Origin of the sequence: Solibacillus silvestris, from assembly GCF_051967575.1 — a bacterium.
Taxonomy (GTDB): domain Bacteria; phylum Bacillota; class Bacilli; order Bacillales_A; family Planococcaceae; genus Solibacillus; species Solibacillus silvestris_B.
On record NZ_JBQCJW010000002.1, the window covers coordinates 158,773 to 216,443 of the forward strand.

The following is a 57,671-nucleotide window of genomic DNA, read 5'->3' on the forward strand; positions in this document are numbered from 1 at the left end:
CGCATGCCGATTGCAGAAGTAAAAGCTTATATCGAAAAGCATTTAGTATTTTAATTTAAAACAGGGCTATCTAGGGAACGATTTCCAAATAGCCCTGTTTATTATTCTATGCCCCTAACTATATGTAAACCGCTCCCGAATATAAGTTAATAAAGGAATCAGCTTTTCCTCCTCCCTTAAATGTTTCATATAAATTTCAATCGCATAAATTTTAGAAACCGCTCCTAAACTAATGCTTTTTAATTTCCCCTCCAATAATTCATTTTCAATTTGGAATTTTGGAAACAGCCCTATGCCTAGTCCCTCCTTAATTAATGCAATTGCAAATATACTGTCATTAATTATATTTTTCCTATAGATTTTGTATTCGTTTTCCAGTTCGGCAAGATTTGGCTCAATTTCATCAAAATATCCTGTAAACAATGGATAATTCGAAAATAGCTCCATCAATAATTTATCTATGCTTTTTTCCTGGGGATTTGCTGTAGCTGGATAGATTAAATCTAGCGGAGCGGACAAAAGCCTTTCTGCATGGATTCCCTTATATTTGCCGGGTAGCATGCCAATAGCAATATCTATATTTTTTAATCGGATCGCTTCGTTCGTCTCCATCGACTCCTCAATTAAAATCTCAATTTCATAATTCGGATATTCCTGCATAAAATCGTGAATTATCTTAGGAAGTATTGTTGAAATTAACATTGGCGATAAAGCAATAACTAATTTAATTTTTTGATGCTGCGTAAATAAATGCAGTCCTTTTTTGCTATCCTCTACTTTCGAGATGATTTCTTTTGCCAACGGATAATAAAATTCCCCTGCATCCGTCAACGCCAGCTTCGTATGTTTACGGCTGAATAATGGTATTTGCAGTTCCTCTTCCAACGCTTTTATATGCACTGTAATGCTAGGCTGCGAAATATACAGTTTCTCAGCAGCTGCCCGGAAATTTCCTTCTTCATAAACCGCGATAAATGTTTTTAGCCACTTCAAATCCATTTCCACACAACCTTTGATTAATAATTTTAATTACATTTATTTAATTTAATTAATTTATATAATGCCAGATTCATTATACACTTTTTGTAATAAAGTATTAGGAGGAAATGCAGATGCTAAATAACAATCTTCTAGCCGAAACTTTTCATCGCTTTTCGGAAAATGAAGCAAAAGGCAAAAGTCCACTTTACGAACAGTGGTGCAGACGAATTGGCATGGATGCAGAGCTTTTGACATTCCTGTGAATCAGCCGAAGCCTAATTTATTTTTCGCTGCTGTGCAATATTTAGCACAAAAAACAAACGATCCCCTCACACAAGTTTTTCAATGTTCGGGGCTGATTGATTTTAATGTGAGCTTCGACTTATTGAAAGGCTTTTGGCGTGCATATGAAGCAGTACTCATTAATATACTTCAAACTAAATTCGTTCAAACAAATGAAGTACAGCGCTCGGCATATTTATATCCTGTTTTCCATGAAATTTACGAGCGTGCACAAAAGCCTTTAACTCTGATTGAAATAGGCACAAGCGCCGGGTTATTATTGAATTTGGATTTATTTCAATATGAAATTTCACAAGATGAAAATCGTACTTTCGGTGACTTTTCGAGCTCTATGAAAATAAGCGCTGCCAACTATGGAGCGGCGCTGCCGAAAATGGAGCCGTTTCGTGTTTTCAGGCGCTGTGGCATTGATTTGAATATTATTGATTTGTCCAATGAAGAAGACTATTTATGGCTTCAGAGTCTCATATGGCCTGAACAAAAGGATAGGAAGAAAAATCTCGAAATTGTTCGTTCCATCCATAATGAATGCGAAAAAGAACTGTATGAGGGGAATTTTTTACATATTATTCCCGGAATTTTGGATTCCGTTTGTATGGACAGCCAAATCGTTATTTTTCACACACATGTTGCGAATCAATTCCCGGCACAGCTTAAAGAGGATCTAATCGGACTTTTAACAAAAGAAAGCGCAAAACAACCTATTTATCATGTGTATAACAATATGTACGACAGTAATCTGCATGTGGACTTTATTGCAAACAGGGATTGCATTTCACATAAAGTATTAAAAAACACCGACGGACATGGCAATTTCTTTTATTGGGAATAATAAAAAGGATTTGGAAAGCTTCATTTTTCCAAATCCTTTTTGCCGTTGGATGAACAATTGTTCCGTCTAAATACAATAACCAAGCTCCGGTATTTATAACGCCGCCCCGCTTGCATATTAAACGATGCCTCCAAATAACTGAAATTCGCTCTTTTGCTGAACAATATGAACAAAAATGAGTTATAATTTTCAGACAGTAATGTAATTGGGGGGATTGAAATGTTTTTCCAGCTGAAAGAAACACCCGTAAAAATATTGGATACGTACGATAAAATTTATGAACTCGTTAAAGCAATACTCCATTTCGAATGTCCGGACCATCGTGCACAGCATCACATTCTCTATACAGCCAATATGCAACTTGAGGCATACCGGGAAGCGAAGGATTTTTACAGGCGCTATGACGACCCGAGCTATGCACTTGGCTGTTTGAGTCGGGAGGCGTACGAACAGGCGAATAAACAATTCCATCAGCTTTCCACGATTATTCGAGGCTATATGCATTTAAGCGAAGATAGTAAACGTGATCATTTCAATCATCACTTCCGCTTTTCAAAAGAAAAAATTGATAAAATGCACCAGCTCTTTGAACAAAAACACCATCATAAACTACTAAAGCTTGAAGCATTATTTTATGAACGGTTAAAAGAAGATGTAGCCCCATTATTAACCCAGTTTGAATAAACGCGATGAAACCTTTTTTGCTATTATACGTAAAGTGAGTAATAGATCCATTAGGAGGGGCGATTCGTGGAAACTAAACAACAACTCGAACACTATTTACAAACGATTCAGCAATGGGAAAAAGATCAAAGCGGTTTATGGTTTTGGGAAAAAATCGGCCGAATTCCATTTAAAATACTTGATAAATTAACGCCAAAATTCATTCAGGAAAAAATTTCTGTATTAATCGATGAACTCGTCAGCTATGTGCAAACAGGAGGGAAATATTTAGTGAGCGAAAAGGCAATGATTCGCCACATCCAGAAACATACATTACACTCGGTTGCATCATTACAGGACATCGGGCAAATGCCGATAGAAGATATGGTCGAACTAAGTGAAAAGCTTCAAAAAAACCGTGCCAATATCGCAACAGTGCAAGGCGCATCAACAGGCTTTGGCGGCGTATTTACATTGGCAATCGATATTCCGGTCATTTTAGGAATCGCATTGAAAACCCTGCAGGAAATCGCACTTATCCATGGCTATGATCCAAATGAAAAAGCCGAACGTATTTTTATCGTGAAATGCTTGCAGTTCGCTTCCTCGGATATCGTCGGAAAAGAGGCAATTTTGAAAGAGCTGGCACAAAACTATGAACAGCCGCGCTCCGCAGAAAATATGGTTTCTCAATTGCAAGGATGGCAAGAGGTCTTTTTTACATACCGGGACAATTTCGGCATGAAAAAGCTCTTTCAAATGATTCCCGTGGCAGGTATGATTTTCGGAGCCTTTATTAATAAGTCAATGATTGAAGATATCGCAGAGGCCGGGATGATGCTTTACCGCAAACGGCGTGTACTGGAACGCATGAATCAACTGGCAGACATATAAAGTCAAGCCAAGCAGAAAAGACTGAACTGCTTGGCTTTTACCTATTTACCGATTAGCTTTTTATTTGCTTCATGCAGTTCCTTCATCCCTTCATAAAAAGGGTAATCCTTTCGCAATTTCGCTTCTTGGTCCAGTCCCTTTTTTAAATCGCCCAAATATTGCACCGATTGCTCTATACGATGCTGAATTTCAGCTGAATCATTTGTCTTTTGGCCATGGCCTGGCACAGCTGTTTGAATATTCTTGTCAGAAATAATTTCAGAGGCTTTTTGTAATGTGGATGAATATGACGCATAATCTTCTATAAACGGGAATTCGACATTTGACAAATAATCCCCCGCCAGCAATATTCCGTATGGCTCGACCACTGTGAATAGACAGTCTTCCGTATGGCCAGGCGCTAAATAAAACGTGCATGCGGCATCTCCTAAGTCGATTGTGTGCCCATCCTCCTTAATAACAATGTCAATGTCGGGATAAATAATCGGATAATCCCTTTCAATGTAGTATTGTGCATCAAATTGATGTATCTGTTTCAGCACTTCTTTTTTATCCGTTCGATTGGCAAAAGCTTCACTCGCAATTGTCGTCGCATTCAAAAAAGCGCCGGCTGCAATAATATGGTCATAGTCGCTATGTGTATAAACAATGTATAATTTGCGCTCCCCGATAATTGACTGTATATAGGCTTTTATTTCGGCAATTTCATTGGGCAGCCAGGTTGGATCAGTTAAAATTAACGCCCGCTTCGTCTTTACAACTGCAGATGTTGTTTCATATAACACGCTTTGAAACACTGCTAATTGATCATTTTCAAATTGTAGCATCATGTTCACTTCCTTCACAAAAGAAAGCTAGTCATATAGATGAATATTTCATCCGACCAGCTTATTTCCTAGGCAATATTTTTTATTCGTCTTCCTTTTTCTCGCGCTGCAATAATGGGGTACGCTCCAATTGCTCGATAAAGCTTCTCGACTTTAAACGAATTCCCGTTTGTTCCTCATAAATCGTTGTGACAATTTTTTTGATAAACTGCTTCGTCTGAGGCTTTAATTCAAGCTTCCCCACTTGCTCAATCGGCACAGTATAAAACATCCGAATAAGCTTCAGCTGTGTCGGGGACAATCGGATAATGTAGGGGTCCAAATGGAAGCAGCGATGGCAAATAAAGCCGCCTTGCGCAAATGAAAACGCAAATTCCCCGTCTACCGCTCCACATCCTGCACATGCATGTAAAATCGGCTGTATGCCGGCATACGGCAGCATCTTCCAATCTACAAATAATGTGATTGCTTCAGGGTCATAGCCTTCCTCAATCGCATTTAATGCCTGAATCAATATTTCGAAAGCATACGGCTCCGGCCTGCCTTCTTCTACTAACCGGTCTACAATTTCAACAATATAGCTTGCATAGGCGGTAGCTACAATATCTGTTTGAATATGGCGCATTGAATTGAAATGCTCCCCTTGCTGCAATGTCCCCATACCTGACGTTCGCTGCACTAAAAACGAACCGTGCATAAACGGCTGAGTAACCCCTGCCAAACGGCTCGTCGGTTTTTTCGCTCCTCTTGCCATGCATGCCACTTTTCCTGCTTCCCGTGTCATGAGCGTGACAATTTTGTTTGATTCACCGTAAGCACGCGCCTTTAAAACGATGCCTTCCCATTTATGTAGCATCTATTGCACATCCTTTGTTTCTTTCGTACTGTCATTATACCGTACTAATGCTTGAAATGTTTAATAAACGGCTACATCTTCACCCATTATTTTCTTCACCCACTTCAAGTTTTGGACAGAGCGCTGTTCGACGTCTTTTAATGGATACACCCGATAAATCCCGTCTGCATCTTTTAATACGGATGTTGCGCGAAGCTCAGGGTGTTGGATTGAAATATGCTCATCGTCCTTCGTGATTTCCAAACTCGCAATTCCGCCTATCATCGTATTAGGTACCGTTAAAATCGTCGAAAAGAAATTGCCGAGGGAATAAAAGACATGTGTTTCATGACCTTGTCCGCTTACAAGCTTTTTGTACGGCTGCAGCACATGCGGATGTGTCCCAAAGACGATATGTGCGCCTGCTTCATTCAAAACGCTTGCATAATGTTTTTGATAGTCGTTTTCGCTATAAACATATTCCGGCCCCCAATGTATTGATACGGCAACGACATCTGCTTCTTGTTTTAATGCGTCGATATCCGCTTTAATTTTCGCCTCATCAATATAGTTAATAATAAATGGTGACCCTTTTGGCAAATAAAGACCATTAGTGCCGTATGTATATGCCAGCATCCCGATTTTTATCGAACCTATTTCAATGATGCGATGTGTCGACAAATCTTCCTGATTTTTATATGCGCCAACATAAGGCATTTTATATTCATCAAGATTTTCGAAAAATGTGCGTACACCGCCTTCCCCTTTATCGACAATATGATTATTCGCAATCGTAACCATATCTACGCCGGCATTTTGGATATCCCGGATAATATGGGGCGGGCTTGAAAATTGAGGAAAGCCGCTTAACGCATATTTATTGCCGACAGGAGGGGATTCCTGGTTGGCGATCAGATAATCATAGCTTTGCATAATCGGGGTCACTGCTGCAAATGACGATGCAAAATCTTTATATTGGGCGAGCCTCAAATGGAGCAGCACATCTCCTGCCATCGCAAATCGAACGGTTTCCTTTATGTTTTCCGGCTCCGGCTTTGGCTCAGGTTCGATTACTTCCTTAGCCGGAATTTCCCGCTCTTGCTGCTCTTCCATTGGCTCTTCTGAGGTTATGTTCATTTGCCCTTCTGCAACAAGTATTGAATGATCTTGGCCGACTGTTAGAACGACCACTACCAATATCGTCAATGACACTCCCCAAAGCGCCAATAAAAATTTATTTAACGTATTCAATCCTACACCTACCATCTTTTTGTAAAATATTACCTAATAAAATAGTATCAAATATAGCGTTTTAATCAAGCAAAAAAGATGCAACGCAATTGTTGCATCTTTTAGCCGTCTAATATTCGTCTTCTCTAAAGCCGAAATCACGTAAATGTGTTTGCTTGTTGCGCCAATCTTTTTGCACTTTCACCCAAAGCTCCAAATATACTTTTGAGCCTAGTAGCATTTCAATATCCTGGCGAGCCCGGGATCCCACTTCTTTTAAAAGTGCGCCGCGTTTCCCTATGACGATCCCTTTTTGCGAATCGCGTTCCACCATGATTGTCGCCTGTACATGAATCATATTTTCCTTTTCTTCATGGGGCTTAATACGGTCTATAACAACAGCGATTGAGTGCGGGATTTCCTCGCGTGTTAGATGCAGAACTTTTTCACGAATCAATTCAGAGATGATGAAGCGCTCTGGGTGGTCTGTTACTTGGTCTGCAGGGTAATATTGAGGACCCTCCGGCAAATATTTCTCAATCGTCGCCAATAAGTTTTCCACATTATTCCCTTGAAGCGCCGAAATCGGAATAATTTCCGCAAAGTCAAACCTGTCTTTGTATGAATCAATAATATTCACCAATTCATCCGGATGCACTAAGTCAATTTTATTAATAATTAAAAATACGGGCGTTTTATTCCCCTGCAATAAATCAATGATGAATTCATCGCCTTTGCCGATTGCCTGCTCTGCATTGACCATAAACATAATAGCATCCACTTCCCTTAATGCGTTGCGGGAAGTTTTTAGCATAAATTCGCCCAGCTTATGCTTTGGCTTATGGATGCCTGGTGTATCGATGAAAATCGTTTGGGAATTTTCCTGTGTCAATACACCCTGTACTTTGTTGCGTGTCGTTTGTGGTTTATCGGACATAATCGCGATTTTTTGACCGATTACACGGTTTAAAAAAGTTGACTTGCCGACATTTGGACGACCTACAATCGAGACGAACCCCGATTTGTATCCTTTATTTTCCTGCATTTTTCATATCCTCCGTTGTAAAAGCTCCCGGAATAAGCTCTGCCACAGTCGTTTGCTGTACATCACCATTCATATTCGTTAAGTACACAGGCATATCCGGTGCACAAAATTCACTCATTACTTGTCGACAAGCCCCACATGGTGAACAAGGCCCTGGTGTGTCCGCCACGACTGCAATCGCTTTGAATTCACGTACACCTTCAGATACTGCCTTAAAAAAGGCGGTACGTTCGGCACAGTTTGTCATGCTATACCCTGCATTTTCGATATTGCAGCCTTTATATACTGTGCCATCGTCCGCTAATAGCGCTGCACCTACTTTAAATTTCGAATAAGGCACATACGCATTTTCGCGCGCTATTTTCGATTGCTCTATTAATTGTTCCATTGTCATAATGAGAAGCTCCTTCCGTCAAGCCAAATTGTTGTTTCATCTTTAAAAAATATTCCTAAAGACAAACAATCAGTGGAGACGATTGTGCCCACTGATAATTTGCCTTACAGCCATTTTGGTAAAAATATGAGTAGTCCGATTATAACACTTGCGAGCGCAAATACAAGTACAGCACCTGCTGCAATATCCTTCGCCTGCTTTGCGAGCGGATGAATTTCCGGTGAGGCGAGGTCCACTACTCTTTCGATTGCTGTATTAATAAGCTCTGCGCCTATAACAATGGCAATCATTAAAATAATGATACACCATTCGATAATCGTTAAATCTGTTACTATACCAGCAATTAGCACAACTGCCGCACTCGCTAAATGGAATTTGAGGTTTTGCTCATACATGGCTGTCCGTACCCCTTCTACTGCAAATCGAAAGGATCCGAAAAATTTACGGACGTTCATTTGCATCCCGACCTAAGCCGTATGATTGTAAAATAGCATCCTGCTTCCCGAACATAATTTTTTCATCTTCCGGTGTCATATGGTCATAGCCAAGTAAATGCAAAAAACCATGCACCGCCAAAAAGCCTAATTCGCGTTCAAAAGAATGACCATATTCTTCCGCCTGTTCCCGTGTACGGTCTGTCGAAATAATAATATCCCCCAAAATGCGTGGAATGCCCTCACCGATTATTTGCACTTCCCCTTCACCCATTTCCTCCAATGCAAAGGAAATCACATCTGTCGGCTGATCTTTATCACGATATTCCCGATTAATTGCATGGATTGCCTCGTTCGTTGCAAATGTAATCGAAACTTCCGAGCCATCTTCAATGCCTTCATATTGTGCGGCATGCTGCAATAGCTTCTCCACTAATTTAATATGCGAGTCTTGTACCTCATTTGTTTCATCTAAAAAATCGATTAATAACATTGTTGTTCCCTCCTGTTTTATTCCTTTGGATATTCAATACGCGAGTGGAACGTCCCATTTAAAGTTTCACATAAAACATCTTCAATTGTTTTCAGTTCTTTCAAAGATATATCACATTCATCAAATTGCTTATCTTGTACACGGTCTTGAATAATTGACTGTACGAGTTTGTGAATTTTTTCGGCACTTGGCTGATTCATTGAACGAACAGCGGCTTCCACACTATCCGCGATGCTAATAATGGCCGCTTCCTTTGTTTGAGGCTTTGGGCCGGGATAGCGGAATATACTTTCATCCAATTGTTTCCCTTCTTCTTTCGCCTTAAACAAAAAGAACTTGAGTGTGCTTGTTCCATGATGCTGCATGCAAATATCAACAATTTCCTGCGGCATTTTATGCTTGCGGAGCAGTTCCGCGCCATCTGTCGTATGTGCAATGATAATTTCCGCACTGCTTTCGGGCGGCATCGAATCGTGCGGGTTTGAGCCCATTTGATTTTCGATGAAAAATAGGGGTCTCCGCGTTTTCCCTACATCATGGTAATAGCAGGCAACCCGCGCAAGCAAGCCATCCGCACCAATAGCTTCACAAGCAGCTTCCGCTAAATTCGCGACCATTATACTATGATGATACGTACCAGGCGTTTCAGTTAAAATTTTCTTCAAAAGCGGATGATTCGGGTTCGACAGTTCGATTAGGCGCATCGTTGACAAAAGGCCGAATGCGGATTCGAAATAAGGTAGCAGCCCCATCGTTAAAGCCCCTGATAATAAGCCCGAAATAATCGCAGCAGCTACATAAAACGAAATCTCCTTAAAACTGTAGCCGGATTGTGCCATTAATAAATAAAACGCGATAAATAATAAGTTTACAAGTGTAACAACACCTACAGCATGTAAAATATCTGTTCGTTTTTCCAGGCCACGCATAAAAATAATCGACGCAAATCCACCAAATAAAATGTAAAGCGCCGCATCCATTTGCAATATCGCGGAATAGCCTTCATGGAAAATAACGCCTGCAGAAGCGGCCGTTATTACCGTTACAACACTTGCAGCCCGGTCATTCGCCAATACCCGCACAAGCATTGTCGCCATTGCCGAAGGATAAATAAACGCCAGCATCAAATCAAAATTTGCCGCGATTAAACCGATCAATTTCATCATAATTAAAGCGATCGCGTATACAATGACGGTTACGAGCAATTCATTGCGCTTTGTCGCCAGCTCTTTTTTTGAGCGGTCGAATAAGACATACAGAAATGAAATTTGCAAAATAATTAAAATCATTAATCCGATGATCGGCTTAATTGATACTTCGCTATCAAGCATTCCCAATAGCTCAAGTTGACGATAAATTTCTCGTGTAACTACTTCGCCTTCTTGAACGATAATTTGCCCTTGTAAAATACGTGTAGGCTCCACTGCCTCTCTCGCTTGCACGATAGCCGTCTCTGTTTTTTCTTCATCAAGAACTTCCGTTTCTACTACTGCCGCGCGTCCAACTATGACCGCAACACTCATTAAATTGTCAGGTATGGAAGGTTTTTGCCTAATTTTGCTTTCCAGTTCGTCGCGATAAAGCATTAAGCTTTCCTTTCGCAGCGGCTTGTCCAGATTCGCTTCGATCAGTGTCGCCAGGGCATCTCGGGCAGACTCAATATTTTTTTGAGTCGCACTTAATAAATTTACTAGCTGTGTATCCGATAATGTTAAATTTTGCTGATTGTCCAATATGTCTTTTAAACTTGAACGCAATAACTCTACTTGCTTTGTTTGCGACAATTCATCATCAGCTTCTGCGATATCTTTTTTCGCCTCTAAAACAATATCAAAAATCGTTGTGACAAAAGTGGCCCGGTGGCTCGGTACGTCATCTTTGAAAATATAAACAGGTTCTACATTTTTTTCGGCACTTTCCTTTTCTATTTCCGTCTTTACTGTATCTTCAATCGTTTTAATCGAACGAATGGTTTCCGGTGATAATTCGGTTAGTTGAATATCATATGTAACGCCGCGAACATTATCAAGCATTAATGAAAATTGCAGCAATGCCGTTGCAACAAGGACAATGATTAATAATGCGCGAAAGCTAATTAGCTGGATGAGCTTTTTTACTCTCTGTATGATCATGCACCTCCACTTTTACTTCTGCTTTCATTTTAACAAATTTATATCCCCCTTGTTACGAAAAGCTAGCATGTTTTTCAAATTAATGTCTTTCAACCTACAATTTGTTACAGAATAGTTTATAAATCTTCTCCTTCCGTCCATAAAAAAACTTTCAACCTTTAAATCAATAAAAGTTGAAAGTCGGCATTATTGTTTATAGTTCCTGTTCCGCATATGCTTGGATTACCCTCGCCACTAACGGATGCCTCACTACATCACCCTGTTCCAGTATTTGGAAGTGGATATCTTTTACGTAACGCAATGTCCGTTCTGCGATAATAAGGCCTGATTCCGTATTTTTCGGTAGATCAATTTGTGTTTTGTCCCCTGTAATAACCATTTTCGAGCCAAAACCAAGACGTGTCAAAAACATTTTCATTTGCTGATGTGTCGTGTTTTGAGCCTCATCCAAAATGACGAAAGCATCATCAAGCGTACGTCCCCTCATATAAGCTAAAGGGGCGATTTCAATTGTGCCACGCTCGATTAAGCGCTGTGTTTGCTCTTGGCCGTATATATCATGCAATGCATCATATAAAGGGCGTAAATAAGGGTCCACCTTCTCCTTTAAATCCCCTGGCAGGAAACCTAAAGATTCACCTGCTTCAACCGCGGGACGCGTCAGAATAATACGTTTTACATGACCATTTTTTAGCGCTTGTGTCGCCATTACGACCGCTAAATACGTTTTGCCGGTACCTGCTGGACCAATACCAAAAATTAAGTCTTTATGACGAATCGCCCGAATATATTCACGCTGCCCAATCGTTTTCGCACGGATAGGCTTCCCTTTCGTATTGCGGGCAATTTCTTCATCATACAATTCAGCATAATATTCAATCGTGCCTTTATTGGCCATTTCAATCGCAGTCGCAACATCGCGCTGATCAATATTAATATTTTTCCGGATCACTTTCAGCAATGCCTCTAAAACAGCATGTGCCTGATTTTTCTTGTCGGAATCATCGCCTGCAATTTGGATGACTTCTCCGCGCGTAATAATTTGAACGTCATAAGTTTCTTCAATTAATGTTATATTTGCATCGGACATTCCTAAAAGCATAACCGCTTCATTTGGATTGTCGATTTGGAGCTCAACATATTTTTCTGGCATACTCATTCTCCTTGGTGAATTGGATGTGGTTTTGCAATATTTTCATTTATCAAATACAAGACTTTCCCTTTAACTGTATCATCATCAGTGTATACGTGCAAAAGTTTTTCTGCTTTTATCGCGGATTCAAGCGGCAATGAATAAATCATCTTTTCATGCAGCAGCGGCAAGATGAAATTTTGTATATCCTCTTCACTTATCACTTTTCGTTTTTTATGAAATGTTCTGTACGGCTTATATGTGACAATTGATTTTAATGGCTCGAATGATTTTTGTTTCACTGATGCCCCTACTTGCTTCCAATTAATATTATACTTCCAGCCATAGTCATCTAATACTTCCATTTCAATGTTTTTAGGGATGGAAAAAGATGTCTCTAGCCAATAGTCGGCAAATACTTCCCCACCCGCACCGATTATTATTTCATCATCTCCATGCTTGAGAATACCCGAAACGAGAATATCCCCGCGGTAAACCGTCATATTTTGCTCTACTTGGCGAATTCCTCGTTCTATTTTGAAATGTGTGACGACCCCACTATTTGTGGCGATTAAATGCTGATTCTTATTCTCGTTTTGGAGTGGCTCTATTTTTGGCGCTAACTGGGGAGTGATTGTTATTTTACTTCCATTTTTCATAATATGTACCCAAGAAAACTCCCGAAATTGCCTCATCATTATTTGGCGAATTTCATTATCCGAATAAAACGCATTTTTTCGAACCGGAAATTGCACATCCATTTCATCTTCTAAATAATTAGCCACTTCATCTTCCAGCTCGACTGTGTTTGCATCTACTTCAATTTGCCAAATAAAACGTGATAATAATAATGGCAGTACGATTAAGGCTAGCATTCCTATAACAGTGACAAAATCCTTTTGCAAAATCTTATCCGGTTCAGTATAGCGAATCAAAATTTTTACTTTTGCCTTTTTTCTAAGCTTGCGGATCATTGATATATTGCTTCGGGCCACTTGAAACGTTATTTCATTACGGCTGAAATTCAATTGGTATATTCGTATTTTATGCTGTTTCAGAAGCGCGATAAAGGCAGCGGCTCCACTAGACTGCTTCATCTTAATTGTAATGAGCTTTTTATATGTTGCATTCATTCTTTTATTCGCTCAATAGACAATTTTTGGAGTGTTTTGCAACGGATTAAAAAGCCTTCCTCAAACAAATGCTGCACCTCTATCTCTGCTGCACGGATATGCATCGAAAATTCATTTGTATTGCAATTGTACTCTGTCGGCGAAACATCTCCCAGCGTATAATAACCATCATACCGAATATGAAGAAAAGAGGTTATTTGCAATTTATTGTTCATAGGGAATAGTTTTCTCAATAAAAAGCCTCCTTTTAACGTCACTATATGCTACGGAAAAAGAAGGCATGTGTAGTTTTATTTAATCGGAATTTGCCAATTTGCCGAGTCCCCTAATGCATCACCCGAGCTTTCACTATTCGGCTCCTTAAACGCTGCGGGAACATGCACATTTAATGATGCATTTTCACTGTATAGTTGCCCAGGCAATAAATAAGCAACGGAAAAATTAGTCTCCATTTGCGGATTCACTAAAATTTGTTCATTTTCAAATGATGATGACAATTGTTCCACTTTAACATTTTGAAGTGTTACAATATTAAAATTCGGCGTGTAATAAATCATTTGATCAAAATCATTTTGAATCGTTCCGGAAATCTCAAGTATAAAATCACCGGGCTGTAAATTCGTAGATTTTGATTCCATTACTTTTCCTGAAACTTTTTCGATGCTATAGTCGAACATCAATGTTACACCTTCCATATTATGCGTAAACGTCTCATCGCTTTCATAGACAGCTACGGTTTCGCTTGCATGCGGAAGATTTTCTTCATCTGTATTTCCGCATGCAGCCAACAGGAATATTAGCATGAATGCCAATACTAACCATCTTTTCTTCATTTGAATCACCCCTCCCCATATATATACCCGCTTCCAATAAAATTAGCGATTAAATTATATCCGTCCATGTTCTGCTCATGCTGCTGCGCTGATTTACTGCTAAAAAAACTACCTATTTCCGTATAGATACATAGAAATAGGTAGTACTATTATTATTTTCTATTTGCCTTAGGAGGCCCCAAAACTTCCGTCATAATAATCGCTTGCATTAATTCGCGCTGATTCGACGGAACAACTTGAAATGCTTCAGAATCTCGTTTTGCCATTGCAACGATAGGTCGTTCAGTTAATGAACGCGAGCCCCTGTTTGAATTGTCTCCTCGACGCTCCGCCGCTGGTTTAACGGGTTCAGAAACAGGTCGTTCTTCTTGTTTCGGAATGTGTGGCTCTGGTTCTTTAATGACAGTTTTTGCTTTTTCATTCAGCTGTCCGAATACTTCATTCGCAAAATCTTCCAATCTTTTCGGACGTTTCGTTTCAGTTTTCGGCTTTGCCTCTTGTTTTCGAGGAGCAGGTTGACTGCTAAATGGCGGCATCTGTTTTGATTCTTTCTTTTGCTGTTCTTTCCCTTTGCCAAATAAAGAACTAATAATGATCATTACAATCATAATGATGAGTCCTTCCATTTAGTGCTCACTCCTTTCCTCGATTATTTATTTTTTGGATCTGGGTTATCGTTGTTCGAAACTTTTGAAATGGAATCGCGCATCGATGTATCTGCTTGAATATTTTTGTAGTTCATGTAGTCCATTAATCCGAAGTTGCCCGAACGCAGCGCTTCTGCCAGAGCCATTGGAACTTCTGCCTCTGCCTCCACTACTTTCGCCTTCATCTCCTGGACTTTCGCAACCATTTCCTGCTCGCTCGCTACGGCCATTGCACGGCGCTCTTCCGCTTTTGCCTGCGCGATATTTTTATCTGCTTGTGCTTGCTCAATTTGAAGCTCGGCACCGATGTTTTTGCCGATATCAACATCGGCGATATCAATCGATAAGATTTCGAAAGCTGTACCAGAGTCTAAACCTTTTGAAAGCACCGTTTGAGAAATTAAATCCGGGTTTTCCAGAACTTTTGAATGTGATTCACTGGAACCTAATGTCGATACAATCCCTTCTCCTACACGGGCAACGATTGTCTCTTCACCAGCACCGCCGACAAGACGATCCAAGTTTGCACGCACTGTAATACGCGCTTTCGCTTTTACTTCAATCCCGTTCATTGCCACACCCGAAATGAATGGTGTTTCAATAACTTTCGGATTTACCGACATTTGTACCGCTTCCAGAACATCGCGGCCGGCCAAATCAATCGCCGCTGCACGTTCGAATGTCAACTCAATATTTGCACGGTGAGCCGCGATAAGCGCATTTACAACACGGTCAACATTACCGCCTGCTAAATAGTGGGATTCCAATTGGTTAATTGATACATCCAACCCTGCTTTATGCGCTTTAATTAACGGGTTTACAATACGCGAAGGAATAACGCGACGTAAACGCATCCCGACCAATGTGAAAATACTTACTCTTACACCTGCTGCAAGTGCACTAATCCATAGTGCAACAGGAACAAATGTGAAAAATACTGCCAGGATAATAAATGCAATTATTATGCCAGCAATTAATGTAATTGTTCCTGCATCTGCCAACATACTCATACTTCTTCTCCACCTTTTCCAATAATTTCTCTGACGACAATACGCGATCCTTCCACTTTCACTATTTCTACTGTTTTACGAGCATCGACATAGTTTCCTTCCGTCACAACATCAAGACGTTCTTGTGCTACAATCACTGTTCCTGATGGGCGCAACGGTGTAATGGATTGCCCCGTTTTGCCTATTAATTCAATTCGGTTTGTATTCGAAACATAGCCTTCTTCCGTTGTCGTCGCATCTTTCAGCACGAGACGATTAAACATATGCAACTTTTTCCCGAAGAATTTCATAAGTATCACCATTCCTATACCTGCAATGAGCATTGCAATTAAAATCGAATATGCCATATGGACGAAGCTTTCCCCTGCAAAAAGTAAACTTCCAATAATTAGTGCGCCCCCGACAATTCCAACGATACCACCGGGTACAAAGAGCTCGGCAATGACTAGAATAAGGCCGATCACAAAAAAGATAAGTGTTTCATACCCTGCAATGCCCGCGACAAGATGCCCAAAGAAAAACATCCCCAGTGAAGCGAGCCCCATCGTTCCCGCCACACCAAAGCCTGGCGAATATAATTCTACTACTAACCCGATGCTGGCAATCGATAGTAAAATGGGAACAATAATCGGATCTGTAATAAAACGAGCCAATTTTTCCGCAAACGTTTGCTCAACTTTTACAACTTCACTGCCATCGAGCTGGATTTTTTTAAGCAGCTCTGTCATAGAAGCAGCTGTCCCTTCAGAATAACCGACTTTTTCAGCTTCTCCGGAAGTTAATGTAAGAAGCTTGCCTTTTGGGGCCCTATATTCCGATAAATCAGAATCATTTCTAACCATTGCTTGTGCATACTGAGGATTGCGACCATTCGGACCGGAATTTTCAGCAGCTGAAGTCATTTTGGCATGCCAGTCACTTTCAGCCTTTTCCCCTGCTGCATTGCCGGAGGAATCAACTACTGCCGCTGCCCCCATTGTCGCATTTGGCGTCATGTAAATTGCGTCTGCATGGAGCGCAATATATGCACCCGCCGAAAGAGCATTCGAGTTGACATATGCAATAATCGGTATATCTACAGAGTCCATTAGCCGGCCAATTTCGGTTGCGGCATCGACAGCTCCTCCAGGTGTGTGCATATTGAGGATGATCGCTTCGGTGTTATTGCTTTTCGCTTCCTCAAAAGCGCGTTTTAAATGCTCCACCAATCCCTTTTCAATTTTATTATCTATGGAGATTTCATACACTTTGCCATTTGCGAATGCCGTTAAAGAAGGAAATATTAATACGAATGACATGACCATTAGAAAAACCCAACTAATCCCTTTCGTTCGTCTCATCTTTATCACCCCTTTATGCATAATTCTATGTACAGTAATTCTACGGATGAACGAATAAAAAGTTTCAAAAATTTTTAACTTCGATTTTTATTGCATCTTTCCTATTATTTGCTTATGTATATTTCAATTATACGGCATTTCCTACGATATATTAAATAATTTCTAAAATTTGCTTAAAAGTCCTATATTATCATTTATATTTCTACTAAAAATGGAGACCGGGAAATGCAAATACCCCGCAAGCCATAATTAAAGGCTTGCGGGGTATATCATTTGTCTGCTCAGTTAAATCTGGAATTTGCGTGTTATGAACGTAGGGTTTTTCAGGGAAATTACCACTTACGTTTACGTGCAGCTTCTGATTTCTTTTTACGTTTTACACTAGGTTTTTCGTAGAACTCGCGCTTTCTAACTTCCTGAATTGTACCTGATTTTGATACAGTACGTTTGAAGCGACGAAGAGCATCTTCAAGCGATTCGTTTTTGCGAACGACAGTTTTTGACATCTCTCTTTCCCTCCCTCCGAACACACGTCAATACAAGCATCAACATTTAGTTAATGTGTACTAAAGTAGTATAGCGTATCATTAAAAAAGAGTCAACAAAAACTATCGAATTAGTAATTAGAATCTGATTTTAAACCATTCATTATTGCAACGCCTGAGGAAGCCCCGATTCGAGTAGCTCCATTTGCAATCATTTGCTGCATATCTTCCAAGCTGCGAACACCGCCGGAAGCCTTCACACCAATTGTTGGACCAACTGTTTTACGCATTAAAGCAATATCTTCCGCCGTAGCTCCGCCGGTTGAAAAACCAGTGGAAGTTTTCACGAAATCCGCACCCGCTTCAACCGATAATTCACAAGCTTTCACTTTTTCTTCATCCGTTAATAGACATGCTTCAATAATCACTTTTACTAATGTGCCATTTGCAGCGTCCACTACCGCTTTAATATCTTCACGTACCAAGTCGAAATCCCCGTCTTTTAACGCGCCAATGTTAATAACCATATCAATTTCACCAGCACCATTTGCAATTGCATCTTTCGTTTCAAATGCTTTAACTGCCGAGGTTGTAGCGCCTAGAGGAAAACCGATTACTGTACATACTTTTACTTCTGTCCCGGCTAATTGCTCTGCGCTAAATTTTACCCACGTCGGATTCACACATACCGAAGCAAAGCCATATTGTTTTGCTTCTGCGCAAATTTGTTGTACTTGCTCTTTTGTAGATTCAGCTTTTAATAAAGTATGGTCGATCATTACCGCATAATTTTGAGTCATTTTCTCAATACTCCTTTTTTCTATTTCCTTAGTTGTCCGTACCTCTACAGTTTAGCATGTATTTCAATCGAGATAAACTATCAGACAACTTAAATTATTCGTCTGAATATGCAAACTTTGTACGTAAAATTTTTTCATCCAACTGTTCGCCGGAATTTGATAAATACTGTATTTTCAATTCCGGCAAATGACGATTCGCCAATTGATACGTTAAAATATTTTTTATTAAAAATTCCTGCGCCAGATCAAATGCTTCTTGCTGTAAGAGAGAGGGGTTTGATAGCGTAATTTCCCAGTCCGAATAAGTTTCGTTTGTCTTGATGCGAGCGATGCCATCATCTATATTTAACCCGCTTACATCTTTATACTGCTCAAAAAACCGCTCCGTTTCTTGTGCAATTTCGGCTAATTGCTGTTCATTAATCTGCAATGAAACGACGCCGTTTGATCGGATTTCCTTTTGGATTTCTGACGCCTTATATTCAATGTTAAGCGAGCCGTAATGCTGTGTCACTTCAGATGGTATATCGATTCCCACTGTCGGCAGGTCATCCTCATACAGATTTTTATCGTTTACTTGTTCAGTACAGCCATATAAAACAAATAATATACTCAGCATCCATATCCATTTCATATAAATTGCTCCACCTTCTTTATCTAGATTCCGGATAAGCACGTTGCTCAAATAGTAGTTTTGTCTTGTCATCATGATAATATACTTGAACACCGATTGGTTTACGACTATATATTTGAAATTTAATGGCATCTTCCACAATGCTGATTTCAATCATTTCCGCTGTAATATCTTGTTCAAATATTTCGCGATCAACTGTAAATTTCAGCTCCGACAAATCAGCATTGTACGTAAACGACCGGAAAGCCTCCACTTCCGGCCGTACACCACGCTCCACTTCATAGCGGAATGCTTCTACCGTGCTATGAAAATCATTGATTGATTCTACCCTTACAGACTCCTCCATATAAATCAGCAAACGATCTTCTTTTAATTCATAGTGCAAAATTCTTGATGGATCAAAATTTCTAAATTGATGAATATTCCCGATTACCCCATCCGGCACCTCCACTATAGACAATTTCGCCAACTGTTCTTTTGAATGTTCATGCTCCATTTATACACCTCCGATCCACCATTTAAGATTAATACCCCTTTTTTATTACAATATGCATGCAATGGCATAGACGAGAAGTCTTTTTTGGACACGTACTGTATGATATGCAAAAAGTTATAAACTAAAACTTTAATATTAAAGATTAGAAAAATACATTTTGCGCAAAAATGATGTCTTTTCTTATGTGGATTCCCTTGAAAAACCTATATTTTCCTATCAACTAAAAAAGGGTTGCATAAAAGTTTTCAACTTCTATGCAACCCTTATTGTTTAGTTTGTTTGGCCTTCTAAAACGCGTACGAATTGCCCATCATTGTATGGATAGCCCGCTTTTGCAATTTTTACTTTCACAAGCTGACCGACCATTTCTTCATTGCCTTCGAACACGACTTTCAAATAGTTTGTAGTGTATCCAACATATAAGTTTTCAGCATCTCCATCTTTAAAGCGCTCTTCCGGAATCACTTCCAGCACTTCCCCTTCAAAGCGAGAAGCATATTCTTTTGCCAGCTGATCGTTTAAAGTAATCAAACGGTGTACACGCTCGTTTTTAATCTCTTCATCCACCTGGTCATCCATACGCGCTGCCGGTGTACCTGTACGTTGGGAATATGGAAAGACATGGAGTTCGGAAAATTTATGATCGCGAATGAAATTATATGTTTCCATAAATTCCTCTTCTGTTTCACCTGGGAACCCGACAATTACATCAGATGTAACAGCTAAGTCAGGTAAAGCAATCTTCAGTTTTTCAAGACGCTCCGCGAAAAATTCCATCGTGTATTTCCGGCGCATTCGTTTCAATACAGTGTCAGATCCTGATTGAATTGGGATGTGTAAATGATTTACGACAATTTCAGAGTTTTGTAATACTTCAATCACTTCATCCGTTAACTGCGAAGCTTCAATTGAAGAAATGCGCAGACGTTTTAGCCCTTTTACTTGCGCTTCTAAATCGCGTAAAAGCTGCGCTAAATTATAGTCCTTAAAATCTTGTCCATATCCGCCTGTGTGAATGCCTGTCAAAACGATTTCCAAATAACCTGCATCTACTAATTGTTGCGCTTGGCGAATTACTTCTTGCGGATCACGAGAACGCATTAAGCCGCGAGCCCATGGGATAATACAGAATGTGCAGAAATTATTGCAGCCTTCCTGTATTTTCAATGATGCACGTGTACGGTCCGTGAATGCAGGCACATCCAGTTCTTCATATACACGGTTTTTCATAATATTGCGTACGGCATTGATCGGCTGACGCTCAGAGCGATATTGATCAATATACCCTAGCATTTTCTCGCGGTCCTGTGTCCCAACGACAATATCGACTCCTGGAATTGCCATAATCTCAGCAGGTGATGTTTGTGCATAGCAACCTGTAACACAAATAACCGCATCCGGATTTTGACGAATTGCACGGCGAATAACTTGGCGTGACTTTTTATCCCCTGTATTTGTTACTGTACATGTATTGATGACATAAACGTCCGCTTGATGATCAAACTCTGTACGCTCATATCCTTGCTCTTTAAATAATTGCCAAATCGCTTCTGTTTCATAGTGGTTTACTTTACAACCTAATGTATGTAGAGATACGGTTTTCGTACGCTCGTAGCTCATAATTTATATCATCCTTTCAAGGTTTACACTTATCAATTTCGCCGGGGGCAATATCTTCATTCATTAAATGAAGATAAAATATCAACGTGTTTTATAATAGCATAATTCCTTATGTAAAGCCTATAGTTTTAACCTTTTATATAATAACCGTTACCACATTCATATGTTTGCATCATATTATACAAAGCAATTTCTTCACCTAATCATAATTAATGAAATATAATCCATTAATTTCATTAAAACAATAATTTTAAACTATACGCGCATCAATTAAAGCAGTATATTAGTTATATATATAATTGAATTTCAGCCATTTTTATTTTGCATTAGGTAAAACAGCTCACTTTATATTGAAAAGAGGAATAGAGATGAAGATTAAATCATTAGTTTTGGTATGTTCTATTTTATTCGCTTTTTTATTTAGCGGAAAATCCTTTGCTGCAAACACTCTGTACGTTTCCCCTAATGGCGATGACCACCACAATGGTGATTTGCAAAATCCGTTCAAAACGATCCAGCATGCAGTGAATAGCAGCTCGCATGGCGATACGATTTTTGTACGTCAAGGAACTTATTATGAACTTATTGCATTCGACAACTTCACGACGTCATCTGATCACGTACTAACAATCCAACCGTTCAACAAAGAAAAAGTGATTATTGATGGAAGTAAACGCGATGAAGATGATTCAGCACGGGCTGCATTTTCTATTCGCGATAGTGAAAATATTCATATTCAAGGCTTCGAAATAAGAAATATTACAACAGATGATGACGACTTTTATCCTGCGGGTATTTTAATAAGAGGGAAAAGCAAAAATATTCAATTATCGAACAATCGAATCCATAATATCGCCAACTTCAATGAAGACGGCAATGCGCATGGCATTTTAGTATACGGCAACGATCCAGCACCAATTCAAAATATTAAAATCCGCAAAAATCATTTATACGATTTAAAACTTGGAAGCAGTGAATCATTAACATTAAGCGGCAATATTACAAACTTTTTAATCGATCGAAATCATTTGTACAATAACAATAATATTGGAATTGATATCGCAGGTTTTTACGATGCATGTACAGAATCGGGCTGTATTGACCAAGCACGAAATGGCATAATTTCCAATAATCGCGTAACAAATCATTCATCCAAAAAGAATCCCTCCTATAATGGAAAAGATTCCGCCCCCGGCATTTATATCGATGGCGGTAAGAATGTGAAAATCATGAATAATTTCGTAGCAAATAATAATTTCGGCATTTCGGTTTCAAGCGAAAACAGAAACAGACAAACGAGCAATATTACAATTGAAGGAAATACAATCAAACATAATGAAAAAGCAGGAATTGTAATCGGAGGCTCGAATATAGATAATGGCGGCTCGAAGGAAATTAATGTTAAAAACAACCGCTTTATCGCAAATGATACAAACAAAAAGGGCTATTATGAAATTACTTTACAGCAAAATATTGAACAATTAACTTTGCAAAACAATACATATAGTATGTGTCGTTTTTCAAAAAATATTAATAATGTCAGCAAATCGAAGTTGAAAGTCGCCTCTTTTAATGAAAAGGTTCAGCTATCACTTGCAAGTTGCTTAAAATAATTCCCTCAGTAAATACTTCTAGGAGGAATCTATGATGAGAGTTCTCATAACAGGTGGATATGGATTCATCGGTTCTCATGTAGCGGAACAATTTTATAAAGAAGGCTATGAAGTACACATCCTCGATGATTTATCAACAGGAAAAGCAGAAAATATATCATTTAAGCATAAATCCACTATACTTTCCATTGATGATGTGAAGTGTAAGGAAATATTTAAATCGTACAGCTTTGATATTGTTGTACATCTGGCTGCCCAAGTAAGCGTTACAAATTCTATTTTAAACCCGGTAAATGATGCCCAATCAAATATTGTCGGCTTGTTGAATATGCTGCAGCTGGCGGGGCAGCATCAGGTGAAAAAGTTTATTTTCGCTTCATCTGCAGCAATCTATGGAAATAATCCCGGCATTCCGCTGCTTGAAACGGAAAACGCAAAACCGATTTCCCCATACGGCATGAGTAAATGGATCGGCGAACAATATTGTACTGCATGGGGCGAGCAGCATTCTCTGGATGTTATTTGCCTCCGCTTTTCGAATGTTTACGGCCCGCGGCAAACGAATGAAGGCGAGGGTGGGGTTGTATCAATTTTCACATCGAAAATTTTGAAGAACGAACCTTTGGTAATTCATGGAGATGGTAACCAAACACGTGATTTTATTTACGTAAAAGATGTGGCGTTCGCCATTTTTAGAGCTTCGCAATCATTTGTGACAGGCACTTACAATTTATCGACGAATAGTCAGACGAGCATTCATCATATTACGGATCTATTAACGTCATTTCATCCTGGGACAGCTGTGACATACGGCCCCTTCCGGGAAGGTGACATTTACCACTCCTCATTAAATAATACGAGGATAAAAGAAGTGCTCGACTGGTCCCCTCTCCATAGTTTTGAAGATGGGCTTAAAAAAACTTATGAATGGGCAGTAAACGATTTCAAGAAAAAAACAGCTGAAATGAATAAAGTGAAAAAAAAGAATGCAACTATTCTTCCATCCAACTGGAAAATAGTTAAGCCATATGTAGAAAACATCGCACTGTTTATTGTACTGAGCATTATTATGCTTCAATTGAATCTGCCTATCATTTCTGTATTCTTATTTGGCGTTTTCTATATCATGACGATTGGTTCAATATACGGAAATACGCAAGCATTCCTGGGTGTCGCGCTTTCGTTTATATTGCTTGTGTATGATTATATTATACGCGGCCGGGAGCTCGTATCTTTATTATATGATACGACTTTCCTTTTCCAGATTGCGGTTTTTTTATTTATTGGACTAATTGTCGGTTATTCCGTACAACGTAAAAACAACAAAATTCAGGAGCAAAGCGAACAGCTGGATGATCTCGAAAAACGATATCGCTTTTTGGAGGATATCCACGCTGAGGTTCGGGATGTGAAAAACGAACTGCAATTCCGGGTTAAGAATAACGAGGATAGTTTCGGAAAAATTCATTCCGTTATTAAAGAATTGGATGATTTGGAGCCTGAAATAGTTTTTTCGAACACCGTAAAAGTCGTCGAGAAAATTATGCGCTGTGATGATGTATCCATCTATGTATTCAATAAATACCATTCCTTTTTGCGGCTTGTGGCTAATTCGGATTTTTCAAAAGATGGAGCTTCCCAAACTTCAATAAAAGTGGATGACACGGCTTTCGTTCAGCAAATTATACAAACAGGAAAGCCTTTTATTAATCGGACATTGGCGGTAAATGCCCCATTGATGGCCGCTCCTATTTTTTACAACAACGAACTGCGCGCCATTATTATGATTAACAGCTTGCCTTTTGAAAGCTTTTCGCGCTATCATGAAAATTTATTTGTTGTAGTAAAAGAGCTTGTACAGTCATCCTTATCCAGAGCCTTGGAGTTCATAAAAGTTTCGGAGGATCAACGCTATATCGAGAATACGTCCATTTTAAAAATCGACAAGTTCAAAGAGATTCTTGAAGCGAAGGAAGATGCAAAAAAAACTTACAATATGCCATACGTATTATTAACATATCGTATAGCTGTCGAGCTGCTTGAAGAAACTTCTGAAAACATCTCAAAAATGCTGCGGGAAACGGATTATTTAGGTTTTGAAAATAATCATCTTTATATTTTACTTTCAAATACTAAAAATAGTGACCTGCCATTTATTTTAGAACGTTTTGAGAATGCGGGCTATTATTTGGATGTGGACGAAAAGGTGAACCAATTATGATCTATTATCTTATATATATCGTAATATCAGCCATTGTTTTGCTGATTTTAAATAAAGGCGATTGGAAAGCATCGTATTTCAAAATATGTGTCGTTTCATTTATTCCAATTATCGGGTGGCTCCTCCCTTCTATTTGGCCAAGAAAATGGCTAAAAAAAGATGCGCATTTCTTTGCCCAATATTTAACGGAGCAGTCAGGAGACATTCATATCGAACTTTTAAAATCTGAAAGCAAGATTGAGCGTGATGAAGAATTGAACGTTGTATCCATTGAAGAAGCTTTATTAGTGAATGATTATGCTACACGTCGAAAAATTTTGATTGATGTATTAAAAGAAGATGCGATGAAATTTATCGATGTTTTAAAGACCGCTGTCACAAATGACGATACAGAAACATCTCATTATGCTGTAACAGCCGTTGTCGAGGTAAAACGCGAGCTGACAAACTTAATGCAAAAACTGGCTGTTGAATATAGTAAAAATCCGCAAAATACAGAAATTGCACAGGCATACGGAGATATTATTAAAGAATATTTAAGAAGCGGATTTTTGGATGCCCAATCAACAAAAAAATATCAAGTGACGTATATTGAAATATTGCAAAAAATTATTGAGAATGACGCTGCTGCTGAAGATGCATTCATCGAAAAAATTCATATGGAGCTTGCGATTCAGGACACGATCGCTGCAGAGCAAACTGCAATGGCTTTTAAAGAACGGTTTCCAAACTCCGAACAAGCCTATTTAACCGCGATGAAAATTTTTTTTGAAACTTTTGCTGCCGACAAGCTGCAGCAAGAATTACAGCTGTTAAAAGCTTCTCCTATAACGCTTTCCAATGAAGCTTTAAATTACGTACGATACTGGTCTGGGGTGTTTGAGTCACATGAAGGTCTTTCTGAATAACAGAAAAACAATTTTAATTATTGCGCTCATATTAGTGAGCGGCATCGTTTTGCATTTGTCCCGTTCTGAAGCCATTTTAAATACGGTGAAAAATGACTTGGAATTTACAGCCGACAAGGATTTACTTATGCCGACAGAAAAAAAAGCGCAATCAATCAGCAACCCCGCTTACTGTATTGTATACAACGAGCCATTTACGAAGCTTAAAAACAATATCGAAATGACATTGAACTATTTGCAGAAGCCATATAAAACGTTTGATGTCTCGCTAGGTAAAGTGGATTTATACAGCTGTCCAAATATTTTACTGGCAACTTCCGATTTACGATCTATCGGCACTGTCGAGGAAATAGAAAAATTCGTATCCAATGGCGGGAATTTATTTTCGATGACAACTTTAGAGCCTAATAGTCATTTCATATCCATATATCGCCATTTTGGAATTATAGACTTTTTCGGATTTGCCGATACAAAGAAAATTGTCATGACTTCGAATGTATTAATTGGCGCAAACGAAAAAACATTCTGGGAAACCGACTTGAATGATAGCAGTCTGAATGTAACGCTCGAAAATTCGATCCAGCCGAATATCGTCAACCAGGCTGGGTTGCCTTTACTTTGGAAAAGCAAGTATGGCGAGGGGGCATTTATTGCATTAAATATGAATATTGCTGCAGAGAAATATTCCCGGGGCCTCATTGCCGGAATGCTTAGCTTACAGGACGAGCCATTTATCTACCCTATTTTCAATGCCAAAACATTTTATATCGACGATTTCCCTGCACCAATTGCAAAAGGAAGAAATAAAATTATTTACAATGAGTACAAACAAGATTTGCCATCATTTTACCGAAATATTTGGTGGCCGAATATGATTCAAGCGGCAACCAATTACAATATCGTATATACGGGTGCTTTAATTGAATCATATGAAGATAAAGTAACCCCGCCATTCGATAATTCAATGGATATAGAACTGACATATTTAATCGGTTTTGGACGGGAGCTTATTAATAGCGGCGGAGAACTTGGCTATCATGGCTATAATCATCAATCGTTGACGCTTGACGAAAAAATATCGAAGTCTTTCGGATATAATGCATGGCAATCCGCCGACCATATGAAAGCTTCATTAATCGAGCTTAAAAGCTATACAAACAAAGCATTTCCTAAATATACCGTCACTTCCTATGTACCGCCATCAAATGTTTTATCAGCAGAAGGCCGCTCCATACTTAAGGAGGCACTGCCCGATTTAATTACGATTGGGTCATTATATTCAGAAGACCTTACGGAACGCTCGTACATACAGGAGTTTAATGTGGCGGAAGATTCAATTGTTGAAATGCCTCGGATTTCTTCCGGCTACTTCCCCTCTGTAACGAGCGAATGGGAGATTGCGAATGCTGTCACAGGCCATGGCTTTTTCTCGCATTTTATCCATCCGGACGATGTTATTAGCGAGGACCGTAGTAAAGGCGGGTGGGCGAGCATGTATGAGGAATTTGAGCATTTTATGAAAGATGTGCATACCCGATACCACTGGCTTGAGGCGACAACCGCAACAAATGCCGCTTTAAAAGTGGCAAATACGCTAAATTCGCATGTTCACTTTGAGCAAACAGAAAAAAACATTTTAGGCTCGATCGAACATTTCAATATCGTTCATGATTTTATATTACGTACGGAAAAAGCGATTAAGCAAACTAAAAACTGTTCTTACGAAAGAATAGACGACGATGTGTATTTAGTTTCTGCACATGATGCACAATTTGAAATTATATTTAAATGAAGGATGAGAAAATGAGAGTATGTTTAATCGCGGAAGGCTCGTACCCTTATGTTGCAGGCGGTGTATCCAGCTGGATCCACACGTTAATGACATCGATGCCCGATACGGAATTCGTCATTTTTGCGATTGCCGCACAACGCAAGCAGCAAGGTAAATTTAAATATACGTTACCGCCAAATCTAGTACGTGTCCATGAAGTTTTTTTGGATGCACATTTGGAAGAACAAGCAAAATGGGGAAAACGGTATAACCTCTCCCCTTCCCAAAAGAAGGATTTGTACGCATTAGTGAGCGGTGATGAAAACGTCAATTGGGAAAACCTCTTTCAATTAATTCGCAGCAAACAGTTTCAAAACGTTGGAGAATTTTTATCGAGTAAAGACTATTACGATATAATTCAGTATTTGGCCAAAACAAAATATTCCCAAGTGCCATATACAGAGCTATTTTGGACGGTCAGCTCCATGATTTTGCCGTTATTTTTAATTATCCGCGGAGAAATACCAGAGGCGGATTTGTATCATGCGGTTTCAACAGGCTATGCAGGTGTCGTCGGGGCACTTGCGAAGGTCGTGCACAAAAAACCGTTGCTATTAACCGAGCATGGTATATACTCGCGCGAACGTGAAGAGGAAATTATTAAAGCGAACTGGGTGAAAGGCTATTTTAAAGATTTATGGATCAACTATTTCTATACATTATCAAGCTCTATTTACAGTTTATCAGACGAAGTGATTACATTATTTGGCCGCAATAAAGAAATTGAAATAGAGCTAGGCTGCGATGAGCAAAAAATCCGCATCATCCCAAATGGCATTGAAGTCAGTGACTACGCAAATGTAGTCCGTACATTACCAGAAGATCGCATTCGCATTGGTGCCATTGTCCGGGTCGTTCCGATTAAAGATATTAAAATGATGATTCAAATGTTCGCCTTAGTGGAGCAAAAACTCCCTACTGCTGAATTATTTATAATGGGGCCAGCCGAAGAAGACTCGGAATATTATGATGAATGCATTCAGCTTGCAGAAGCGTTGGGCATTCGGAATATCCGCTTTACAGGCATGGTTCAAATTAAGGATTATTTAGGCAATCTCGATATTTTACTATTATCAAGCATCAGTGAAGGCCAGCCTTTAGCTATTTTAGAAGGGTTTGCCTGTGCGAAGCCATTCGTCTGCACAAATGTTGGAGGCTGCCGTGAGCTAATAGAAGGACGAGATGATCTTTATGGACCGGCAGGCTTTGTTGTCCCGGTAATGCAGCATTACGAGGAAATGGCGAGCTATGTATTAAAATTATGCGAGGATCATCAATTGCGTAAAGTAATGGGGCAAAATGGCTTCAACCGTGTAAGCCACTTATACAAACGTTCTGCATTCATTGATGGATACAAGGAACTGTATGCAAAACTAGGAGGTGCAGAAAAATGGCAGGTATCGGGTTCGAACTACGCAAGCTCTATCGTAAAGAAGGGCTAGTCAACAATATTCAAGCATATGCCTATTCGACAATGACGACGATTGGACCGATGATTTTATGTTTAATCCTTGTTTTTGTGCAGCAATATTTAATGGATCAGCACGGTGTTTCGTATTTGCAAAAAGAATTGTTCGTCGCAACACTCGCCTATTGCTTTGTATTTTCCATTATTATTACATCAGGGCTGTCCATTCTCGTAACAAGATACATTGCTGACAGAATCTATGAAAAGCAATATGATGAAGTGATCAATGCATATTACGGAAGCCTGCTGATCATACTTCCTATCGCAGCGATTATAGCCTTCGTTTTTTTATATTTCATAGAGGCGAGCTTTCACTATAAAATTGTTGCTTATTTATACTTTATCGAACTCGTCGTTATTTGGATGCAAAATGTATTCATGTCAGCTTTAAAAGACTATAAACGTATTTTCCGGAGCTTTGCGCTTGCTGTAATTTTAACGATAATTGCCAGCTTTTTATTGTTCCAATATACATCACTTGATCCTGTTATTATCGCATTGGCAAGCATGGTCATTGGCTTTGCAAGTATTTTAATATTATCGTCTTTGCATTTCGAGCAAGTATTTCCATCTGGCCATAAGAAAGATTATTTTGCATTTATGGCAGTCGTTAAGCAATATCCGACAATTTTCTTCAGCGGGCTCTTTGTTTATTCAGGTGTATATATTCATAATATTGTTTATTGGCTGTTTTCGGATAAAAACATGGAAATCTCCGGACATTTTTTATTGGCGCCATTTTATGATGTCCCAGTATTTTATGCATATTTATCGGTATTGCCTTCATTGATCTTTTTTGTCGTAATTATCGAAACCGATTTTTACGAACGTTTTTTAAATTACTACAAAAATGTTACAGATGGAGGCACGTTTGAAAGTCTCCAATCAGCAAAAAGGAAAATGCAAAAAACGCTCGTACACCGCATTGGCTTTTTGGCGGAGATTCAGCTTTTATTTTCCACGCTATCGATTGCGTTAGGTTTATTGTTTTTACCGAGAATCGGCTTTACGATGGATCAGATCGATATATTTATAACACTTTGTTTAGCTTATTTTTTCTTTATTTTAATGTTTGTACTCCTTCATATTTTAATGTACTTCGATGATCGAAAGGGGATTTTACTATTGTCTGGAGCTTTCATTGTACTAAGTGCTGCATTAACCTTTATCACAATGAAGCTAAACTTAAATGGCATGGGTATGTTTTTAGCTTCATTTATCGGGTTATGCATTGTGTTTGCACGATTAATGCATATATTGAGAAACATCGACTACTATACGTATTGCCCGCAGCCTATGATAACGATTGGAACTCCAGTTAAATCCGGAAAACGTATTTTAAAAAAATCCGCTATCTTTTCTGTTTTTATGTTAAGTATTTTACTAGTCGGCTGTTCAGATGAAGCAGATTCAACAACGAGCGATAATTCAAATATTGTGCAGAATAATGCTACGCCGAATACGAGCATTTCCGATATGATTTCTATTGATGATAAACGCATTTACGAGCGTGATGAAGATGGTTCAATCAAAACCTTCTATATTACAATTCTTCCTGACTCTAATAAACCAGAGTTAGATTGGTATGGTTTGAATCGTATTGTCGAACGTTTCAGCGAAGATAATTTAAAAATCATTTTATCAGAAGGTTCACCCGATGGAGCAGGTCCTAAAATCGGAATGTTCGGGGCGGATGCGACGACAGCAAATGCCAAAATTAGCTTGCGGGGGAACTCTTCACGTAACCAACCGCAAAAATCATACAAAATCAATTTGCTTGAAAGTGCTGGCACGTGGAACGATCAAACGACGATTAACTTAAATAAACATATTGCTGATGGGAGTCGTTTGCGAAACAAGCTAAGCTTCGATCTAATGGAGCAAATCCCGAATATTTCAAGCCTGCGCACACAATTTGTGCATTTATACGTGAAAGATTTGACAAGCGGCTCCAATACTTATGAGGATTACGGTTTGTATACACATGTCGAGCAGCCGAACAAAAAGTTTTTGCGAAATCACTTATTCGACCCGAACGGTTTTTTATATAAAGTGACATTTTTCGAATTTTTCCGTTATCCGGATCAAATTAAATCACATACAGATCCAGCATATAATAAAGAAGCATTTGAAACAATTTTGGAAATTAAAGGGCGCGAGGAACATGATAAGCTTATCCAAATGCTAAATGATGTGAATACAAACGAAATCCCGATCAATGATGTAATCGATCACCATTTTGACGAGGAGAATTTGCTTACATGGGTAGCCATCAATATTCTCATGGATAATATGGATACAGATGCCAATAACTTTTTCATCTATTCTCCCCTTAATATTAACAAATGGCTTATTTTGCCGTGGGATTATGATGATGGCTGGAACGTAGGGCGTAAAACGGTCACATTCCATCCGTATCGTTCCGGGATCAGTAATTTCTGGGGCAATAAATTATTAAACCGCTATTTTAGACAGCAGGAAAACGTCGATAAACTTACAGAGAAAATCGAGTATTTATATGAAAACTATATAAACGAACAAACCGTGACAGCACAGCTTGAAAAATATAAAAATATCCCTTACAAGCACATTACACGTTATCCGGATATTCAGTATTTGCCTTATCATTACACAGATTTCGAGCAAGAATTGCAGGAAATTATCGATACACCACGTCTGGCGTTGGAACGCTATTATGCGGATTTAGAAAAACCAAAGCCGTTTTACCAATCAGACAAAGCCATATTGCAAAACAATGAGCATATATTCTCTTGGGATCCATCCTTTGATTTGCAAGGAGATATCGTCTACTACACAGCTGTTGTCGCAAGAGATCCGGACATGCTTGATGTAGTTAAAAAAGTCGAAAAAATACGCGAAACGGAAATACGGACTGAAAGATTGCCGAAAGGGACTTATTATTTAAAAGTTACTGTTGAGGATGAGCACGGCAACAAACATGGCTCATTCGATTTACACCGGGACCGTGATAATGACTTAAACTACTTTGGCGTTATTGAAATCGAGGTGACAGAGTGAATTTCCAAGACAAAAAATTCAGACATGAAATGAAATATTATATCAACTATTTAGAAATGCCGTCCCTTCGTTCCCGCATTTCCACAATTATGAAAATGGACAAACATTCCGTCGATGAGAATGGCTACAATATTCGGAGTCTTTATTTTGACAGTGTGTATGACCATGCGCTTTATGATAAAAATGACGGGATTTTTGGGCGGGAAAAATATAGAATTCGCATATATAACAAGTCTGATAAAATTATAAATTTAGAACGTAAAAGTAAATTTGGCGACTTTATCGCAAAAGAATCTGTACGAATTTCTAGACAGGAATATGATGCTATTTTGCTCGGTCAGTATGAGTGCCTATTGCAAAGACAGGAACCATTAGTACGCGACTTTTATCATGCCCTACAATATCGTTTATTTAAACCGCGTGTCATTGTCGATTACATTCGTGCAGCTTACACATATGAATTAGGGAATGTTCGGGTGACATTTGATAAAGAATTAAAAGCTGGCATCAACGGTATTGATTTATTTAATGACCGTCTCACTTATGAAAATATATTATATCCGGAACAGCTTGTGCTTGAAGTGAAATTCGATAAGTTTTTACCTGATAATATACGTCAACTCGTTCAACCAGAACGTTTTGTTCGCTCTTCTATATCAAAATATGTTTTATGTAGAGAACGAACACTTCAATACTTTAAGTAAGGGGAATTTTTTTATGAATGAACCGTTAAATTTCCAGGATATCATTAAAAAGAGTGCACTTTCACTCGAATCTTTTGCATCTGTTTCATATTTTGAAATAATACTCGGTCTTTTATGCTCTTTCGCGATTGGAATGTTTATTTATTTCGTCTATAAAACATGCTTCCGTGGCGTTGTATATAGCTATAATTATAATGTTTCATTTGTTTTAATGACGATGATTACGACCGTTATCATCATGACGATCAGCACAAATATCGTCCTGTCTTTAGGGATGGTAGGCGCACTCAGTATTGTGCGGTTCCGTACTGCTGTGAAAGACCCTCTTGATATCGTTTATATGTTTTGGGCGATTTCGGCCGGTATCGCCATAGGTGCCGGTATGTATCCTTTAGCTCTTATCGGTTCAGCCGCATTCGGGGCTACAATCGCATGGCTTTCCAAAAAGAAAATTCGCGGGGAAACATATTTGCTTGTCATTCATTACAATCAGGAAGCTCATGACGAAATAAAGCAAGTGCTGGCAAAATTGAATACAAAACTAAAATCGAAATCTGTTCGTAGTGGTCTAATCGAAATGACAGTGGAAATCAGATTAGTGGATGACAATACATATTTCGTTAATTTAATTGATGGGATTGAAGGTGTCCACGCTTGTTCGCTCGTAAATTATACAGGCGATTATGCGCAGTAAGAAAAATGGTGTATGGAAAGTTGCATTTTCCATACACCATTTTTTTGTATTAGTTATTAATATATTTCTCAAAAACATCGCCGAAATCTTTTTTCGCAAATGCTTTCTTTTGATCAGCTAGCCAGCTTTGCGAGAATGCCGTAATTTCTTTAAACGCTTCAGCCGGAGACACGCCATCAACACCTGTACGGCCGATAGCTGAAGCCGCTAAATTCAAGCTCTGTTTTGCCGCATCCATATAGAACGTATTCGCCTTTTGCTCTAAAGAAATAGCATGGAGCGCTTTGTATAAATCTTTAATTTCGGCTAAATGCTTTTTATGGATATCGATAGTTAATGGAAGATTGCCGATTACAAATTTAATCTCTACATCTAAATCAATCGTACCTGCTGTTTCCAATAACACTTCATCAATCGCATAATGCTCGTAATCATAACGACGCAGCATACGTTTTTTACTAATCGCATTTGCCCCATCTACGTGAATCAATGCATAGTTTGTAAAGCAATATTCATCCGCTTTTGTTTTTATTAAAAAATAAATCTTCTCGTCGATTTCATTGAAAATAAAATCATCGGAATCAGTCTTATCAAAATCCTCCCTTGATATAACTACACCAATATCGGATAAACCTAAAGCATCCGAAGCAAATTTCTTGAACATTGTTGTGCCTCCTTTAATTGAATACTTGTAATACGTATGTTTAATTTAAAAGTTTCAAAAATCCGCTTATATTGCTGAATTCATTCAAATTCATAGGAAATCGCAGCTAGTGCATAGAGCGGCGCCGTTTCAGCCCGCAATATACGAGGACCGAGCGACATTGTTTGCGCGCCTGCCTCAAGAAGTACAGCAGATTCTTGACGTGAAATTCCACCCTCCGGACCAAAAATGCATAAAATGCGAAGCTCTTTTCCCTTATTCAATAATTGGAGTTTTTGTTTAAAGCTTGTCCGATTATCAAGCTTGGCATCTTCTTCATCTGCAATATAAATCTCGTCATAGCCAACAAATGTTTGGACAAGCTGTTTAAAGCTAATTGGTAATACAACTTGCGGGACATGTGTTCGATGAGATTGCTCAGCAGCTTCCTGTGCGATTTTTTGAAGACGTTCCTGATTTTTTTTCGCTTTCTTGTCATCCCACTTAACGATAGAGCGCTCTGCTGCAAATGGGATTAATGCATGCATACCTAACTCTGTAGCTTTTTGGGCGATGAGCTCTAATTTATCCGCTTTTGGTAAACCACATGCGATATCTATTTTGATCGGCATTTCCGGCGAAGGGATGGACTTACCTGTTTTTTTAACGAGCACTTCTTGATCAATCGCCATAATCTCACAAATATTCGCGATGTTTTTATAAACAACGATAATTTCTTCTCCAGCTGCCATGCGCATTACTTTACTAATATGACGCGCATTTTCTCCTGTAATGATAAATTCGTTTTCGTCATTTCCAATTGTTTCAACAAAATATCTTTGCATTATGTCCGCTCCTCGTTATACAAAAACAACAGCTGCACGAAAACAGCTGTTGTTTTAAAAATTCCATTATGGACGGCGTGAAATAATCGCTACCCAGTCTTCCATCATTAGTACTTCCTCAATCATGAATCCGGATTTTTCCAGTGATTCTTTGACATCGTCTTTCTTCGCGCCAATAATTCCCGATGTGACATATACGCCACCCGGTTTTACGATTGAAAATGCATCATCGGTAAACGACATAATAATTTCAGCTAAAATATTCGCTACGACAATGTCAGCCGGTTCTTTTACAGTATCCAATAAATTGCCATGGAACACTTCTACAATATGATCCATTTTATTTAATTCGACATTTTCACGGGCCGCTGTAACTGCCACATCGTCCAAATCCAATGCATGAACATTTTTTGCTCCTAGCATCGCAGCTCCGATCGATAATACGCCAGACCCGGTACCTACATCCACTACAGTGCTTCCTTGTTGCACAACCTTTTCGAGCGCTTGTAAACACATTACTGTCGTAGGATGTGTCCCTGTCCCGAATGCCATTCCCGGATCCAATTCAATAATTAATTCGTCTGTCGAAACTGGGGTATAGTCTTCCCATGTCGGCACAATTGTAAAACGTTCGGAAATTTTGACAGGGTGGTAATATTGCTTCCAAGCCGTTGACCAATCTTCCTCATCGACTTCACACATCGTTAATATGTTTTCACCAATATTAATATTAAAGTTTACAAGATTTGCGATTGCAAGCTTAATTTCTTCGATTGTCTCCGCTAAAAAACTTGAAGCCGATAAATATGCTTTCACAATGACACCTGTTTTTGGGAAATCTTCTGGATTCAGTGCATAAATTTCACCGAATTTATCGATTCTCTCTTTGTCTAATTCCCTTGAATCTTCAATTACAACACCACTTGCACCGGCTTCGTGCAAAATGTTCGTCACTGCATCAACGGCCTCATGCGTCGTTAAAATCGAAAGCTCTGTCCATTTCACCTGCAATACACTCCTTTTAGTCGCCCTTTATTTTTTTCTTGATTTTATCAAATAGTGAACTACCTTGTTCCTCAGGAATGTCTCCACTTATTTCTGCAAACTCGCGCAGTAATTGTTTTTGTTTTTCAGTCAGTTTTGTCGGTGTGACAACTTTCACGATTACATATTGATTCCCTGTACCATAGCCGTGTACATTTTTTACACCTTTGTCCTTTAAGCGGAATTGTGCGCCGGATTGTGTGCCTGCTGGGATTTTCAGCTTCACTTTACCATGGATTGTCGGCACTTCGATTTCATCGCCTAAAGCAGCTTGCGGAAATGTTAAGTTAAGTTCATATAAAATATCATCGCCATCCCGCTCGAAATGCTCATGCTTCCGAACAGCGAAAATAATATACAAATCTCCCGCTGGCCCATTGTTGAATCCTGCTTCACCTTGACCTGCTACACGTAGTTGTTGCCCATCATCGACACCTGCCGGAATCGTGATTTTGATTTTTTTCTTTTTCGTTACACTACCCGTACCACGGCACGATGTACATTTATCCACAATAATTTTACCTTGCCCTCGACAACTTGGGCAAGAGCGTTTGTTCATCATGCGGCCAAATGGTGTATCAACAGCTTGGTTGATTTGACCTGCACCATTACATTGTGAACATGTTTGCGGCTGGGTTCCTGGCTTTGCGCCTGAACCATGACATGTATCACAAGTTTCTTCTTTCGGAATTTCGATTTCTGTTTCTTTTCCGAATACAGCTTCTTCAAATGTAATATTCATGCGGAATTGTAAATCATCGCCTTTACGCGGTGCATTTGGGTCTTGACGGCGCCCGCCTCCGAAGAACGAACTGAAAATGTCCTCGAAGCCGCCGAAACCTCCGCCGCCACCGCCAAAGCCTGCATTCGGATCTTCATGGCCAAACTGATCATACCGTGCGCGTTTTTGATCGTCTGAAAGCACTTCATATGCTTCTGCCACCTCTTTGAATTTTACATCAGCACCCTCTTCTTTGTTTAAATCAGGGTGATATTGTTTTGATAATTTACGATAAGCTTTTTTTATATCATCTTTGCTCGCGCCTTTGCTAAGGCCAAGCACTTCATAGTAATCGCGCTTACTCATTGTTCACTCTCCGCTCTTTTTACATAACGTCTATTTTAACATGTTGAAAAATTGATGTATAGCTTTTGCTTTGGTCCATCTTATGTGAATTTAAATAATGTTTCGGATTGTTCATAAAGTCCGTTGTGCTGCTAATAAAGTCCAGTGCTTTCCATTTCGGGTCGGACGCTTTCCGCGGGCGTGGCCTGAGCCTGTAGTCTCAGGCATCACGCTATTCCCGCTGGAAGCTTGCTTGTAGCGAAAGGCGTTAGCCGTCAGCTACACTCGCCTCCCCTTCATTCCAAGCACTTCTCGTTTAGTATTAAATTTCTATTCTAATTAAGTTTCATTTTGAGGCACGCTTAATCCCTAAAAAGTCGGCCCCTCTACTCCGCACAACTCAGGTTTGATATGGGGGTTGGACTTCTTATTTAATTTGAGTCAAGGCTTGGTGAAATTTATTAACCGTCTTTTCGATGAGTTCTACATTCTAGGCGAGCACTTTATACTTTTCGGGAAATCTCTTCTACTTTTCCCTGAATAGCTTCCACATTAGTCGCTGAACTTTCTACTTTCGCTTCATTAAGTACACCTTTCTCAAGGAAATCCGCTAATAAGATTTGCACTGCCCGCGAACCACGGGCGGTGCTTCTTACTAACCATGCACAAACTTAAAAGCCAAAGCCGCGAGCGGTCTTTGGCTTTTAAGTTTAGAATCATAAACGATTATTTATTGTCTTTGTCGTCTTTTACTTCTTCAAAGTCAGCGTCTACGATCCCGTCGTCTTTTTGACCAGCGTCTGCTGCGCCTTCAAAGCCTTCAGCTCCGCCTTGTGCTGCTTGTGCCGCTGCTGCCGCTTGTTCGTATACTTTCATTACTAATGGTTGTAATACGCCTTCTAATTTTTCTTTAGAAGCTTTGATGCCTTCAAGCTCGCCTTTTTCCAAAGCTGCTTTTAACTCGTCGCGTGCATCTTCAACAGATTTCTTTTCGTCCTCTGTGATTTGCTCGCCTAAGTCTGTGATTGTTTTATCCACTTGGAATACTAATTGGTCTGCTTCGTTGCGAAGATCTGCTTCTTCTTTACGTTTCGCATCTGCTTCAGCGTTCGCTTCTGCATCTTTCACCATGCGCTCGATTTCTTCTTCTGATAAACCTGAATCAGATTGGATGACGATTGTTTGTTCTTTTTGTGTTCCTAAGTCTTTCGCTTTAACTGATACGATACCGTTTGCATCAATATCGAATGTTACTTCGATTTGTGGAATACCGCGTGGTGCTGGCGGAATATCAGATAATTGGAAGCGACCAAGTGTTTTGTTGTCTGCAGCCATTGAACGTTCACCTTGTAATACGTGAATGTCTACTGCCGGCTGGTTGTCTGCAGCTGTTGAGAACACTTGAGATTTAGATGTTGGGATTGTTGTGTTACGATCGATCAGTTTCGTCATAACGCCGCCCATTGTTTCGATACCTAATGATAATGGTGTTACGTCCAATAATAATACGCCTTGTACGTCACCAGCCAATACGCCGCCTTGTACAGCAGCACCCATTGCTACTACTTCGTCCGGGTTTACGCCTTTGTGCGGCTCATGACCAGTTGCTTTTTTGATTGCTTCTACTACTGCAGGAATACGAGTAGAACCACCAACTAAGATTACTTTATCTAATTCTGAAGCAGAAAGACCTGCATCTGATAATGCTTGACGAGTCGGAATAATTGTACGCTCTACTAAGTCTTTTGTTAAATCATCGAATTTCGCACGTGATAATGACATTTCCAAGTGAAGAGGGCCATCAGCACCTGCTGTGATGAATGGTAATGAAATTTGAGTAGAAGTTACACCTGATAAGTCTTTTTTCGCTTTTTCAGCTGCATCTTTTAAACGTTGCATTGCCATTTTGTCTTTCGATAAGTCTACTGAATTTTCTTTTTTGAACTCTTCTACTAAATGAGCGATGATTTTGTCGTCGAAGTCGTCACCGCCAAGTTTGTTGTCACCTGCTGTTGCTAATACTTCAAATACGCCATCCGCTAATTCAAGGATCGATACGTCAAATGTACCTCCGCCTAAGTCGAATACTAGAATTTTTTGGTCAACATCTTGTTGATCTAAACCGTAAGCTAATGCTGCAGCTGTTGGTTCGTTGATAATACGCTCTACTTCTAAACCAGCGATTTTACCGGCATCTTTAGTTGCTTGACGTTGAGCATCGTTGAAGTAAGCAGGAACTGTAATAACAGCTTTTGTTACTTTTTCGCCTAAGTAGTCTTCAGCATAGCCTTTTAAGTATTGTAAAATCATTGCAGATACTTCTTGTGGTGTGTACTCTGTATCATCTACTTTTACTTTATCGTTCGTACCCATTTTTGATTTAATCGAAATAATTGTGTTCGGGTTTGTTACCGCTTGGCGTTTCGCTACTTCACCCACTTGTTTTTCTCCATTTTTGAATGCTACTACTGATGGAGATGTACGGTTGCCTTCCGGGTTTGGGATTACTTTTGGTTCTCCGCCTTCTAATACAGATACACAAGAGTTTGTTGTACCTAAGTCAATACCGATAATTTTGCTCATAATTCGTTTTTCCTCCTAATAATAAAACAATGTTGTCTTTATTTTTAATTCAAGTAAGAAATGTTGCCACACATTAGACACTACATAATTTTGTCGCGGAAAATTGCGGCAATTCATATAACTAGCACAAAATGTACTTAATTATTCGTTTACAGAGACCATAGATGGACGTAATACACGGTCTTTTAGTTTATACCCTTTTTGAAGCTCTCTTAAAATAGTCCCTGTTTCCTTTTCGCTGTCTTGTTCTTGCATAACTGCCTGATGGAAATTCGGGTCAAAACTTTCTCCCTCGGCAGCGATGATCGCTAAACCTTCTTTTTCTGTTGCTGCCAATAATTGTTCATACACCATTTCTACGCCTTTGTATAAAGAAGCCGCTTCTTCTGATGATACTTCCACTTGGAGCGCGCGATCTAAATTATCCAGCACCGGCAATAATTCTGTTAACAAACTTTGGGCACGATATTTCTCTGCAGCTTCACGATCAAGGCGATTACGACGCGATAAATTGTCGTAATCGGCGCGCAAACGTAAATAACGCGCATCTTCTTCCGCTAATTTAGCTTCCAGTTCAGCAATTTTTTGTTCCTTCTCATCTAATGCAACTTCTTCTACAGCTTCTGTTTCAACTGTTTCCGCTTCATTTTGCTCTGTAATCTCTTGTTGCAATTCTTCATTTGGCTTTGTTGTTTCTGACACTTCTTTTCCTCCTTGAGTACCAATCATTTACCTTTAATGAAAAAGGCTTGTGATAAACTGTTCGTCATGACATCTAGCAATGTCACGACACGTCGATAGTCCATGCGGGTTGGACCGATGATTGCAATCGCCCCTTGCTGTTCTTCACCAACTAAAAATGATGCAGTAATCACACTGCAATTTTCCATCGCTAAATGATTGTTTTCTGAACCTATTCGGATTTGAATACCATGATTGTGCTGATTGAATAAAGTTTGAACTTGGCTTTCTTTATCAATTAAATCCATCAGCATTCGCATTTTGTTTAAATCATGAAATTCAGGCTGATTTAACATGTTGGATTTACCACCGTAATAAACTTTGCTCTCATGGTGGTTGGAAGTAATGGATAATAATGATCGAACAATCGATTCCGATGCGTTAATATGAGATTTCAATACCGATAAGGCCTCTGTTTGAAGCTTTGCCGGAAGGTCATATAATGGTACACCTACTAAACGATCATTCAAAATATTGACCATTTTTTCTATATCATGCGGGCTAAAACCCGGTGGTAACGTTAATGTTCGATTTTCTACATGTCCGTTGTCTGTCACGATGATAGCCACCGCTGTTTGTTCAGTCAACGGCACAATTTGGAATTTCTTTACACGATGTTTTTGTACATCCGGACCAAGTAAAATGGTTGTATAAGTAGTTAATTCCGATAATATATTCGCTGATTCTTTTATAATTTGCTCTGCTTCAACAATTTGCTTTTCGAAGAGCGAATGAATTTGTTCTACTTCGCCAGTCGAAATGACTTGAGGCTTAAGTAAATGGTCAACGTAAAAGCGATAACCTTTTTCTGATGGAACCCTTCCTGAAGAAGTATGCGTTTTTTCTAAAAAGCCTAGTTCCTCTAAATCTGCCATCTCGTTACGTATCGTTGCGGCACTATACGTAATGCCTTCCTTTTTAGATAATTGACGCGAACCAACAGGCTGAGCAGACATCACAAAATCATCTACGATTACTTGCAATATTTGTAACTGCCGATTTGTTAACATCTTTTTCACCTCTGTTAGCACTCAATTAAGAGGAGTGCTAATATATTATATAAATTAGCAAATCTTTAAATTGATGTCAATGAATTCGCCCGAAATTTTTAAGATTCTTTTTTAATCCCGCATTCACGGACAATAAGCGATGAAGTCCGAAGTTGCCGCATCCATAGACAACTTCGGCATTAGTGCATCCAGCATGTCAAAATCCTCAAAAATCGAAGCTTTATTTTAATGCTACTCCCCTATTAAAAATCGTTGGAATACTTCATTTCCTATAAATCTGCCTTTCCTTGTAAGACGGATTCCTTTTGAGTCGAATTCGATTAATTGTTCTTTTTGTAATCGGGAAATCTTTTCTTCATAAACTGACAGCATTGGCTGATGGAATTTCATTTCAAATTCTTCATGTGCTATGCCAGCAACTTTTCTTAAACCTAAAAACATTTGCTCTTCCAATTTTTCTTCATTTGTCACTTCATGCTCTTGTAAAATCGGACGCTTTCCTTCCATAACAGTTTCGATATATTTTTTTATCGGTGCAACATTGGAGTAGCGAATTCCTTCTAAATAGCCGTGTGCCCCTGCACCAAAACCGGCATACTCATCGTTATCCCAATATATTTTATTATGTGTGGACGCATATCCTTCATGCGCAAAATTGCTTATTTCGTATTGCTTTAGCCCTTGTGCTTCCATCGTATCCATTAACACGCCATACATTTCGGTTTCAATGTCTTCGGTCGGTAAATTTAATTTCCCTTTTGCATATTGAATGTAGAAAATAGTTTTAGGTTCCACGATCAACGAATAAGCTGAATAATGCGGCAGCTTCAATGCCAAAGCTTTTTCCAGCGTATGCTGCCACTCCTTCATCGTCTGGCCAGGTAAACCATACATTAAATCAATGCTTATATTTTCGAATCCAACATTTTTTGCATTTTGAATTGTTTCATATACATGCTCATTTGAATGAGTGCGGCCGATTTTTTTTAGTAGTGATTGATCGAATGACTGCACCCCCATGCTTAAACGGTTCACCCCTCCATCATAAAGTGCCTGTAATTTATCGATCGTAAGTTCATCCGGATTTGCTTCACTACTAAATTCATTTACGGATGACAACGGAATATGTTTCGAAATAAGCGCTAATAATTTTTCGATTTGGCGAGCTGATAATGCTGTAGGCGTGCCACCACCGAGAAATATCGTCTCAATATTGGCGAAAGCTTCCGGCATTGCCGCAACCGTCATTTCCATTTCGCGACCTAGCGCCTCAATATATTCATCTACTGGCTGATTTTTAAAAAACACTTTATTGAAATCACAGTAGTTGCAAATTTGATGACAAAAAGGAATGTGAATATATACACCTCTAGCCATTAAAATCACTTCCTTATTATTATTCTCCTTTATTGTAGCCTTTCTCCACTAAAATACAAATAGCGGGACTTGGAATATACAGAACAAAAGAGCTCAAGTATTTAAAATAGTCATTACTCCGTACAGATTTTAAAAAGCCTTCTAATTTAGCTTAAAATTAAGTTCCTTTTTTTGCGGAAACCGCATAGCAGCATGACACTCCAGCCAAAAACAACGCCATTTTATTTTATTGTTTACCAACTCTCTCTTTATTCAAAATTACCCGCAAAAAAAGCTTTGCTGAATTGGATTTCACTCAGCAAAGCTTCTTCAATTATCTATTACACGGAAAATAGCGGCTCTTCCTTATTCATTAACATAATTAAATCAATCGCATTTAATCCAGGCAGCTTTGAACAAAATAATTTCGCTTCCTCCACTGTTTCGAATTGGAATGCGTCAAGTTCCTTTATTAATTCAAACTGGTTTTCAATTAAGCGAATCATATAAAGACGCACTGTCGGATTGCATTGCTTTGAAGCATCAAAGTTTTCCCCGGCAATTACAATCCCTGTAGTTGCAGAAACTTCGCTGACAATTGTTTCGATAATATGTAGCTCATCTTGGACAAACCATTCCGGTACTATAAGTTGAATTTGACTGTTCATAAAAATCCATCCCCTTAAAATGAAATATTCATGCTGCGAATTGTTTGAAATTTTTACAGCAATTAATTGTTGTAAATCTTTTTGAACTTAAATCAATGGCTTTTGTTTCCAACTCACCAACTACTAGCGATTTATATGTATATTAAAAGCGCTATCCACAAGTATTTTATACTACCTATCTGTTCATTTTAATAACCGTATTAACTACAGTATATGGAATATTGATATCACTATTTTACTACAATCAATAATTTATTAAAAGTATGATCCCTAAAAAATTCTTAACATCCCATGAATTATTATAGGTATTTTAACTTATGGGATAAATTTACATATCCATCAGTAATATGACTTCTTGATTAAACATACCAGTTTTCATAATAAATTTCATTACTTTTCTGAAAATAATTATTATTTTTCTCGTTTTTTTATTTTCTCAAATTCATATACGAAAAAAAACTTTTGACGATGGTATTCTCGCCAAAAGTTTCTGTTTTATATTTGAAATCTTTTTACAGCATGTGTTAATGAACGCATATTTTTTGCGATGCTTCGAATATCATCGTAAATCTCTGTTGTCGATTTTTCCTGAATAGTAATTTGTTCTTGAATTTGGTGCATGGAAGCCAAATTTTCTTCGGAACGATTACTTAATTCAATCGAGCTTTGTGCAATAACATCTGTATGACTTGAAATATCGTTCATAATTGCCGAAACTTGCTCCATTTGCGGACCGATTTGGTGCACTTGCTCTGAAATCCCCCTAAATTTGGAAGCGCTTTGTTCGGTCGTAGCAACTCCGACATTTACACTTTGCATCGCACATGCCATATTTGCCGTAGCTTCAAATGCTTCATGTTGAATTTCAGTCACAATTGATGCAATTGATTCCGTGAATTGCTTTGATTGTTCCGCCAATTTGCGAACTTCTTGCGCAACAACTGCGAATCCCTTCCCTTGCTCGCCCGCTCTTGCAGCTTCAATTGATGCGTTCAATGCCAATAAATTAGTTTGATCCGCAAGTGCATGGATCATCGTCACCGCTTGCGATACATGCTTTGATTGGTCCTTTAACTGTATAATCGTATCACTTGCAGTTTTCATAGCTTGTTCAACATTTTGCATTTGCGCTAAATTTTGCTCGACAATCGTTTCGCCATCCACTGCTTTCGCGATCGTTTCTTTTACATAATGATCAATTTGCTGCATACGATGGGATATTTGATTAATGCCAGCCGCCACTTGCTGAATCGATGCAGCATTATCCGATAATTGTGCTGTCGCATATTGCAATGAGCCTGCCATAACCTCTGAATTTGCGGCGATTCGCACAGCCCCCTTTGTTATTTGCCTAGAATTTATTTGCAGCTCATTATTCGCCTCTGTGGCAGATTCTGTATTTTCGCGGACTGTTTGGAGGAGCTCTTTCATATCGGCAATCATTAGATTATAATATTTCGTTGTCTCCCCCAGTTCGTCACGAGCCGAGTATGCAGCATACTTCGTTAAATCTCCATGCTGGACTAATTTAAATAATCGTTTAAGCTCTCGGGTCGGCTTATTAATTGAACGAATTGCTTGGATCCCGAAGAATAAAATAAGAACCATTAAAATAACCGATATCGACAAAAGTAAACGATAACCAAATGCAATATCCTTTTCATGGTTTGCCAGTTGAGTCGATGCCCGCTCCAATATATATTTGTCCATTTCATCAAGCAAAGCTTCTGATGGATTACTTGCTAATTGCTTCACATAATACTCCATTTTGGAATCAAATGCTGTTGCCTTTAATCGGTCAATATATTGTACAGGCATTTCATTTGTTAGAAAAAACTGTTCTTCTGCCTCTTTCATAAAATGTACCGTCATCAGTTTTTCATCATATAAAATTTGTGTTTCGTTTTCCATTTTCCGCAAATAATCAATGCTAAAGACGGTTAAAATAATGTTTGATAAAATACAAACGATCATCAGCACGGCAAGTCGGTCTTTTACTTTTATCGCATTACGAAAGCGCACGTCACAATACCTCTTTTATTTTCATATTTGCATTTAGTATAAAAGAACGATGTAAACCTATTTATGTAAATATGTTAATTTCATGTAAAAAAGGCTGTACAAGTCAGAAATTGAACTTGTATAGCCTTTCAATAGTTATTTACATAAATTCTTTAATTAATTGGTCGAATTGCGCTTCTGAAAGGCTAATATCGATATCTGTCAACGGAAGCTCCGAGTAGCCTTGAATTTTCTCCTGATAAGAGGCAGTTTCATTATCTTGATAAATGATTCCTGTCACTAACCCTTCATTTCGCATCACCGTTTGCATCGCTAATTCGCGGTTTGAAGAATCATAGCCTTCAATGTCCGAAAGCTTTGTCAAGTGCTCCTTAAACCATTCATATGTGTTGACCTTGTTATATGTCACACATGGCGAGAACACGTTAATGAATGAGAAGCCTTTATGGTTTAAACCAGCCTCGATTAATGCTGTCAATTCTTTAATATCAGTAGAGAAGCCTTGCCCCACAAATGTTGCGCCAGCTGTTAATGCCACTTCCAATGGTTTTAGTGATGGTTCGATCGCCCCGCCTGGCGTTGATTTCGTTATGAAGCCCGCAGCAGATCTTGGGGATGTCTGGCCTTTAGTTAATCCGTAAATCTGGTTATCCATTACAACATACGTAATGTCGATATTTCGGCGTATTGCATGGATTGTATGACCCATACCAATCGCGAAGCCGTCACCGTCACCGCCTGAAGCGATTACTTTCAAGTCTTTGTTCGCCATTTTAAGCCCTTGCGCAATCGGCAGTGCACGGCCATGAATCCCGTGGAAGCCGTACGAATTAATATAGCCTGAAATACGCCCTGAGCAGCCGATGCCGGAAATAACCGCCAATTCATTCGGTTCGTAGCCTACATTTGCTGCTGCACGCTGAATTGCCGCCTGTACAGAGAAATCGCCACAACCTGGGCACCAGTTCGGTTTTACGGAATTCCGGAAATCTTTAAATGTTGCCATAATTAAATTTCCTCCTTCACTAAGTTTGTTAATTCACGTGGCAAAAATGGAGTACCATCATATTTTAAAATCGATTTTGTCTTCGCATGACCGCCAATGTTCATTTTCATAATGTTTGCCAATTGACCTGTCGCATTATTTTCGACAATGATTACTTTTTTTGCATTATCAACTAATGCTGCCATTTCCTCTGCAGGGAATGGATGAATTAGTTTTACATGTGCATGATTTACTTTTACACCTTGTGCATTAAGCGCCTCTTGAACTTCCTCTAATGCACCGCGTGTCGAGTTGAAGCCTACTAACAAAATATCTGCTTCTTCATGTGGCACATTGGCATATACTGGATTTTCGAAACGGACATGCTGCAATTTCCGCATACGCTTATCCATTTGCGTACGTCGATTGCCTGTTGCTTCAGATGGCTTACCTGTTTCATCGTGCTCAACACCTGTTACGTGGTGAATACCGCCCTTTGTTCCCGGCAATACACGAGGTGAAACCCCATCATCTGTATTTTCATATCGTTTGAAATAATCTTTTGATTCCTCATCTTCTACTGAATCAACCATTTTCCCGCGACGAATTTCGATTTTGCTGTAATCAAACGGCGCCACCGACTGCTTGCCTAGCGCTAATTGTAAATCGGTCATAACGATTACCGGCAATTGTAGTTCTTCTGCGATATTGAATGCTTGAATCGTATCATAAAACGCTTCTTCCATAGTCGAAGGAGCAATTACGACTTTCGGGATTTCACCGTGTGTTCCGTAAAGCATCGCCATTAAATCCGATTGCTCTTGCTTTGTCGGCAGACCTGTTGATGGGCCGCCGCGCTGTGTATCAAAAATTACGAGCGGCTGCTCTGTCATGCCTGAAAGTCCGATTGCCTCCATCATTAATGAAAGGCCTGGTCCTGCTGATGCTGTAAATGCACGCACACCGCCATAGTTAGCGCCGATTGCCATTGTTGCCGCAGCAATTTCGTCTTCTGTTTGAATGACCGCCCCACCTACTAATGGCAGCTTTTTAATCATATATTCCATAATTTCCGACGCTGGTGTAATCGGATATGCAGCCATAAAACGAGAGCCCGCTGCTAATGCGCCCAATGCTACTGCATCATTTCCAATCATGAACATGCGGCGTTTTCCGTCAGCAGGCGCTAATTGCCACGTACCTGCACGGTCACCAATCTGCTCAGATATCGCTTGGCGTCCACGCTCGATCGCTTCAATGTTTTTTGCAACGACCTCTTCACCTTTTCGCCCGAAAATTTCATCGACAACACTTTGGAAAACCGATTCATCCAAGTTTAATAGTGCTGCTGTAGCCCCAATCGCCACCATGTTTTTCATTAAAGAAGTACCGAGTTCCGCCGCGATTTCCGTAAATGGAACTGCATATAATGGCGCCACACAATCTTCCGGATTTTTCGGTTCGAATTTCGCATCTGCTAAAATGATGCTTGCTGCTGTTAATTCTTTGTAGTTTACGTCGATCGTTTCTTGGTCAAATGCTACTAGAATATCTAAATCATCCGCAATTGAACGTACTTCTGTCGGACGAACCGTAATTTTATTATTCGTATGGCCACCTTTAATACGAGAAGAGAAATGACGGTAACCGTATAGGAAATAGCCTAAACGATTCATTGCCATTGAGAAAATTTCGCCTGTACTCTCAATCCCTTCACCTTGTTGCCCACCGACTTTCCATGAAAGCTGATGTAACATATCAACATCTCCTTAAGATTTCTGTATTCTATTTATGATAAAGCGCTGTAGCTGCTTTATTTTAGTAGCTGTAAAATTATACAGCTAAGTAGAGTTAAATTTCCTACATTAGTTTAACATGAAGTGATAGTCTCTTCTATTGCAAATGTCATATTGCAACAAAAAATCAGACCTTTGACGGAAAGTTTTGTACACAATTTGTTTTGAATCAAATTATGTTTTTTATTCAATTAATTTAAGTAACGAAACTTACTTGCTTTTGTTCCAAAGTGGCGTATTAAAAGGAGGTTTTCATTAATCGCTTTTAAAAAAAAATTTCCAATAAAAAACACCCGCTTAGCGCATAGTTTACGCTAAGTGGGTGTATTGATTATTAACGAGTTCTTTTTTCAACGAGTAGTTTTAATGCCGTTCGGTCTTCTCCAGCAATGGTGATGTCTGCGAATGCTGGTGCACAAATCAGATCTGTTCCGCTCGGTGCCACGAAGCCTCGGGCGATTGCTACTGCTTTAATTGCTTGGTTTAACGCACCTGCACCTACTGCCTGCATTTCTGCAAAACCTTGCTCTCGTATAACCGCTACGAGTGCTCCTGCAACAGAATTAGGATTAGAACGAGATGATACTTTCAATGAATCCACAGCTATTTCCTCCTCATCTAGTACTGCAATATCTTTAAGACAATTTTTATTGCCTGTACGACATTGTATGCACTCCAATTCTCAAATAGACTTCGAAAATCATAACTACTTAATAAAATTATTCAGCGAAACTATAATCCTCATAATAATTATGATGACTTGGTGTTTCATAATTATTCAAAACGACCCCTAAAATATTTGTTTGCGAAGAAGCCAAAATCGCTTTTGCTTTTTGGACAGCCCTTTTATCAACAACACCCGCATTGACAATCAATACCGTGCCATCGCATTTATTTGCCAATATTTGAGAATCCGATACAGATAGTAACGGCGGTGAATCAATAATAATAACATCATAGTCTTTTTTCACATCTAAAAATAATGCATCCATTGCCCTTGAAGAAAGCAATTCGGAAGGATTTGGCGGAATGGGACCGCTCGTTATGACATTAAGTCCAACGATAAATGTCTCCTGAATCGCATCATAAAATGCCGCCTTCTTTGCAATCACATTGGAAAGCCCTACTTTATTAAAGGTTTTAAACGTATGGTGTAAAGTAGGTTTCCTCAAATCCCCATCTATAATTAATACTCTTTTGCCTTCCTGTGCAAAGACGACTCCAAGATTCGCCGCATTTGTGGATTTCCCCTCCCCTGGAGTCGAGGAGGTAACTAAAATTGTTTTTAGTTGTTGATCTGGCATTAAAAACATAATATTTGTCCGAATCGTGCGAAATTGCTCTAAAATAAATGATTTTGTCTCAGATATCGTAACAAGCTTTCTCGCCAATTTTGTACGCCTTGAACTTTTTTTGTTTTTTTTACGGATCCGCTTAAACATTTAGCTCCTCCTGACTCTTCGGGGAATAAAAGAAAACTTCTTTTGCTTTTCTTCAGTTATAAAACCTATTACGCCTATGACGGGCAGACCTAAAATATCTTCCACATCTCTTTCCGTCTTTATAGTTGTATCTAGAAATTCAAGCAAAAATGCCATCCCTATACCTAGGAAAAAACCAACGAAAGCTCCAACAGCGATATTTAAAATTTTATTAGGTTTCACCGGGATTGGATTGGCGCTTAGTTTTGCTTCTGATAAAATTGTAATATTATCGACGCTCATCAATTTAGGGATTTGTTCTTTAAACACGTTTGCTACCATATTCGAAATGTCAACGGCTGCTGATGGACTAGAATCCGCTACGCTAATATTCACTACTTTCGAGTCATTTTCACTTGACACTGATATTTGATCTGTTAATTGTTCCAAAGTTTTATCGAGCTGAAGCTTCTCAATAACGGGATTTAATATGACAGGGCTTGTAATGATGACATTATACGTATTAATTAAGCGCAAATCGGTTTCTGTAGTTTGCCAGGAATATACTTCATCGGGGCTGCTCTTCTGGTTTACTAATATTTGCGTCTGTGCTTCATATATTGGGGTCAGTATATAAAAACTAATGCCTATGGAAATTCCAATGCTAATAACTGTTAGGATAATAATGAGAAATAATCGTTTTTTTATTGTTTTCGCGATTTCTTTTATACCCATTCCTGCTTCCAATAGTTTTGCCCTCCTGTACGTCCAGTCCTACAATGAATAGCTTATAAAGGATTTTTATATAGGAACAACATTTCAATTATTATATGAATATTCTAGTATTATTATTCCATTCTCTATTTTTTTTATATAAGTTTACTGTTGAATGCTGCCAGCTCTTGCTCTGCGAATGACTGAATATCCTAACTTCAACCTAATAATAGCTTATAAATCCTTTATGCATGCCATTCTCTATAAATGATATTTTTATGCATCAATTCAAGAACTTTCGATTTATATGCTTCCACACCCGGTTGATCAAAAGGATTTACCTCCAATAAAAAGGCGCTCATTGCACAGGATTTCATGAAGAAATAAACTAGATACCCAAGATGATATGCATCCAGCTTTTCCAATTCCAGCTGAATAACAGGGATTCCACCCTCTGCATGTGCAGCAATTACACCATCCTTTGAAATGGCATTAATTTCGTTGAAGCTTCTATTCGACAAATAATTCAGATTATCAATATTCCGCACATCATAAGGAACGATGCAATCCGTGGGTGTCTCTTTGAAATGGAGAATAGTTTCGAACAAAATCGGACTGCCATCTTGAATAAATTGCCCGACCGAATGCAAATCTGTCGAAAAGATGACACCGCTTGGGTATAATCCCTTTTTATCTTTGCCTTCACTTTCCCCGAATAATTGCTGCCACCATTCATGAAGCTTCGAAAGCCCTGGTTCAAATGAAGCGAGCAGCTCAATCTGGTATCCTCTTTTATAAAGCGAGTGGCGAATGACTGCATAACGATAAGCTTCATTTTTTTCGAGTCTTTCTTCCTTTAAAAGAAGAGCCGCCTTTTTCGCCCCATCCAATAACCGGACAATATCAATGCCCGCAACAGCCAGCGGCAATAATCCTGCTGGTGTCAGCACCGAGTATCGTCCCCCAATATTTTCGGGGATGACAAATTGTCGAAAACCTGTATTATCCGCTATTTTCTTTAATAACCCTGTTTCGGCATCTGTCGTCACAATAATTCTGTTTTGGACATCATTTCCATATCTATTTTCCATATATTTGCGCAGTACTCGAAATGCCAGTGCAGGCTCCAAAGTTGTCCCTGATTTTGATATTACGTTTACATAAACGTTTTTATTTTTTAAGCTCTCTATTAATTGCAGCATATAGGCCCCACTCATATTGTGGCCTACATATACAACTTCAATTCCATTTGGATGCAGATCAAAATAAGGAGTTAATGCGTCTTGAATCGCTTTTGCGCCAAGAAACGAACCACCGATCCCGACAACGACTAGCACATCCGCGCACATTTTAATTTCATTCGCTACACTTTGAATCGCTTTCAATGTAATATCATTATTTTCCAATGGCAAATTGAGCCAGCCAGTCAGAGCAGCACCCTTTTTTTCTAAATAGTGATGAATCGTTTTTACCGAATCAGAATAATCCGACCAGTTGATTTGCAGCGATGATTCGTTTAAAATACCAGTTTGGAGTAATTGAGTTGACACGTTTCTCCCCCGTTTACAATGGAATTATTTATAAACCTTAGCAATGAGAACGTTTTTATTGTATAGCAATATGTGTGCGTTATTTATTTTTCATCAAATTAATTTCTATAACCTATTTTCCCGTAAAACTATATATATTAGGCTATATCCATCCATGCTATTCCGCTAAAAAAACAGCATATTCCTCCTTTGTTTAAAATGAATACTTTTAATTTTATAATGTCTACAAACTATACATCATTTACATTTGCATATTGCCATTGCTAAATCTTTAAAGCCTAGCATATCTACCAGTATGACCTTCTATTATATTATTCAGTCATATATATAATTAGAATAAGATGCAGAATTCCTCGATGAAACTGTCATTCAATATTGTATTGCCTTCGGAAAAAAATTTTAAAGTTGAACGAGGGGAAAATTTCTTAAGTATATATGATGGAATGAATTATTATATATTTTAGTCGTTCCATAACTATAAAGTGGATGTGATGAAGGGCGTAATGAAAAAGTTTGTGTATATGGGAGGCCGTCTAATTAGTCTGATTTTATAAATTTTCCGCTTATATATCATTTAAGTATTCAATTATTGGTTTCATAGTATAGCCCATATCAAATCTATCTTCCGCAAATTTTCTAATGTTACGTATTACTTCTTCCTGTTCATCTTCATACACGCTATTAAAAAAGGTTATTATATCTTTTATTTCTATATTGGAATCATCAGCCGGAACTCTGAAATAATAAGGAAATTCAGCAAATCCATCTAATTCCGTTTCGACACCGGAAATTATCGGTAACCCTCTGGCGCAGTATTCTTTACCTTTTAAGGAACTATTATAATAAACTTCGGACCTGTGCCTCGCCAAAGCATCTACCCCTAAATTGGAAATGCTGAATACTTCATCCAATGATTTCCCAATTAAATTGCCGTAAAAAAACACATTCCCCTCCAATTTTTCGGCTACCACTATTTTTTTATATTCACTGATTGCAGGTCCGTCGCCTACAATATGCAATTTAACCCGATCTATTTCTAAAGGGAATTTTTTTTTAAAATCTGCCATTCCTCTAATCAGCCTATCGTAGCCATGCCAGAAATTATGGGTTGCTGCTGCAATCATATTTATATATTTTATATTATTGCTTTTTATAGTTTGGAGACTCTCCAAATCTATTCCATTGGATACTTTTATTGTTTCTATGCCCCAAATCATTTTATCATTTGAAAAAGTGACAATTTTATCGATTAACCCGCATAGTTTTTGGCGGTATTTCATTTCCTTTTTTAGCTTAATTTCGCTTATGATTGTATCTTTATATTCGCTATCATAAGGATACGTAGGAATTTCCATTAAAATTTTGCAGCTTGTCTTCCGTTTAATTTTTGTTAATAATCTAATAAAAGAACTATTTATATCCGGCTTTCTAATATAAATGAAATCGATGTTCTCAAATTCCTCTCTTTTAAAATTCGTTACGTATAATTCTAAAGGCAGCATGTTTAATACTTTCGTGAATACTGGATTATTAAAATTATAATAAACTAAATCTACGGACATTTCCGAAGCAGCAAAGCTTTTCAATTGGTTAATCACTTTTTTATGTACTCCTGGAAATGCATTTATTAAAGCTTTTTCATCTGAAAAGAGCAAATATATACCTCTAGCCTTCTTCAAAAAGATCTCTCCTCCATAAATTATCCCCTGAATTATTTCGTCATAATTCTCCTTGTGCCAGACTGATTTCAATAAGGTTGCAACAAAACTTTACTGCGGAGAGGGGAGCTGATTTTGCAAAAAATTTTGCTGCCGTAAAAATGGATTATGGAAAGCCGTATTTCATAAGCAAATCACGTTTAAAATTGTAATGTAATTGATTGAAACAGCGTATTTCCGTTTATTTGTATACTCTATCTATTAGAACGTTTTTAATTACATAATAATACGATTCATTTCTTATATAATGCATATGTGCTATATTTTTATCAATTTCACTTTTATTGAATATACGCCTAACAGCATTATTACTTTTTATGCCTGTAATCATGTTGCCGATAAAAGATTTGTCGAATACTCTAAAGCGTTTAGTGAATATCGTAGTCGCTTTTAGTATGTTAGCATATGCTTCATTAGTTATTTTTTTATGCAGCTGTTTATAATCCTTGCCCAACAGTTTGTTCAATCCTTCAATATCGACTTCATGTTCGGCGGCCAAACACACTTTATTATTTTGTGTATAATGATAAACGAACTGTATACCCTGTATCTTTTTTTCAGCTATTTTAATTGAAATGGAATATGAACTATCTTTTTTGCCAATAAAATTTTCAACTTCGTCAAAGTAAAAGTTGCCCAAACTGTAAAAAATATAGGAATTATTGTATTTTTCAAATCCTTGAGGCACATGCGGATGCGAACCGACTACTAAATCGACTCCTAAATCACAAAAAAGCTTGTATTTCTCCCTCCACTCTATTTGTGGAATGGAAACATCCTCCAAACCTGCATGGGCCAATAATATAATGAGATCACATTCTTTTTTCAGTTCCAAAACCAGCTTACAAATGAGTCGATGATTGATCCATGCATAGCCTGCATCAGCCATATTGCTCTTATTATCCAAAACCCCGAATTGTGCCTCACAGCAATTTATGAACCCTATTTTTGCATCACCAAATTGCTTTATTAAAGGTTTATAAGCAGACATAAAATCCAAGCCCGCACCAATATGGTCAAGTCGATTGCTCTCAATTTCTTTTATTGTGGCATTTAAAGCTTCAGTTCCATAGTCCATTATGTGGTTATTGGATAAACATAATAATTTAAACCCTGTGTTCTTCAGGATCTCAACTGTTTCTCTCTTCTGTTGAAGATGGATGCCTAATTTCGGCGCTTTACTGCCGCTATTATTGATCGGCGCTTCAAAATTACAAATGGCATAATCAGATTTCGTTATTATTTCCTTCAAATCTCGGTCGCAAATTTCTTCGTTATTGGAGCAATTTACAATATCCCCGCAAATAAACAAATTAGTCAAAATCCATTCCCCTCCTCTCATCGAAGTATTTTGCTTTAATGAATGTTTGCAAAATGAAGCTAACATTGACGATAAAACCAAGTACCGAAAAGAGAATAATGGCAATTAGCTCATCTTTGAATAATACTGCCCCGATAATCAATATGATTAGCCTAAAAATGAGCGTTATTACCGAAAACTTCAAACTCCATTTTTGTTCTCCCATTACAATCAAGGCTTTTACACAAGGACCATTTGCAAACATTATATAAATCCATAAAACCAGCCATCTTGAATATTCTCCCGCTGTTCTCCATTGAGTGCCAAATATCGCTTCAAAGAGCGGAGGGGAAAAAACAAAAAGTATTGCATAGGGTACCGCTCCCACCAACAATAAAGTTTTTGTAGCCTTTACTAAAATAGGTTTGAGAGGTTCATTGCTCTGCAACGCCTGTGCTAATCTCGGATAATATACATCGTTTATTGCGCTCCCTAGAAGAGATGAAGGCGCCGAAATAACCGTTCTGCTTAATGTATAAAACCCAGCACTCATTGGTCCAAAAAAAGATGTTAAAATGATGACCGGCACTCCTTGGGAAATGGCATCAATAAATTCCTCAGGGGCTTGATATAAAGGAAAGTCTTTATATTTTTTTAATAACTCACGATTGTCCCGCTCGTTTTTCCGTAAAAACCCAAAATCAATCAACCTTTTCTTCTTAAATGCCTTCATCATAATATTTGCACGCACTAAATCCACGACTGAAGAAATAACAATTAAATTGGCTGACAATGGTGCTATCCATCCAGCTAAAACTTTTCCTCCGTGATTATACAAAGATTGATAAACTGCTGTTTTCGCAAAAATCCCAAATTGATTTTCGCGGATCGTCCATTGTTGGACAATCTGGAGGACACCAGAAAAAAAGGCGGCTAGCGGAATTAAAAGGATCCAGTTTCCGATTGATTCAATTCCCAATATATTTATTAATTTCTCTTTGGTGAATAAAAGAAGTATAAATGAGAGACTTGTCATAAAAACGATTATTCTAAAAGATAATGCAGTTAATGCTTGTGCTTCCTCAATTTTCTTGGGCAGCACAATGGCTTTTGGAAGGGTTAAAGCTACTATGCTCGTTAACAGAGTTAAAAAAGATATATATACCCCCATAATTCCATATGATTCAGAACCGTATATTTTTGTAATAAATGGAATAAGCAATAATGCAATCAGTTGTGCTAAAGCTGTGCCTGAAGCTACCTTCATTACACTTTTCACTATAAAGCTATTCATTATCTCTTTTATTTTCGACATTACTTACTCCTTTTGTTTAACCTGGCTATGAGCACTGCATTTCTCATTTGCCATTTCGCTTGCATCATCGCCTTATCTGAACCGCATTCTTTCGGTACATCCCGCATTTATAAAATAATGAGCAATTTTTTAAACTCTAACTAGTCTTTTAGATAAAGTTTCGTTTTTTAAAGCTGTCAAATCCAATAATTTCCCCATTTTAAAGTCGACACCTTCTGAATACTCCGTATCTATACAAGCACCTGGAGTAAATGTTAGCTCACCAAAATAGATCTGATCATTATAATAATAAAAATCCACCCTTACATAAGTAAAATCTTTGCTTAATTCCGCTGCCATTTTTAGCATTTCATCCAATTTCTCCGGCTTTTTTATCCCTCCCGCAAAATCTTTGCTATCGTTTGTGTAGGGGATTACTTGCCATCCGCTGTTCAACATAATATGTTTTTTTTCCTTAGTTCCCCGATTTAATACGACATCGAAAATGTGCGGCTGACCATGAAAGCAATGAATTTTATAATCTATAGGCAATTTTTCATTCATTTCTTCCCCTAAAAACCGCTCTACAATGATTCTTGGCTTTATTTTTGAATAATGTGGTTCACAATTAATTACGGAAAAATCCGTTTCCATCCACTTTTTCAATTGGAGGATTGTTTTGCCCCTGTCCAACGTATCCTTGCACGCACAAATAATGTTAAAGCCCGATCCATGTGTACATTTCATCACAAAGCTGTTCGGCAATTCCCGAAAGTCGATGTCGTCCACATTTTCATATACTTTATATAAATCAATCAAGATTTGAGAATAGCCTGCTTGCTTTATATAATCGCGCACCAAATATTTATCTGTGCATATCGTCTTTAGCGAATCATCTTCATACAGTTTCAGCCACATTAATTTTTCATTGAATGTTATTGGATTTTTCAAGTTAAGCCTTTTTCCAAAAGTTTTAAAAAATATTATTTTACTAGCCATTTCAGGGGATTTCTTTGCCAACAGCTGAAAAATAGACCTGAAAGTCCTTTTTAATATGACCATTTATAATACCTCCTACGATTTAATGTCGCGCAAAAATAGCCCGATAAATATTTTGAATTCAACCTTGGATAGATGTGGAATATTTAGTGCCGGCTTAGCTACCATAGTAGATGAAACTTATTTGAAACCCTTAAAAAATCCATAGCAAGGCACACTATTATAGTATTCAGCTACTAATGAAA

General features: G+C 38.5%; 53 protein-coding genes. 12 read left to right on the top strand and 41 right to left on the bottom strand.

The annotated features are described in order from the left end of the window. Nucleotides 1-114 precede the first annotated feature (114 nt). Nucleotides 115-999, bottom strand: a complete 885-nt coding sequence (locus ACTHOQ_RS02040) for a LysR family transcriptional regulator (protein WP_440494000.1) — start codon at nt 997-999, stop codon at nt 115-117. A gap of 113 nt (nt 1,000-1,112) precedes the next feature. Between ACTHOQ_RS02040 and ACTHOQ_RS02045 the strand changes: the two genes are divergently transcribed. The 4 genes from ACTHOQ_RS02045 (at nt 1,113) to ACTHOQ_RS02060 (ending at nt 3,673) form a co-directional block, all read left to right on the top strand. After that, complete coding sequence (locus ACTHOQ_RS02045) at nt 1,113-1,244, top strand: hypothetical protein (RefSeq protein WP_440494001.1); 132 nt, start codon at nt 1,113-1,115, stop codon at nt 1,242-1,244. Continuing rightward, a complete protein-coding gene (locus ACTHOQ_RS02050) occupies nt 1,241-2,116 on the top strand; it encodes a DUF2332 domain-containing protein (RefSeq protein ID WP_440494002.1) in 876 nt (291 codons plus the stop codon). Before ACTHOQ_RS02045 ends, ACTHOQ_RS02050 begins: the two co-directional genes overlap by 4 nt. 219 nt (nt 2,117-2,335) lie before the next feature. Next, nucleotides 2,336-2,800, top strand: coding sequence for a hypothetical protein (locus tag ACTHOQ_RS02055; RefSeq protein WP_440494003.1), 465 nt, complete (start codon nt 2,336-2,338; stop codon nt 2,798-2,800). Between the two features lie 66 nt (nt 2,801-2,866). Beyond that, on the top strand, nt 2,867-3,673 hold the full coding sequence (locus tag ACTHOQ_RS02060) for an EcsC family protein (RefSeq protein ID WP_440494004.1): 807 nt from the start codon (nt 2,867-2,869) through the stop codon (nt 3,671-3,673). Between the two features lie 41 nt (nt 3,674-3,714). On the opposite strand, the gene ACTHOQ_RS02065 is transcribed toward ACTHOQ_RS02060, so the two are convergent. The 20 genes from ACTHOQ_RS02065 to mtaB form a co-directional block, all read right to left on the bottom strand. After that, complete coding sequence (locus ACTHOQ_RS02065) at nt 3,715-4,503, bottom strand: MBL fold metallo-hydrolase (protein WP_440494005.1); 789 nt, start codon at nt 4,501-4,503, stop codon at nt 3,715-3,717. Between the two features lie 79 nt (nt 4,504-4,582). Then, nucleotides 4,583-5,356, bottom strand: coding sequence for a DNA repair protein RecO (gene recO / locus ACTHOQ_RS02070; protein ID WP_440494006.1), 774 nt, complete (start codon nt 5,354-5,356; stop codon nt 4,583-4,585). 60 nt (nt 5,357-5,416) lie between these two features. Next, a complete protein-coding gene (locus ACTHOQ_RS02075; RefSeq protein WP_440494007.1) occupies nt 5,417-6,586 on the bottom strand; it encodes a CapA family protein in 1,170 nt (389 codons plus the stop codon). 109 nt (nt 6,587-6,695) lie between these two features. After that, nucleotides 6,696-7,610 (bottom strand): GTPase Era, encoded by a 915-nt coding sequence (era, locus tag ACTHOQ_RS02080; protein ID WP_440494008.1) that lies wholly within the window; start codon nt 7,608-7,610, stop codon nt 6,696-6,698. After that, nucleotides 7,597-8,004 (bottom strand): cytidine deaminase, encoded by a 408-nt coding sequence (locus tag ACTHOQ_RS02085; protein WP_440494009.1) that lies wholly within the window; start codon nt 8,002-8,004, stop codon nt 7,597-7,599. The genes era and ACTHOQ_RS02085 overlap by 14 nt, the downstream gene beginning before the upstream one ends. A gap of 104 nt (nt 8,005-8,108) precedes the next feature. Further along, nucleotides 8,109-8,459 carry a diacylglycerol kinase family protein gene (locus tag ACTHOQ_RS02090; protein ID WP_440494010.1) on the bottom strand — a complete coding sequence of 117 codons (351 nt, stop codon included), beginning with the start codon at nt 8,457-8,459 and terminating at the stop codon, nt 8,109-8,111. After that, on the bottom strand, nt 8,446-8,931 hold the full coding sequence (gene ybeY / locus ACTHOQ_RS02095; protein ID WP_440494011.1) for an rRNA maturation RNase YbeY: 486 nt from the start codon (nt 8,929-8,931) through the stop codon (nt 8,446-8,448). The genes ACTHOQ_RS02090 and ybeY overlap by 14 nt, the downstream gene beginning before the upstream one ends. A 17-nt stretch (nt 8,932-8,948) precedes the next feature. Beyond that, nucleotides 8,949-11,063 carry an HD family phosphohydrolase gene (locus tag ACTHOQ_RS02100; protein ID WP_440494012.1) on the bottom strand — a complete coding sequence of 705 codons (2,115 nt, stop codon included), beginning with the start codon at nt 11,061-11,063 and terminating at the stop codon, nt 8,949-8,951. A gap of 193 nt (nt 11,064-11,256) precedes the next feature. Further along, entirely contained in the window at nt 11,257-12,216 is a 960-nt protein-coding gene (locus ACTHOQ_RS02105; RefSeq protein WP_440494013.1) for a PhoH family protein, read from the bottom strand. Between the two features lie 2 nt (nt 12,217-12,218). Beyond that, nucleotides 12,219-13,328, bottom strand: coding sequence for a sporulation protein YqfD (locus ACTHOQ_RS02110; RefSeq protein ID WP_440494014.1), 1,110 nt, complete (start codon nt 13,326-13,328; stop codon nt 12,219-12,221). Next, nucleotides 13,325-13,561, bottom strand: coding sequence for an RNA methyltransferase (locus ACTHOQ_RS02115; RefSeq protein ID WP_440494015.1), 237 nt, complete (start codon nt 13,559-13,561; stop codon nt 13,325-13,327). Before ACTHOQ_RS02115 ends, ACTHOQ_RS02110 begins: the two co-directional genes overlap by 4 nt. A 57-nt stretch (nt 13,562-13,618) precedes the next feature. Further along, nucleotides 13,619-14,161: a DUF5068 domain-containing protein gene (locus ACTHOQ_RS02120; protein WP_440494016.1), complete on the bottom strand. Its 543-nt coding sequence runs from the start codon at nt 14,159-14,161 to the stop codon at nt 13,619-13,621. 152 nt (nt 14,162-14,313) lie between these two features. After that, the gene (locus tag ACTHOQ_RS02125) at nt 14,314-14,787 is read right to left on the bottom strand and encodes a YqfB family membrane protein (RefSeq protein ID WP_440494017.1); all 474 of its coding nucleotides are present in this window, start codon (nt 14,785-14,787) and stop codon (nt 14,314-14,316) included. 23 nt (nt 14,788-14,810) lie between these two features. After that, on the bottom strand, nt 14,811-15,818 hold the full coding sequence (gene floA, locus ACTHOQ_RS02130; protein WP_440494018.1) for a flotillin-like protein FloA: 1,008 nt from the start codon (nt 15,816-15,818) through the stop codon (nt 14,811-14,813). Continuing rightward, nucleotides 15,815-17,158 (bottom strand): NfeD family protein, encoded by a 1,344-nt coding sequence (locus ACTHOQ_RS02135; protein ID WP_440494019.1) that lies wholly within the window; start codon nt 17,156-17,158, stop codon nt 15,815-15,817. The genes floA and ACTHOQ_RS02135 overlap by 4 nt, the downstream gene beginning before the upstream one ends. A gap of 332 nt (nt 17,159-17,490) precedes the next feature. Continuing rightward, nucleotides 17,491-17,664 (bottom strand): 30S ribosomal protein S21, encoded by a 174-nt coding sequence (gene rpsU, locus ACTHOQ_RS02140; protein ID WP_004227078.1) that lies wholly within the window; start codon nt 17,662-17,664, stop codon nt 17,491-17,493. 110 nt (nt 17,665-17,774) lie between these two features. Then, nucleotides 17,775-18,443: a deoxyribose-phosphate aldolase gene (gene deoC / locus ACTHOQ_RS02145; RefSeq protein ID WP_440494020.1), complete on the bottom strand. Its 669-nt coding sequence runs from the start codon at nt 18,441-18,443 to the stop codon at nt 17,775-17,777. A gap of 94 nt (nt 18,444-18,537) precedes the next feature. Continuing rightward, entirely contained in the window at nt 18,538-19,077 is a 540-nt protein-coding gene (locus tag ACTHOQ_RS02150; RefSeq protein WP_440494021.1) for an adenylate cyclase, read from the bottom strand. A 19-nt stretch (nt 19,078-19,096) separates the two neighbouring features. After that, complete coding sequence (locus tag ACTHOQ_RS02155; protein ID WP_440494022.1) at nt 19,097-19,573, bottom strand: hypothetical protein; 477 nt, start codon at nt 19,571-19,573, stop codon at nt 19,097-19,099. Nucleotides 19,574-19,843: 270 nt separating this feature from the next. Continuing rightward, the gene (gene mtaB / locus ACTHOQ_RS02160) at nt 19,844-21,193 is read right to left on the bottom strand and encodes a tRNA (N(6)-L-threonylcarbamoyladenosine(37)-C(2))-methylthiotransferase MtaB (RefSeq protein ID WP_440494023.1); all 1,350 of its coding nucleotides are present in this window, start codon (nt 21,191-21,193) and stop codon (nt 19,844-19,846) included. Nucleotides 21,194-21,561: 368 nt separating this feature from the next. On the opposite strand from mtaB, the gene ACTHOQ_RS02165 reads away from it, so the two are divergent. From ACTHOQ_RS02165 to ACTHOQ_RS02200, 8 genes are read left to right on the top strand one after another with little or no spacing between them, the layout of a single operon-like run. Continuing rightward, nucleotides 21,562-22,806, top strand: a complete 1,245-nt coding sequence (locus ACTHOQ_RS02165) for a right-handed parallel beta-helix repeat-containing protein (RefSeq protein WP_440494024.1) — start codon at nt 21,562-21,564, stop codon at nt 22,804-22,806. Between the two features lie 34 nt (nt 22,807-22,840). Beyond that, nucleotides 22,841-25,027: an NAD-dependent epimerase/dehydratase family protein gene (locus ACTHOQ_RS02170; RefSeq protein WP_440494025.1), complete on the top strand. Its 2,187-nt coding sequence runs from the start codon at nt 22,841-22,843 to the stop codon at nt 25,025-25,027. After that, a complete protein-coding gene (locus ACTHOQ_RS02175; RefSeq protein WP_440494026.1) occupies nt 25,024-25,935 on the top strand; it encodes a hypothetical protein in 912 nt (303 codons plus the stop codon). The genes ACTHOQ_RS02170 and ACTHOQ_RS02175 overlap by 4 nt, the downstream gene beginning before the upstream one ends. Then, a complete protein-coding gene (locus ACTHOQ_RS02180; RefSeq protein ID WP_440494027.1) occupies nt 25,916-27,727 on the top strand; it encodes a DUF2194 domain-containing protein in 1,812 nt (603 codons plus the stop codon). Before ACTHOQ_RS02175 ends, ACTHOQ_RS02180 begins: the two co-directional genes overlap by 20 nt. Before the next feature lie 11 nt (nt 27,728-27,738). Next, nucleotides 27,739-29,208, top strand: a complete 1,470-nt coding sequence (gene pelF, locus ACTHOQ_RS02185) for a GT4 family glycosyltransferase PelF (RefSeq protein WP_440494028.1) — start codon at nt 27,739-27,741, stop codon at nt 29,206-29,208. Next, nucleotides 29,157-32,273, top strand: coding sequence for an exopolysaccharide Pel transporter PelG (gene pelG, locus ACTHOQ_RS02190; protein ID WP_440494029.1), 3,117 nt, complete (start codon nt 29,157-29,159; stop codon nt 32,271-32,273). Before pelF ends, pelG begins: the two co-directional genes overlap by 52 nt. Beyond that, nucleotides 32,270-32,977, top strand: a complete 708-nt coding sequence (locus ACTHOQ_RS02195; protein ID WP_440494030.1) for a polyphosphate polymerase domain-containing protein — start codon at nt 32,270-32,272, stop codon at nt 32,975-32,977. Before pelG ends, ACTHOQ_RS02195 begins: the two co-directional genes overlap by 4 nt. 13 nt (nt 32,978-32,990) lie before the next feature. Next, nucleotides 32,991-33,671 carry a DUF4956 domain-containing protein gene (locus ACTHOQ_RS02200; RefSeq protein WP_440494031.1) on the top strand — a complete coding sequence of 227 codons (681 nt, stop codon included), beginning with the start codon at nt 32,991-32,993 and terminating at the stop codon, nt 33,669-33,671. Nucleotides 33,672-33,720: 49 nt separating this feature from the next. Here the strand turns inward: ACTHOQ_RS02200 and ACTHOQ_RS02205 are convergent, their stop codons facing one another. The 20 genes from ACTHOQ_RS02205 to ACTHOQ_RS02300 all read right to left on the bottom strand — a co-directional run bounded on the left by ACTHOQ_RS02205 (nt 33,721) and on the right by ACTHOQ_RS02300 (nt 57,378). Continuing rightward, nucleotides 33,721-34,335, bottom strand: coding sequence for a PH domain-containing protein (locus ACTHOQ_RS02205; protein WP_440494032.1), 615 nt, complete (start codon nt 34,333-34,335; stop codon nt 33,721-33,723). 80 nt (nt 34,336-34,415) lie between these two features. Continuing rightward, nucleotides 34,416-35,159 (bottom strand): 16S rRNA (uracil(1498)-N(3))-methyltransferase, encoded by a 744-nt coding sequence (locus ACTHOQ_RS02210; RefSeq protein ID WP_440494033.1) that lies wholly within the window; start codon nt 35,157-35,159, stop codon nt 34,416-34,418. Nucleotides 35,160-35,225: 66 nt separating this feature from the next. After that, complete coding sequence (gene prmA / locus ACTHOQ_RS02215; protein ID WP_440494034.1) at nt 35,226-36,164, bottom strand: 50S ribosomal protein L11 methyltransferase; 939 nt, start codon at nt 36,162-36,164, stop codon at nt 35,226-35,228. Nucleotides 36,165-36,180: 16 nt separating this feature from the next. Beyond that, a complete protein-coding gene (dnaJ, locus tag ACTHOQ_RS02220) occupies nt 36,181-37,290 on the bottom strand; it encodes a molecular chaperone DnaJ (protein WP_440494035.1) in 1,110 nt (369 codons plus the stop codon). Nucleotides 37,291-37,995: 705 nt separating this feature from the next. Further along, the gene (gene dnaK / locus ACTHOQ_RS02225; protein ID WP_440494036.1) at nt 37,996-39,852 is read right to left on the bottom strand and encodes a molecular chaperone DnaK; all 1,857 of its coding nucleotides are present in this window, start codon (nt 39,850-39,852) and stop codon (nt 37,996-37,998) included. A gap of 141 nt (nt 39,853-39,993) precedes the next feature. Then, the gene (gene grpE, locus ACTHOQ_RS02230; RefSeq protein ID WP_440494037.1) at nt 39,994-40,581 is read right to left on the bottom strand and encodes a nucleotide exchange factor GrpE; all 588 of its coding nucleotides are present in this window, start codon (nt 40,579-40,581) and stop codon (nt 39,994-39,996) included. Then, nucleotides 40,578-41,603 carry a heat-inducible transcriptional repressor HrcA gene (gene hrcA, locus ACTHOQ_RS02235; RefSeq protein ID WP_440494038.1) on the bottom strand — a complete coding sequence of 342 codons (1,026 nt, stop codon included), beginning with the start codon at nt 41,601-41,603 and terminating at the stop codon, nt 40,578-40,580. The genes grpE and hrcA overlap by 4 nt, the downstream gene beginning before the upstream one ends. Nucleotides 41,604-41,834: 231 nt before the next feature. Then, nucleotides 41,835-42,980, bottom strand: a complete 1,146-nt coding sequence (hemW, locus tag ACTHOQ_RS02240; protein WP_440494039.1) for a radical SAM family heme chaperone HemW — start codon at nt 42,978-42,980, stop codon at nt 41,835-41,837. Between the two features lie 320 nt (nt 42,981-43,300). After that, nucleotides 43,301-43,627, bottom strand: a complete 327-nt coding sequence (locus tag ACTHOQ_RS02245; RefSeq protein ID WP_440494040.1) for a geranylgeranyl pyrophosphate synthase — start codon at nt 43,625-43,627, stop codon at nt 43,301-43,303. Between the two features lie 495 nt (nt 43,628-44,122). Beyond that, complete coding sequence (locus ACTHOQ_RS02250) at nt 44,123-45,649, bottom strand: methyl-accepting chemotaxis protein (protein ID WP_440494041.1); 1,527 nt, start codon at nt 45,647-45,649, stop codon at nt 44,123-44,125. A gap of 139 nt (nt 45,650-45,788) precedes the next feature. Then, nucleotides 45,789-46,655 (bottom strand): 2-oxoacid:ferredoxin oxidoreductase subunit beta, encoded by an 867-nt coding sequence (locus ACTHOQ_RS02255; RefSeq protein WP_440494042.1) that lies wholly within the window; start codon nt 46,653-46,655, stop codon nt 45,789-45,791. A gap of 2 nt (nt 46,656-46,657) precedes the next feature. Next, on the bottom strand, nt 46,658-48,391 hold the full coding sequence (locus ACTHOQ_RS02260; protein WP_440494043.1) for a 2-oxoacid:acceptor oxidoreductase subunit alpha: 1,734 nt from the start codon (nt 48,389-48,391) through the stop codon (nt 46,658-46,660). A gap of 373 nt (nt 48,392-48,764) precedes the next feature. Continuing rightward, on the bottom strand, nt 48,765-49,031 hold the full coding sequence (locus ACTHOQ_RS02265; RefSeq protein ID WP_440494044.1) for a stage V sporulation protein S: 267 nt from the start codon (nt 49,029-49,031) through the stop codon (nt 48,765-48,767). 118 nt (nt 49,032-49,149) lie between these two features. Further along, a complete protein-coding gene (locus tag ACTHOQ_RS02270) occupies nt 49,150-49,872 on the bottom strand; it encodes a CpsD/CapB family tyrosine-protein kinase (RefSeq protein ID WP_440494045.1) in 723 nt (240 codons plus the stop codon). Beyond that, a complete protein-coding gene (locus ACTHOQ_RS02275) occupies nt 49,873-50,598 on the bottom strand; it encodes a YveK family protein (protein ID WP_440494046.1) in 726 nt (241 codons plus the stop codon). Nucleotides 50,599-50,810: 212 nt separating this feature from the next. After that, nucleotides 50,811-52,115 (bottom strand): glucose-6-phosphate isomerase, encoded by a 1,305-nt coding sequence (locus tag ACTHOQ_RS02280; RefSeq protein ID WP_440494047.1) that lies wholly within the window; start codon nt 52,113-52,115, stop codon nt 50,811-50,813. A 563-nt stretch (nt 52,116-52,678) separates the two neighbouring features. Further along, nucleotides 52,679-53,794 carry a glycosyltransferase gene (locus ACTHOQ_RS02285; RefSeq protein WP_440494048.1) on the bottom strand — a complete coding sequence of 372 codons (1,116 nt, stop codon included), beginning with the start codon at nt 53,792-53,794 and terminating at the stop codon, nt 52,679-52,681. A 220-nt stretch (nt 53,795-54,014) separates the two neighbouring features. Beyond that, nucleotides 54,015-55,154, bottom strand: coding sequence for a CapA family protein (locus tag ACTHOQ_RS02290; RefSeq protein ID WP_440494049.1), 1,140 nt, complete (start codon nt 55,152-55,154; stop codon nt 54,015-54,017). Further along, nucleotides 55,147-56,448 (bottom strand): lipopolysaccharide biosynthesis protein, encoded by a 1,302-nt coding sequence (locus ACTHOQ_RS02295; RefSeq protein ID WP_440494050.1) that lies wholly within the window; start codon nt 56,446-56,448, stop codon nt 55,147-55,149. The genes ACTHOQ_RS02290 and ACTHOQ_RS02295 overlap by 8 nt, the downstream gene beginning before the upstream one ends. A gap of 129 nt (nt 56,449-56,577) precedes the next feature. Next, on the bottom strand, nt 56,578-57,378 hold the full coding sequence (locus tag ACTHOQ_RS02300; RefSeq protein ID WP_440494051.1) for an ATP-grasp fold amidoligase family protein: 801 nt from the start codon (nt 57,376-57,378) through the stop codon (nt 56,578-56,580). Nucleotides 57,379-57,671: the final 293 nt, after the last annotated feature.

Bases quoted from the DNA above. Each gene is read 5' to 3' on its own strand.
- ACTHOQ_RS02210 (WP_440494033.1), bottom strand. From the start codon at position 35,159: ATGCAAAGATATTTTGTTGAAACAATTGGAAATGACGAAAACGAATTT.
- ACTHOQ_RS02055 (WP_440494003.1), top strand. From the start codon at position 2,336: ATGTTTTTCCAGCTGAAAGAAACACCCGTAAAAATATTGGATACGTAC.
- ybeY (WP_440494011.1), bottom strand. From the start codon at position 8,931: ATGTTATTAATCGATTTTTTAGATGAAACAAATGAGGTACAAGACTCG.
- dnaK (WP_440494036.1), bottom strand. From the start codon at position 39,852: ATGAGCAAAATTATCGGTATTGACTTAGGTACAACAAACTCTTGTGTA.
- deoC (WP_440494020.1), bottom strand. From the start codon at position 18,443: ATGACTCAAAATTATGCGGTAATGATCGACCATACTTTATTAAAAGCT.
- ACTHOQ_RS02245 (WP_440494040.1), bottom strand. From the start codon at position 43,627: ATGAACAGTCAAATTCAACTTATAGTACCGGAATGGTTTGTCCAAGAT.
- ACTHOQ_RS02135 (WP_440494019.1), bottom strand. From the start codon at position 17,158: ATGAGACGAACGAAAGGGATTAGTTGGGTTTTTCTAATGGTCATGTCA.
- pelF (WP_440494028.1), top strand. From the start codon at position 27,739: ATGAGAGTATGTTTAATCGCGGAAGGCTCGTACCCTTATGTTGCAGGC.
- ACTHOQ_RS02205 (WP_440494032.1), bottom strand. From the start codon at position 34,335: ATGTTCAAGAAATTTGCTTCGGATGCTTTAGGTTTATCCGATATTGGT.
- ACTHOQ_RS02045 (WP_440494001.1), top strand. From the start codon at position 1,113: ATGCTAAATAACAATCTTCTAGCCGAAACTTTTCATCGCTTTTCGGAA.
- ACTHOQ_RS02150 (WP_440494021.1), bottom strand. From the start codon at position 19,077: ATGAAATGGATATGGATGCTGAGTATATTATTTGTTTTATATGGCTGT.
- recO (WP_440494006.1), bottom strand. From the start codon at position 5,356: ATGCTACATAAATGGGAAGGCATCGTTTTAAAGGCGCGTGCTTACGGT.
- floA (WP_440494018.1), bottom strand. From the start codon at position 15,818: ATGAGTATGTTGGCAGATGCAGGAACAATTACATTAATTGCTGGCATA.
- ACTHOQ_RS02165 (WP_440494024.1), top strand. From the start codon at position 21,562: ATGAAGATTAAATCATTAGTTTTGGTATGTTCTATTTTATTCGCTTTT.
- ACTHOQ_RS02175 (WP_440494026.1), top strand. From the start codon at position 25,024: ATGATCTATTATCTTATATATATCGTAATATCAGCCATTGTTTTGCTG.
- pelG (WP_440494029.1), top strand. From the start codon at position 29,157: ATGGCAGGTATCGGGTTCGAACTACGCAAGCTCTATCGTAAAGAAGGG.
- ACTHOQ_RS02100 (WP_440494012.1), bottom strand. From the start codon at position 11,063: ATGATCATACAGAGAGTAAAAAAGCTCATCCAGCTAATTAGCTTTCGC.
- ACTHOQ_RS02200 (WP_440494031.1), top strand. From the start codon at position 32,991: ATGAATGAACCGTTAAATTTCCAGGATATCATTAAAAAGAGTGCACTT.
- ACTHOQ_RS02120 (WP_440494016.1), bottom strand. From the start codon at position 14,161: ATGAAGAAAAGATGGTTAGTATTGGCATTCATGCTAATATTCCTGTTG.
- ACTHOQ_RS02065 (WP_440494005.1), bottom strand. From the start codon at position 4,503: ATGATGCTACAATTTGAAAATGATCAATTAGCAGTGTTTCAAAGCGTG.
- ACTHOQ_RS02125 (WP_440494017.1), bottom strand. From the start codon at position 14,787: ATGGAAGGACTCATCATTATGATTGTAATGATCATTATTAGTTCTTTA.
- ACTHOQ_RS02090 (WP_440494010.1), bottom strand. From the start codon at position 8,459: ATGAACGTCCGTAAATTTTTCGGATCCTTTCGATTTGCAGTAGAAGGG.
- ACTHOQ_RS02155 (WP_440494022.1), bottom strand. From the start codon at position 19,573: ATGGAGCATGAACATTCAAAAGAACAGTTGGCGAAATTGTCTATAGTG.
- ACTHOQ_RS02180 (WP_440494027.1), top strand. From the start codon at position 25,916: ATGAAGGTCTTTCTGAATAACAGAAAAACAATTTTAATTATTGCGCTC.
- mtaB (WP_440494023.1), bottom strand. From the start codon at position 21,193: ATGAGCTACGAGCGTACGAAAACCGTATCTCTACATACATTAGGTTGT.
- hemW (WP_440494039.1), bottom strand. From the start codon at position 42,980: ATGGCTAGAGGTGTATATATTCACATTCCTTTTTGTCATCAAATTTGC.
- ACTHOQ_RS02255 (WP_440494042.1), bottom strand. From the start codon at position 46,655: ATGGCAACATTTAAAGATTTCCGGAATTCCGTAAAACCGAACTGGTGC.
- ACTHOQ_RS02260 (WP_440494043.1), bottom strand. From the start codon at position 48,391: ATGTTACATCAGCTTTCATGGAAAGTCGGTGGGCAACAAGGTGAAGGG.
- hrcA (WP_440494038.1), bottom strand. From the start codon at position 41,603: ATGTTAACAAATCGGCAGTTACAAATATTGCAAGTAATCGTAGATGAT.
- rpsU (WP_004227078.1), bottom strand. From the start codon at position 17,664: ATGTCAAAAACTGTCGTTCGCAAAAACGAATCGCTTGAAGATGCTCTT.
- ACTHOQ_RS02085 (WP_440494009.1), bottom strand. From the start codon at position 8,004: ATGACAATGGAACAATTAATAGAGCAATCGAAAATAGCGCGCGAAAAT.
- ACTHOQ_RS02270 (WP_440494045.1), bottom strand. From the start codon at position 49,872: ATGTTTAAGCGGATCCGTAAAAAAAACAAAAAAAGTTCAAGGCGTACA.
- era (WP_440494008.1), bottom strand. From the start codon at position 7,610: ATGCAGGAAAATAAAGGATACAAATCGGGGTTCGTCTCGATTGTAGGT.
- ACTHOQ_RS02170 (WP_440494025.1), top strand. From the start codon at position 22,841: ATGAGAGTTCTCATAACAGGTGGATATGGATTCATCGGTTCTCATGTA.
- dnaJ (WP_440494035.1), bottom strand. From the start codon at position 37,290: ATGAGTAAGCGCGATTACTATGAAGTGCTTGGCCTTAGCAAAGGCGCG.
- ACTHOQ_RS02295 (WP_440494050.1), bottom strand. From the start codon at position 56,448: ATGTCGAAAATAAAAGAGATAATGAATAGCTTTATAGTGAAAAGTGTA.
- ACTHOQ_RS02110 (WP_440494014.1), bottom strand. From the start codon at position 13,328: ATGAATGCAACATATAAAAAGCTCATTACAATTAAGATGAAGCAGTCT.
- ACTHOQ_RS02105 (WP_440494013.1), bottom strand. From the start codon at position 12,216: ATGCCAGAAAAATATGTTGAGCTCCAAATCGACAATCCAAATGAAGCG.
- ACTHOQ_RS02040 (WP_440494000.1), bottom strand. From the start codon at position 999: ATGGATTTGAAGTGGCTAAAAACATTTATCGCGGTTTATGAAGAAGGA.
- grpE (WP_440494037.1), bottom strand. From the start codon at position 40,581: ATGATTGGTACTCAAGGAGGAAAAGAAGTGTCAGAAACAACAAAGCCA.